The organism is Bacillus cereus group sp. BfR-BA-01356 (assembly GCF_022663635.1).
Taxonomy (GTDB): domain Bacteria; phylum Bacillota; class Bacilli; order Bacillales; family Bacillaceae_G; genus Bacillus_A; species Bacillus_A cereus.
The window spans coordinates 1-43050 of the sequence record NZ_JAKUFX010000040.1 but is presented as its reverse complement, the minus strand read 5'-3'; the positions used below and the strand labels follow the sequence as shown (position 1 = coordinate 43050).

Here is a 43050-nt window from a genome sequence, read left to right as displayed (position 1 = left end):
TATCTAGAAATATCTTGAGACGTCCAAGTATTTTCTTTATTACTGGACTCTTATTAGAGAGTAAAACTAAGCCTGAGATAGGGCTTAAATATTAATATACGAGGGGATTTTTTTATGAATAAATTTATATTACGTTCCATCGGGGCACTTATACTTTCTTTCCTTCTTATATTTAGCGCTGCTTGTACAAATGGGGAAAAGCATACAAAGTCAGCTGCTAAAGAGGATAAAACAGTTGAACTAACTATCTCAGCTGCTGCAAGCTTACAAGATGCATTAAAAGAAATCGAAAAACAATATAAAGAAAAAGAGCCAAATATCAAACTTTCTTTTAACTTCGGTGCTTCTGGAGCACTTCAACAACAAATTGAACAAGGTGCACCTGCTGATTTATTCTTCTCAGCAGCAGAAGATAAATTCCAAACCCTTGTAAAAAAAGGATTCATTAATGAAAAAGAAGGGAAAAATCTTCTTGGAAATGAACTAGTTCTAGTCATCCCTAAAGATAGTTCTCTTACAAAATTTCAAGATTTAAAAGATGAGAAAATCAAAAAAATTGCACTTGGTACACCTGAATCTGTACCTGCTGGCAAATATGCAAAGGCTTCTCTAACACACGAAAACCTTTGGAATGATGTTCAAAATAAAGTCGTATTTACAAAAGATGTTCGCCAAGTGTTAACATATGTAGAAACAGGGAATGTCGATGCTGGTATCGTATACAAAACAGATGCTCTCATTTCGGATAAAGTAAAGATTGGTGAGACAGCAGCAGCTACTTCTTATGAGCCAATCCACTATCCTTTAGGTGTTATAAAGGAATCTAAACATAAGAAAGAGGCGACTTCATTTTATGAGTATTTGCAGTCAAAAGATGCACAATCTATCTTTAAAAAATATGGATTTACAGTCCTGTCGTAATTACTATGAGCATTGATGCTATTTTATCGCCTGTCTTTCTATCTTTAAGAGTAGCTGCATGCGCCACTATTCTCGTTACAATTTTAGGGACAATTGTCGGGCGAGCACTAGCTCGCTCCTCATGGCGATATAAAGTACTATTAGAAACCATATTTTTATTACCAATGGTACTTCCACCAACTGTTATCGGCTTCTTTCTCATTATCATCTTTGGAAACAACAGCCCGATCGGAAAGTGGGTTGAATCATTATTTCAGCAGTCTATTATGTTCACATCTACTGCTGCGATTATTGCTTCTACAGTTGTTGCATTTCCGCTTATGTACCAATCAGTGAAAACGGGATTTTCTATCGCAAATGTACAAATTGAAGAAAGTGCTCGTGACCTTGGCGCAAGTGAATATCAAGTTTTTCTGCACGTTACACTTCCGCTCGCATTTCCTGCCTTACTAAGCGGGATGATTTTGAGCTTTGTCCGCGCGCTCGGTGAATTTGGTGCTACACTTATGTTTGCCGGGAACATTCCTGGTAAAACACAGACAATCCCAACTGCAATTTACATGGCTATTGATGCAAGTAATATGCAACTCGCATGGACACTTGTAGTTATTACTATCGGTATGTCACTCGTATTTCTACTATGTATTCAACTTATTAATAAAAGAATTACTAACTCTTAAAGTAGCTTTTTTCGAAGCTGCTTCTTTATTTCTTAGGAAATAAAATATACCACCGGGAAATAACTGAATTTTACCTCTTATTAAAATATACATTTTATTTGAATTCACTTTCTAAAATAGGCAATTTCCTGTTATTATATGGAGGTGTTTCAAAAAATGAAGAAATGAAAACGCATTTATATCGTGAATTCTTCATCCTGTTTTAGCGATCGGTAATCTTCTACTCTATTAGTGGGGCATTACCGATCGTTAGAACGATATGTAACTATATTGGTATAGCAAACCGAAGGGAGTCTTGTAATAGACATTTTATTAGCGCTTCTTCCTGCAATTGCATGGGGAAACATCTTATTAGTAAGCGTAAAAATGGGCGGTGGTGCATATAGCCAAACGGTAGGTATGACAATCGGTGCTCTATTCTTCGCAACAATTATGTATGTATTTACTCAACCAGCTTTAACAATGACAATCTTAATTGTTGGTTTTATTTCAGGTTTATTCTGGGCTTTAGGACAAGTAAACCAATTAAAAACAGTTGAAAAACTAGGTGTTTCAACTACTGTAACGATTTCTACTGGTATGCAACTTGTTGCAACTTCTATCTTTGGGGTTATCGCTTTCCGTGAGTGGACTACTACTACAACGATCATTCTGGGAACGATTGCAATCCTATTAATCGTAGTTGGTGTTGTATTCACATCATTAGATGATAAAGAAAATGCTCAGCCACCTGGACAATTGAAAAGAGGACTTCTTACTTTAATTGTTTCTACTTTCGGCTATCTTGTATATGTAATTATTATTCGTTGGTATAATATCGATGGTTGGTCTGCTATTTTACCACAAGCAGTTGGTATGTTTGTTGGTGCGGTTGTACTGACGTCTAAACATAAACCATTTAACAAATATGCAATCCGTAATGCTTTGTCTGGTTTACTATGGGGAACTGGAAACTTATTCTTACTTCTTTCATTACCACGTGTTGGAGTAGCAACAAGCTTCCCATTATCTCAAACTGGAATCGTTATCTCAACATTCGGTGCGATTGTATTCTTAGGTGAAAAGAAAACAAAACGTCAATTGATCTTTATTGCACTAGGTAGTGTTTTAATTATCGGCGGCGCTGTATTACTTGGTATGACAAAAGCATAATCTTATATTCTATTAGTAAGCCCCTGAAGCATATGTACTTCAGGGGTTTTTTAATTCTAATTATTTTCTAGATATAATTATTTGTATGTTCTTGCCCCTTATAATTGCTCTTCCACTCTAGCAAACCAACTACACATATAAAGAGATTAATAACAGCTAATATTAGCATGAATTTCCGCCTTCTCATTATCCATTCCATCTACGATAAGTCTTTTCTTTTTACAAAATTCTCTTAAAGATGTTATCGTTTTTTATAACATATCTCTACTGGAAAGGAATAAAGGATATGCTCACTAAACATCGAATTCTATTTATTGGTGCTGGTCGTATGGCAGAAGCTATATTTTCCGGATTACTTAAAACAAGCAAAGAATACATTGAAGAAATTATCGTTTCTAACCGAAGTAACGTAAAAAAGCTAGAACAATTACAAGCACGATATAATGTGTCTACTGCAACAGATTGGAAGCAGCATGTTACATCTGTTGATACGGTTGTTTTAGCAATGCCACCTTCTGCTCATGAAGAGTTATTAGCTGAGCTATCTCCGTTAATATCAAATCAACTAGTCGTAACGGTAGCAGCTGGCATTGGACCATCTTATTTAGAAGCTAGACTCCCAAAAGGCACGCCTGTTGCTTGGATTATGCCTAATACAGCTGCTGAAATTGGCAAGTCTATCTCCTTATATACAATGGGACAATCAGTAAACGAGATACATCAAGAAACCTTGCAACTACTTTTAAAAGGTATTGGTACTTCGCAACTTTGTACTGAGGAAGAAGTTCATCAGCTTACTGCAGTTACTGGAAGTGCACCAGCCTTCCTTTATTACTTTGCTGAAAGCTTAATTGAAGCAACAAAAAGTTATGGAGTTGATGAAGAAACCGCAAAACATCTTGTGATTCAAATGATTTCTGGCTCTGCTTCTATGCTTGAACAAACGCAAAATCCAGCTAACCTTCGCGAACAAGTAACAACGCCAGGTGGTTCCACAGCTGAGGGTCTCAAAACTTTATACGAATATAATTTTTCAGAGGCAATTCAAAAAGCAGTAGAAGCAACAAACAAAAAAGCTAGGGGGAAATAATATGATTTTAACAAGTTTAAAAGACTATACAACATTACATAACGGTGTAAAAATGCCTTGGTTTGGTTTAGGTGTTTTTAAAGTAGAAAATGGTTCAGAAGTAATTGATTCTGTAAAAGCAGCAATTAAAAATGGCTACCGCAGCATCGATACTGCAGCAATCTATCAAAATGAAGAAGGCGTTGGGCAAGCGATTCGTGAATCCGGTGTTTCACGTGAAGAATTATTTATTACCTCAAAAGTATGGAATAGCGATCAAGGATATGAAACAACACTTCAAGCATTTGAAACTACATTAGAGAAATTAGGTCTAGAATATTTAGATTTATATTTAGTACATTGGCCTGTAAAAGGGAAATATACTGAATCATGGAAAGCATTAGAAACACTTTATAAAGATGGCCGTGTTCGCGCTATCGGTGTGAGTAATTTCCACATTCACCACTTACAAGACGTATTTGAAATTGCTGAAATTAAGCCAATGGTCAACCAAGTGGAATACCACCCACGTTTAGCACAAGAAGAGTTACATGCATTCTGTAAAGAACATAATATCCAGCTTGAAGCTTGGTCACCATTAATGCAAGGACAACTACTAGATAATCCAACGTTACAAGAAATTGCGACAAAATATAATAAATCAACTGCGCAAATTATTTTACGTTGGGATTTACAAAACGAAGTTGTAACAATTCCCAAATCAATTAAAGAACATCGCATTATTGAAAATGCAAACATCTTCGACTTTGAATTAAGTGCTGATGATATGAAAGCAATTCAAGCTTTAAATGAAGATCGTCGCGTTGGTCCAGATCCAGATAACTTTAACTTCTAGTAGAAAAACCACTGCCATATGCAGTGGTTTTTTCATTTAAGAAAACTGAAAATTTAAACTATATTTCATTTAGTTGACACTTCATTATTCAAGGTGTAAGATTTTGAATTATCAAAGAAACACAAAAATTAATAAAATTTATTCGTTTACTCATTGTATCAAGAGAGGTGGAGGGACTGGCCCTTTGAAACCTCGGCAACAGGTTCATTTTGAATACTGTGCCACTTCCTGCAAGCTTTATGCTTGAAAGATAGAATGAGGGACTTCGTTTATATACGGGTGCATAACTTGTACGTAAAAATCCCTCTTTCTCAATATGAAAAGAGGGATTTTTTATTTTTCATTTCCCTCATCATCATCCAAACTTAATTATTTAGGAGGAAAATCAAATGAAAAAGAAGTTTGTATTCGGTATTGCATCAGTTGTAGGAGTAAGTATTTTATTAACTGGTTGCGGTAGTTATAAAAACGAAGCAAGTGGAGCAAATGCAAAAGACGAGGCACCTAGTAAACAGGTTTTAAATTTATCTTCACCTACTGAAATACGAACAATGGATACGGCTCGTGCTACAGATACTGATTCTGGTCAAGTAATGAGAAACGTATTTGAAGGTTTGTATAATCTTGGTGAAGGTAACAAACCTGTTCCTGGTGTTGCAAAATCTCATGAAGTAAGTGGCGATAAAACGAAATACACATTCCATTTGCGAGATTCAAAATGGTCAAACGGCACTCCTGTTACAGCTAAAGATTTTGTGTTCGCTTGGCAACGTGCCGTAGATCCAGCAACAGCCTCTGAATATGCATTTTTATTCTTTGATATTAAAAATGCAACAAAAATTAACAACAAAGAACTTCCAGCCGACCAACTTGGTGTAAAAGCAGTTGATGACCATACGTTTGAGGTAGAATTGGAGCGTCCTGTTCCGTATTTTATTAGCTTAACAGCGTTCCCAACATTTCTACCAATTAACGAGGAATTCTTTAAAGCACAAGGTGATAAGTACGCTTTAGAAGATAATACAATCTTGTACAATGGAGCTTTTACACTAAGCGATTGGAAGCACGAACAAAGCTTTAAATTTAAGAAGAACCCTACCTATTGGGATAAAGATACTGTCAAACTAGAAGAAATCAATTTTAACGTCGTAAAAGAAAAATCAACAGAAGTAAATTTATTCGAGTCAAAACAATTAGATCGTATAAAACTAACATCTGACTTCGTTGATAAATATAAAAAAGATGCTAACTTTAAAGAACGTCCAAATGTAGGCGTACAATTTTTACGCATGAATCAACAAAACAAAGTACTTCAAAACGTTTCTGCACGCCAAGCAATTGATCAAACAATTGATAGAAAATCCTTTGTAAATACGTTATTAAATGATGGCTCTACACCAACATTTGGTCTCGTTCCAAAAAACTTTGCAAAAGGACCTGAAGGAAAAGACTTCCGTACTGCAAACGGCGATTTAACAAAAGTTGATACAAAATCTGCACAAGAGTTATGGAAAAAAGCTAAACAAGAGCTTGGTTCTGAAAAGATAACATTAGAATTATTAACGAGTGATGCTGACCTTGATAAGAAAACTGGTGAATTCTTAAAAGGACAACTAGAAAAGAATCTAGATGGATTAACAGTAAATATAAAACCTCAGCCGCGTAAGCAACAAGTTTCGCTTTTATTAAAAGGTGACTACGAAATCGGAATTGATGGCTGGAGCCCTGACTTTGCGGATCCAATTACATTCCTTGAGCTATTTACAACGAATAACCCTTATAACTTAGATCATTACTCTAATAAGGAATTCGATGAAACAATAGCAAAAGTGAAAACAACTTTAGCTGGTGATGAAAAAGCTCGCTGGGAAGCATTACTAGCATCCGAGAAAATATTATTTAAAGACTCTGTTATCGCTCCTCTTTACCAAAAAGGCGAATCTTATTTAGAACGTTCTTATGTGAAAGGAATTGTGCAAGTAGACTTTGCAGGTCAATTAAACTTCAAGTGGGCAAAAATTGAAAAATAAAGTGAAACTTTAATAAGTGGGGGTTTCTTCATCCCCACTTATTATTAGCCCACACCAATTGTTTTTTTAGCAAAATATATTAAAAATAGGTTCTCTCACACATGAGAATCTGCTTTTTTAATATATTATTCTAAGAAATTAACAATCTATTTTTATTATTGACATATAGTTCTTTTCAGTGTTAATATTCTAAATAATCAAAGAAACAAAATATTTAACCATCAAAATATAATGTCTACTACGTTGAAACATATAACGATAGATTATAGTTCAACATGTATATACATATAGAACACCTGATTACCTATAAACAAATATTTATAATAGGTTTTATCCCCTTCTATAGCTACTTCAAGACACGGACATTATGACGTTACGAACAACACATTTAGGGAGGAACGAACAATGAAGAAAAAAGTTGTACCTGTTGTTGCATCTGTTTTAGGGGCAAGTCTATTACTAACTGCTTGCGGGGGAAATAAAGATAATGCAAGCGGAGCGAAAGCAAACGATAAAGCACCTGATAAACAGGCAATTAACTTATCATTCGCTTCAGAAATTCCAACAATGGATGTTGCAAAAGCAACGGATGGGGAATCCATGAACGTAATGCGTAATGTTTTTGAAGGGCTATATGCAATGGGAGAAGATAATAAACCGGTTCCTGGTGTCGCTGAGTCGGTTGACATTAGTCCCGATAAAACAAAATATACATTCCATCTCCGTGATTCAAAATGGTCAAACGGTACTCCTGTTACAGCAAAGGACTTTGCCTTCGCTTGGCAACGTGCCGTAAATCCTGATACAGCAGCTGAATACGCATTCTTATTCTTCGATATAAAGAATGCGAAACAAATAAACCAAAAACAATTGCCAATTGATCAACTAGGGGTCAAAGCTGTTGATGATAAAACGTTAGAAGTACAACTAGACCGTCCTGTTCCCTACTTCTTAAGCTTAACTACATTCTCAACATTCTTACCAATTAATGAAGAGTACTTAAAGTCTCAAGGCGATAAATATGGTTTAGAAACAAATCATTTAATTTATAACGGTGCTTTCACATTAGATAACTGGAAACATGAACAAAGCTTCCAATTGAAGAAAAATCCTAACTATTGGGATGCTAAAACTGTAAAATTAGAAGAAATCAACTTCAATGTCGTTAAAGATAAGTCTACAGAAGTGAACTTATATGATTCAGGACAAATTGATCGTGTTGCTTTAACTGCAGAGTTTGTTGATAAATATAAGAGCGATCCAAACTTCAAAGAACGCGCTGAAGTCGGCATTCAATTCTTACGATTAAATCAGAAAAATGAAACATTAAAAAATCAACATGCACGCCTTGCTATTAACGGCGCAATGAATAAAAAAGCTTACGTAGAAACAATCTTAAATAACGGCGCTGTTCCAGCTGAAGGAATGGTTCCTGCGAAATTTGCAAAGAGCCCAGAAGGCAATGACTTCCGTAAAGAAAATGGAAATCTAGTCAAGGATGATGTGAAAACAGCGAAAGAAAACTGGAAAAAAGCAAAACAAGAACTTGGTACTGACAAAGTAACAATCGAACTATTAACAAGTGACAATGCTTTAGCTAAAAAGACTGGTGAATATTTAAAAGGTGAATTAGAAAAGAACCTAGATGGATTAACAGTGAATTTAAAACCACAACCACGTAAACAACAGCTAAAACTACTATTAAGTGGTGACTATGAAATTGGTATTGACGGCTGGGGCCCTGACTTCGCTGATCCAATTACATTCTTAGATTTATTTACAACAGATAGTGCTTATAACTTCGATAAATACTCTAACAAAGAGTACGATGAGCTAATTCATAAAGTGAAAACAGATTTAGCTGGCGATGAAAAAGCACGCTTTGAAGCAATGAAGCAAGCTGAAAAAATTCTATTACAAGACGGCGCTGTCGCTCCTTTATACCAACAAGGCCGTTCTTACTTACAACGCTCTTTCATTAAAGGACTTGTAACAACTGACTTCGGTGGTGAGTTTAACTACAAGTGGACAGAAGTTACAAAATAATAAGTGCTAATAAAAAGGTATCCCACCGAGGATACCTTTTTATTTTATACTTCTTTAACTACAGAGCTTCTTCTTCCCTTTACCATTCCTTTTATAGCTAAAGTCATCACTGCTACTGATTGTGTAACCAATACAATAACTAATAATGAAATAATATTTCTCTCTAAACTAACTCCTCCAAATATTATTGTATAATAGCCATTCGCTGCATATGTTGCAGGAAATAATTCACTGATTGTTTGATATGTTTTAGAAAGCATTTCATGTGGCACAGTTACAACCATTTGTGTTAATGAAAGAAATGCGAAAAAGACTATTGTCAATAATCCTCTTTTCCTTCTTTTTGCATTGAACCAAAACTCATCATAAATATAAACACAAACATCAAATATGTTCTCCACGTCAAAGAAGGTATATGCCCTGACCAAAGATAGCTAACTAAATAATTAATTCCCATAATACAAGACGATATTACTAAACTAATACTTATTAGTTTTACATATTTGAGCATATCTTTTCTCCTTGTTTTTTATTTTTCTACTTCTTCAAATTGCAGATTCACCGGCTCTTCTAAAAGTGTTTCATAAAAGTTCTCTGCCAAATCTGTTGAAGGAATTTTTTCATCTACTTCATCAAAGCGAATACTATCTAGCCACACACAACCTTCTCCTGATAATAAAACACCAAATGCAATACCAAGTGCTTCTTCTTTTATATCTAATACAACCGAGTACGATTGCCAGTTATTCGTATTTTTAATGGGGCGATTTTGCATATTATCCATAGCGAGCGGTTCTGTATCTTTTCCATCTACTCGCATCCACAATCCTGCCCAATCTCTTACATTTTCACTCTTAACAAATGCTGTAAAACGTAATCTCTTCCCTACATATTTATCCGCTCTGAACATTTGCATTAATGTTGAAAATCCTCCGTTCGTAACATTCTCTTTTGCTTTTATGTATGCAGATACTTTTCCTTGATGGACAACTTCATAATCTAAACCCATCTCATATTCAGCAGGATGACTCCCACTTAAGATCCATCCTTTCGGTATACCTTTTTGCATTGAAACACCCTCTCTTTCTATATAAAATGACTGAAAGTACTTTCGATATTTCTTTGGTGGCAATTGAAACATTCTTTTAAAAGCTCTCGTAAATGCCTCTTGTGAGGAAAAACCGTATTGCAGTGCAATATCAATAACAGCTCTCTCCGTTGACACTAAAACTTGCGCAGCATGAGTTAACCTTCTCTTTCGAATATAATCCGTTACACTCATCCCAACATATCTTTGAAAGATGCGATGAAAATGGTACATCGATACGGCACTGTGAGATGCCACTCTTTCTGTTGTAAGCTCCTCATGTAAGTGATTCTCTATATATTCAATTGATTTTTTTATTATCTCTTTATATTCTTCATGCATTTTAGCCCCTCCCTCACAATTTCAATTTACCATATACATACAAATCGTTTTTGATTTAAATTGCGGATTAGCCCTCGTGACTGCAGGATAATAATTTATTTTCAACACATACATAATTACATGTTTTTGGGAAAAACTTGTATAGAACGAATTTACATAAGGAGGAATTTATAATGAGAATTCTACTATCAGTTTTATTAGCTCTTATGCTAGTACCTGCATTAACAGGATGTAAAGCTCCTGCCAAAGAAGACACAACTTCTAATAAAAAGACGACTGAAGAAGCAAAAAATGAGGCTCCTGCAGATTTAAAACTAAACTTCAATGAATTCGATTTAAAGGCAGACTATCAAGATACAAAGAAAGACTACGAAGCAGACTATAAAAATGTAGCAGCTGACAAGAAAATGGAAGCAAAAATTGAAGATCATAAAGCAGATGTAAAATTAACAGGAGACGAGGCTATCACAAAATTAAGCCCACTTCTACAAGAATTAAAATTTGATAAAGATACTGCTGACCAAGAAGTAATCGATCAAGTAGTGAACGTATTCAAACTTGATAAAGACTATCAAAAATTTGATTTAGAAGTTGTCTTCTCTGATGGAACGAAAAAAGAATATAAAAGAGAAATAAAATAAAGAAGTAGGCGGTTGCCTACTTCTTTATTTTTTAATTTTTGCGTATCTTAATTCTGGACTAGAACCAATAATGAATTGGACACCGGATACTGATGATTTTTGTAAATAGGAAGCACTTGGGAAAATAATTGGGATTAATGGTGAATCTGTAAACATAATATCTTCCGCTTTATGCAATAATTCAAAACGCTTATCCTCGTTTTGTTCAACTTTTGCTTCGTTTATTAAAGCGTCAAATTCTTTATTATGCCATTTTGCATAGTTATTTGGACCATCACCCGCATATAAATCTAGTTTAGTAATTGGATCTAATAAAGAGCCGCCCCATCCCATATAAGCTAATTGGAAATCACTTTGCTTGTATGTGTCGATGTAACTCTTCCACTCTTTATTTTCTAATTTAATATCTACGCCAAGATTTTTCTTAAACATTTCTTGCATTGCTTCTGCTACTTTTTTATGTTGTGTATCTGTAGTGAATTTTAATGTTACTTCAGGTAATGTAGGCCAGCCTTGTTCTTTCATGCCTTCTTCTAATAACTTTTTCGCTTCCGCTGGATCAAATTTAACGTAATCACCTTTTTCTTTACGGAAATCACGGCCACTTTGTGTTTTTGCTCCTTCTGGAACGAATGCATATGCTTCTTGCGCATTATTTTTATACAATTTTTCAACGATAAATTTACGATCAACCGCTAATGAAAATGCTTTACGTACCTTCGCATTTGTAAACGGCTCTTTTTCTACGTTAAACGAATAAATATAAGAAGAGAACCCTGCAACACGCTTATATTCTTTATTTCCTTTTTCTTTTTCTTTTTCGATCATCTCTTGTGGTAAACCACTTAGTAAATCTAATTCTTTGGATTTAAATAATTGATACGCTGTTTTAGAGTCTGGAATAATACGAAACTCAATTTCTTTTAGAGTTACCTTTTTATCATAGAATTCTTTATTTTTTTGTACTGTAATAGCTTGGTTATGCTTCCACTCTTTTAACGTGAATGGCCCATTCGTAATTAACTCTTTTGGATCTGTTTTTAATTTATTATTATCATCAATCGACTTTTTAGCTAATGGAATAAATAGTGAGCTTGCTAGTTTTTGTTTAATAGAAGCAACTGGGTGTTCAAGGGTTACCTTTAATGTTTGAGGATCAACAACTTGAATACCAACTTGTCCCTCTTCACCTTTTCCAGTATTATACGCCTCTGCCCCTTTAATAAAATACATTTCTGTCGCATTCATAGAACCCGTTTTCGGATTTAATAATCGCTTCCATGCAAATTCAAAATCATTTGCTGTAATAGGAGAACCATCTGACCATTTAATATCTTTCTTCAAATGGATTGTATATTCAGTTCCATCAGCATTTACTTCTTCTTTCTCCGCTAATTCATTTTGATATTTCCCATTATTATCTTGCGTATATAAACTTGAAAACAACTGTCCAATTATATAACCTGACGTGCTATCTGTTGCAATAGCAGAATCAAGTGTATATGGATCACTACTAATATTCGTTACTAATCGATCTCCTTCTCCCTTACCAGCACTCGCCTTTTGCGTCTCTTTCTTACCGCAAGCGACAGAAGTAATCGCTAAAACAGTCATAATGACAAACAGTAAAAACTTCTTCATCCTACATTCTCCTTTAACCTGAAATTTTTGGTGTTGATGCTAATAATGTTTTTGTATAAGAATGTTGTGGATTACGGAATACTTCCTCCGTATTTCCAAATTCAACAAGTTCTCCTTTGTATAAGACAGCTACTTTTTCACATAAATAGTGAACCATCGGTAAATCGTGAGCGATGAATAAATATGTATAACCTTGTTCTTTTTGGATTTTTTGCAGCAGATGTACAATTTGAATTTGCAATGAAACGTCTAATGCTGAAATTGGTTCATCAAGAATCAATACTTCCGGCTCACACAATAACGCTCTTGCAATAGCGATACGTTGACGTTGTCCTCCGCTAAATTCATGCGGATATCGATCAATATATCTTCTATCTAATCCAACACGCTCTAGCGCATCACCCGCTACTTTATCCTTTAATCCTTTATCACCTAAACCGAATGAAATATAACCTTCCGTTACGCTATCGCGTACTTTCCAGCGCGGATTTAATGCTGCTGTGGAATCTTGAAAAATGAACTGTACTTTCTGTAAAAAATCTCGCCTATGAGCTGATTTCAGCTTGTGAACGACTTGACCGTTATAATCAATTTCACCAGACGTTGGGCTCTCAATCCCAGCTATAAGCTTTCCAAGTGTTGTTTTTCCTGAACCACTTTCACCAATAATGCCGAGTGTTGTTCCTTTCGGGATAGAAAGTGATATATCTTTTAACGCTGTGATTTCTTTACTTCTACTTCTATATGTTTTTGTTACTTGCTTTACAGTAATTAAATCTGTCGTCATGAGGCATTCACCTTCTCTTTTGATTTCGCTTTATTATGCTCCAGAACATGCTGCCAGCAATGTGAACTATGCTCCTTAGAATACGTTGTTCTCTCTGGGAAACGATGAATACATTCTTTTATCGCTACTGGACAACGATTTACAAAAGGACAACCAAAGCTATTTAATGTTTCAATGGAAGGTGTCGTTCCTTCTATTGCACGTAATACCTTTTCGGAATCATCCATATTCGGAATTGCTTGTAATAAGCTTTTTGTGTATGGATGTTTAGGGGAACCTATCACTTCCTCTATCGTTCCTTTTTCAACAACACGTCCTCCATACATCACAACTACTCGATCCGCTACTTCACGTACAAGTGCTAAATCGTGCGTAATTAGTAAAATACTCGTATTTTGCTTTTCCTTTCTTTCCTTTAATAACTCCATAATTTGCTTTTGAATTGTTACATCTAATGCTGTCGTAGGTTCATCCGCAATAACGAGTTTGGGGTGGCAGGCAAATGCGATTGCTAAACAAATACGTTGCCTCATGCCTCCGCTTAATTGATGTGGGTACTGTTCAAAGCGTTTCTCTGCTTCATGTATCCCTAAATCATTTAATAAGTTAATCGCAATTTCTTTTGCTTCTTTTTTCGATTTCTTTTCGTGTTGCAAAATCACCTCTGTAATTTGCCTTCCTACCTTCATCGTCGGATTTAAAGATGAAAGTGGGTCTTGAAAGATAAACGAAATATCTTTCCCTCGAATTTGATTCCATTCTGATTCTTGTAGATTCGTTAATTCCTTTGATTCAAAAGATATATTTCCATCATCAATATGAATTGATTCTTGATTTAAGCCGATAATAGATTGTGCTGTAACACTTTTCCCTGAACCACTTTCTCCTACAAGTGCAACTATTTCACCTTCGCTAATAGAAAAGGAAACATGCTTCACAATTGCTTGGTTACTATTCTCTTTTTCAACGGCTAACGTTACGTTTTCTAAAGATAAGAGCTGTCCCATGTTTTTTCTCCTTTCGATTCCGTTTTACGATTTTTGGATCAATTGCATCTTGTAAACCATCACCAATCGCATTAAATGCGAACATAATGAGCGCAATCATGATTGCTGGGAAAAATAGTTGCCACCATTCTCCGCTCAATAATGTCCCCAAGTGCGTCATTCGTCATCGTCCCCCAACTTGCCGCTGGTGATTGTACCCCAAGTCCTATAAAGCTTAAAAATGATTCTGAAAAAATAGCTGCCGGAATTGTAAATGATAAATTGACGATAATAATGCCTGTTAAATTCGGAATTAAATGCCCATATATAATTTTCATATGTGATGTACCTAATCGCTCTGCTGCAATAACAAACTCTCGTTGTTTTAAAGACAATACTTGTGCTCGAATGAGACGAGCCATTCCAATCCATCCCGTTAATGCAAGGGCGATAATAATGGTGAAAAGACCTGGTTTCATAACAATTAATAGTAAAATAACAATTAATAAATACGGGATACCGTATAATACTTCAATTCCTCTTATAATCCACTCATCAATTAACGTTCCAAGGCGATTACGCCCTCTCACGTATCCACTAAATCCACCAATCAGTACACCAAGCCCTATATCGAGGGCAGCTGCTACTAATCCCACTGTTAGTGAAATCTTCCCACCAGCCCAAGTACGTGCCCAAATATCTCTCCCTAAATCATCTGTTCCAAACCAATGTTCACTACTCGGCGGTAAATTTGTTGCCTCTTTTACTTGTTCACTCGCAGTAAATGAAGTTAAACTTTCGCCAATAAGCGAGAAAACAATAATTAGCAATAACGTCACTGTTCCTAAAACTGCGATTGGATTCGATATAAACTTACGAAACACTTCTTTCTTTCTGCTAATCGTTTGCTGATTTTTATTTATCGTTAATTCTTTTTTCTCTTCTTTCGTTAATAACTGTTCATTAATTTCATAAGCTCCCATTTTAATATCCCCCCTCCTTATGTAATAGAACGAATACGCGGATCAACAATGCGGTGAATAATATCTGTAATGAAAATACAAGCAATTAATAATGCACTATAAAAAATCGTTGTTCCCATAATCACCGGATAGTCTCGGTTAAAAATACTATCTACAAAATATTTTCCTAGGCCAGGAATTGAAAAGATTTTTTCAATAACGAAAGTCCCTGTTAAAAGTCCAGCCATTAACGGTCCCACAAATGTAAGTACTGGAACAATCGCATTTCGAAGAGCATGTCTTATAATAATCTTCTTAATTGGTATGCCTTTTGCTCTTGCTAGCTTAATATAATCACTCTGCAGTACTTCGATCATATTAGAACGAACAAACCTTGTAATAACTGCGATTGGCCCTAACGCTAATGCAAAGGATGGCAATAATGTATGTTCGAATGTTCCCCAAGAGGCTACTGGTAAAAGCTCAAATTGGATAGCGAATACTTGTATAAATAGTGGTGCTAAAATAAAACTTGGAATAGAAATACCGAGGATGGCAAGTAAACTTACACCGTAATCAATTACCTTCCCATGATAGAGAGCAGCAAATGTACCTGCAGCAATTCCGACTAGCAATGAAATAATAAGTGCTTGTAAACCAATAATTGCTGATGGACCAAAACCAGTTGTTATAATTTCTGATACACCTTGCCCGGTTGATTGAACAGATTCACCAAAATCAAAATGAACTACGCCGTCTAAATAAGCAACATATTGATTCCATAACGGTTCATCAAGGTGATACTTCGCTCTCATGTTTTGGATCACTTCTTCAGGAAAGATTTTTGCATCTGATGAAAATGGATCCCCCGGAATAATATGCATAATTAGAAATGTCACCGTCGTAATAACCCATAGTGTGAACACCATAACTGATAATTTTTTAATTACATACACCCTAATAACCCCCTAAACACATATATTTACTTAGTTTTATAAACGTACTTTTTCCATTACTTCCTTTTCTCTTTTTAGAATACAAAAAGCCTTGATCTTAAAAAATAAGATCAAGGCTTAATAAACAAAGGCCCATCACTTATCTTTCAAGACTTGCTTGCTGGAATTAGCACGGTGTTCCTACTACAGAACCCGCTGCTGAGGTGTCATAGGGCCAGTCCCTCTACCTCTCTGGATAAGTAAATTGCTATATTATTATTTGGTTCAAATTGTATATCTCGAATTATAATTCTGAAAAATTGAAAAGTCAATCTAATTGGATAAATTTAGAAAAGTCAGTTTTTAATTCTTTTATCGAAATTACAGTTTTCGGCTTATAATAAAAAGAAATGATATTAAAGGAGTTATAAGATGGACCCCTTACTTCTTGCTACTATAGGATTACCCTTAACAATCGTTATACTTGTCATCATCGGCTTCTATAAACTCTTTATTAAAAAGAAACGTATTACTTCTTTTTATACTCCTTTCGATAATATTACCGGGCAAACTATTTCCGAATTTCACGAAGAACAGAAGGTATTAGTATCCGAGGATGAAGACGGAGATGGTAAGAAGAAAAAATAACCTTGCACAGGCAAGGTTATTTTTTCGTTTCTGCTTGAAAACGTTTATAGTATGTCGATGCTGTTGCAAAGTTAATTTCTATATCACGAATCAACGATGAATCTTCTTCTTTCGCTAACTTCTGTAATTTTTTCATCGCTTGTTCTGATTCATTCAAGAAACCAACATATACCTCATGTTCTTGCTCTTTCGACTTCGGAACACGAATTTCTTTACGTATATTATCAATATCTTCTAACATGTTTGTCGTTACCTTTTGCACATTTTCTTTATATGTATCCTTCGTTATTTCCTTACCGCCCTTTTCCTTTGCCACTTCAAATAGCTGCAGTGCGTTATTAATTTCTTTATTCATTTTCATATCGTATTTTTCATGTACTGCACGGTATTCTTTCATCTCTTCTGTTTGCTCAGTGGATTGCTCTACCTTTTCTTTCGGTTCTTTCGTATCTTTATTTCCATTACATCCTGCTAGAAGGATCATACTTCCCATTACAGCAATACCCAAAACCTTCTTCATCTCTTCTTCTCCTTTTATCTACAGCTACTACTCATTATAGTTTCTTTTATCTCCACTTGTTATTATACCGAGAACATCCTACTTTTTACACTTAAGACGACATCGTAATATATATACCAACATGTTTGTCACAGTATCGTCACTTTATACAAATAACTTTTGCACTGCTTTACTACATCACCTTACAAAACTGTATGAGGTATTTCAAAGAAATGAAAAAAGAACTGATTCAAACATTCCCTTTGAATCAGTTCTTTTTTGTTAAGCCTCTAAATTTTGTTTTTGCTGCAGTTCAAACTGCTTCTCACTTCTTCTGGCCATAAATAGATAACATAACACTGCTCCTACTTCACAAAGCGCAATAACAACACCCATCGGTAATGCTGTATTACTTCCACCGATACCTACTAGCGGTGCAACAAGCGCTCCTGAAATGAACTGTAATAAGCCTAATAAAGCTGATGCTGTTCCTGCAGCTTGTTTTTGATTTCTCATCGCTAATGAGAACCCAGTTGTTGAGACAACCCCAACACTTGATACGACAAGGAATAACGAGCATAAAACACCAATTAACCCTATCCCTAGTAAGATTGTCAGTAATAAAGATAAACCACCAACAGCTGCAATAATGATACCAGAGACAAATAATGTCTTCTCATTCACTTTCCCCGCTAAACGACCCGTTACTTGACTAGCAATAATAATACCGATGCCGTTAATCGCAAAGAATAAACTAAATTGCTGTGGTGATGCTCCGTATATGTTCTGCAACACAAATGGTGAGCCCGAAATGTATGCAAACATTGCCGCTGTTACTAATCCTTGTGACAATGCATATCCCATAAACAGACGGTCCTTTAACAATTTTCCGTACGTCGCCAAAGTCCCTGACAAACCACCTGTTTCTCTTTCTTCAGGAGGTAATGTTTCACGTAATACAAAAATAGCTGAGATTAACATGAATACGCTAATTGCTCCAAGAACGATGAAAACACCGCGCCACGTTGTAAACTGTAATAATTGCCCCCCAATAATCGGTGCCAAAATAGGTGCTGCTCCGTTTACTAACATAAGCAGTGAGAAAAACTTCGTCATTTCAGAACCTGAATACATATCACGTACCATCGCACGTGATATAACAATCCCGGCTGATCCTGAAGCTCCTTGTAGGAAGCGCAATAACACTAATGTCCAAATAGATGGCGCAACAGCACAAAGTAAAGAAGAAGCAACATAAATAATAAGAGCAATAATAAGAGGTTTGCGTCTTCCGTAAATATCACTAATTGAGCCAACAAATAATTGTCCTACTGACAGCCCAAGCAAACAAGCTGTTAATGTAAGCTGCGCGAGGGATGCACCTGTTTGCAAGTCATCCGTTAACTTCGGTAATGAAGGCAAATACATATCAATAGATAATGGCCCAATCGCCGTAAGTGTTCCTAATACAAGAATCATCCATAACCTGTTTGCCTTTACAGGTTTATATATTTCGTGATTAACTTCATTCACTTTTTCAATTCACCCTTTCCTATACAAACTGAATCGTAACAATTATAGTTACATCATAAACATACGTCAAGTACAGCGCATTTTCCTCTTTCATAATGTAAAAAAAGCGATAGAAATTCTATCGCTTTACTTTTTCACATTGCTATTCGTAAATTTAGATACTGAGGACATCATCTCTCCCGTATCTAAATATGTAATTTGAATTGGGTCTCCTACTTCTGTAAACATAGCATATGGGAATTTCTTCACCGGTATCATAAATACCTTTTGTTCATTCTCTAAAAGTACGTACACGATTGTATTTTCACCTGATTTTTCTTTATATACACGTTGTACAATACCTTCTTTTTGCGCTTCTTTTCCTGTTGAGGTTGGTCTAAATGTATCACCATTACCGCTCATTACGTTTTTATAATTCTCAAGCGCTTCTTTCTGCGAAGAACCTGTCGCAAATATTTTTGCATTAGCAGCATATACAACTGTATGTGCACGTACTAGGCCTCCATCATCAACAACCGGAATAATCCAAGCTGGTTTACCGTATACGTTATAAATGACAGGCATTGTCCCATGCCATTTCTCTCTCTTAAAGGAATTATCCACTACTTCTGTAGCTGCTGAACCATCCATAATCCCCTTTACTTCTTTTCCATTATAGTAATATAGCTTGCCTGTACGTGCATCTACTAATGAATAGCCTAGGGCTGAATCTACTCCTTCTTTTGGAGAAGTAAAGTCTGTAAAATAATACAGTGTTCCATCTTTACCAAAGATCGGGGTCACCCCTTCTTTCGTTCCCCACTCAGTCGGAATTTTCATATCTGTTTGCGAGAATTTCGTATTCCAAAATCCGTGAATATATTTACCAAAGTACGTATTTAACGTAGATGCAGTCTCATGATTTAATACACCATCAACAAATTTAGGTGCCTTTCCTTTATCATATCTTTTCACTTCACCTGTTTGTGCATCTACTACGACAACACCTTCTACCTCAAATCCAGATCTTCCTGAAATAAATTCACCATACGTCATTGTATAATATGGTTTTCCTTTATCATCAACCTCAAATTTAGGTTTTCCTTTAAAGATTAAATTTGGTTCTGCTTGCCTTACCACACGCTCTAAATTATTACCAAAAAACATGCTTGGCACATATTTCATTTTATAACCGAGGTGCAGTTTCGCTTCCGCATCAGGATTCGTACCTGACATCGTTACATACCCTGGAATTGTCTCAGCTTTACGCGCTTTAAAAAATCCTGAAACTTCAATCGGCGCTACATATAAAGCCTCGCCGTTTACCATTTGTGGCGTTAATTCTCCTAGCTCAAAATAAGCTACTTTTGGAATATCACCAAATACTTTTTTCATCTTATTCTCCGCTGTCTTTGGCGGCACTGTAAACGGCTGGTCATTTTCAGTAAATGGCTCTGAAATATCTTTCTCTACCTTAACAACAGAATCATATTTCTTTTGCGAGATTACTATATCGTGCAAATAACCAAAGTAGCCGTAACTTGCGAGTAAAATAAACATTAGAAGTCCTTTTAATGTACCTTCTAATTTCCCTATTTGATCTTGTGAAAATAAAACAAGCCCAATTAAAATTGCTACTGCAACAGAATAATGAGTAAGAATCGAGTCTACTCGATCATCAATTAGCCAAAAGTATTCATAGATTGCAATACCTATCCAAAATAAAACAGGAATAACTAAAATAGATGATTTCTTACCCTTTACAACCTTCTTATCTCCCTTCTTATCCACTGCTCGAAGCTTACTACTACTTCTTGTCCATGGAATCAAAAACAAAGTAAGAATAGCTAAAACTACAAATTTCATCAAAGGCACTGTCCCCTTTTCTTTTGTATTCCCTTTTAGTATAACAAATAAAGGGTATTAAGGTGAAAATAGGAATAGTTATATTTTTTTACTACTTAATACAATCCCGCTCACTACATATAGAATAGATGCAATATAAAAAATTGTACCAATCGTAAAGAAATCTACTAAATATCCCGTGGCAATAACCGCTACTGCTCCGCCAATGGATGTCCACACATGGTATTTTCCAATCTCATAACCAGCCTTTTCCTGCGCAACCTTTCGTGCTAATGAAGTCTTCTCAGTATTACGCTGCACAGCACCTAAAACTCCCATTACAATTTGAAGAATATACACATGCCATACTTCCGTGGCAATCGGAAAGCAAAGCATTAAGATTGCCATGGACCAAGCGTATATGATTAATAATTTTTTATCACCTACTTGATCAGATACCTTTCCCACTAGTGGATATACAAGCGCTGATGTTAAAGCAAATAAGCCATACGCCCAGCCAAATTGCGAGAAGCTATTTCCAACGTTTCGAAGTAATAATATATAAAAAGGAAATACCATACTTCCTGCCATCATGATAATACTTTGCGAAGCCACAAATCTTCTATATGTCATTTCGTATACTCCCTATAAAATAAATTAACAAATCGCTCTTCTGAATCTACTTCCTTCTTTTTCTTGAGAAATTCTTCAATACGAGGATATGCCCTCTTTAACTGCTCTTTCGTTGGATAAGAATAGTACGGCAAATAGTAACTACCGTTATGCTTTAAAGTAACATCAATCATCTTCCGAATGACATCCTCTGTTCTCTTTATCTCACTCTCTGAGCGTCCCTGGTTAATCAAAAGAACCAGCGCAAACATATCATCTTTCGCATAGGACAAAACTGCATTTTCATTCTTTTCCACGTAACGAATCGTAATGTTGAGTAAATTAAACTCTTCTTCATTTAATACGTTACGTAAATCATCTATATACTCTGTGAAAGCATCTATAGGCACAAAGTATTCTTGTAACACTTCGGTCCTATTTGGATTTTCATATTCCATAAAAGCACTATCTGATCTCATAACATTATTACGCGTCTCATACTTTCCATCTGTACGTTCAAAATAACCTCTTTGTATATCCCAAAATGTATTCTTTCCCCAATCACTATAACGTGATAACCCAAGTAAAAATTTTGGTGCAGCTATAATATTTTCTTCCTTTAATTCACTGTACTCTTCTCTCATATTTTGATTTTGTGCCAAAGTATAATCCGTCACATACATCTCTTTTAAAAATGAATTTGGAGCAACAGAAATACGTGCTAAGTGCATACGAACATTCTCATCTCTTTTCACTTTCTCTTTGAAATAAGATGCGTATTCTTTATAATCTATCATTCTCGTGTGCATTTCATATAATTCATCATCTGTTAACTTCAGCGTCACATCTAAAATAACCCCAAATAAACCGTAACCCCCAATGACATATGGAAATAACTCTGCATTTTCTTCTCTACTTACATTACGTACCGTGCCATCTGCCATTAACAATCTAAATGAATCTACTGTATCAATCAGTGCCTCATGACGAATATCACGCCCGTGTACATTTACACTTAATGAACCGCCAACAGTAAAAATATTTTGAGACTGCATGACCTGTACCGCAAGGCCATAAGGATTTATTTTCTTCTGAATATCATTCCAGGTGACACCACTTTGAACTGTAATCCGCTTCTTCTCTGGATCAAATTCTAATATTTTATTATATCCTTTCATATCGAGCATCGTGCCATTCGGATAATATGTCTGTCCTCCTTGGCTATGTTGCATGCCTGCAATGGAAATTTTCTCTCCTGAAACTTTTGCATCTCGCACTAATTTTATTAACGAGTGCTCTTCCGTAGCACTTTCAACACGTTTTATTTTCGTCGGAAGCAATTTACCTACATCACTCATAATAGGATGATCAATTTGTTTTTTATACGTATGTACAGACGTTGCAAGCAAAACCATATATGCGACAATGACCACTGCTATCTTTCTTTTTTTCAAAGGACACTCTCCTTATTAGCAACAAAAAGAGATACCCGTTCTTTCAGGTACCTCTCTTGACAGTGATTACTTTGCTGCTGGCAATTGTATTGGATCAAATTTATCATACGATGTAAACTTTGCATCCGTAATAATGTGCGCTTTATCCTCACCATTGCTACTCATAACCATATCTATCTTTGCTGATTCATATTTAAAATCTTTTGTAATAATATATTCCCCATCTATTTCTTCTATCTTTGCATTTTGGCCTTGTAGCATTTGTTTCTGCTTTTCATCCATACTAGCTAACATACTCTCTGTCTCTTGCCCTTTTAATGCAAACTTCAGCTTATAATTATCTCCACTTTTCTCCATCTTCACTTTATTTAAAATTTCCGATGGAATCTCTAAATTATCTACCATTCCTTGAGTCGCGTTCATTCCGTTAGCATTTAATTGTTCCTCTGGTACAGACATAACTTCACCCGTATTAGGATTTTTCAACTGACCAGCAATTTTGCCACCCACATCATAAACAACAACCTCTGTACCAGAAACATTCATTTCAGAACGAGAATTTTTTTTCTTCGGCTCTAGTTGCATTTTGGCCTTTATTACATTCATCTCTGTTCCTTCAGCCTTTATTCCCACATCATATGTCATCGTTACATTTTCTTCGTTTTTAAAAGCTTCATTCGCTTTATTAAAAACATCCTTCGCTGTTAATTCCTTTTCTTTCTGCACAGCTTCTTTTTTCGGTTCATCAGTCTTTTTTGTTTTCTCATTACTACACCCTACTCCTAGACCGACTGCAAGTACTAAACTTGAAATTAAAATAAATTTTTTCATAACGTCCCCTCCTTCCCAAAAATAATATCATCTCTTTTCCTATGAAATCTATATAATTCGTAATATTTATCTTTAAATTTATTTCCTATATAACAACATGTTTGAGAAAAAGTTTAAATATGATGTAAATAATAACAACTCATTTCAGGAGGTCAGGATGAAAGCGATTATTTGCACAAAGTATGGACCACCTAATGTTCTCCAACTTCAAAATGTAGAAAAGCCTAAACCTAAAAAAAATGAAGTATTAGTTAAAATTCACGCAACAAGTGTATCAACTGGAGATTGTAGAATACGTGGCTTTAATAGCCCCCTCTTATTTTGGATTCCTATGCGGATCATATTAGGTTTCAGAAAACCGAGAAAACCTATACTTGGCGTAGAGTTATCCGGTGAAATCGAAGACATTGGAACAGATGTAACACAATTTAAAAAAGGAGATCAAGTTTTTGCATTAACAGAACTAAACCTTGGTGGTTATGCGGAATACACATGCGTGCATGAAAGTGGATTAATAGCATTAAAACCTACCAATGTGACATATGAAGAAGCTGCCGTTATTCCTTTTGGCGGAACTTCAGCATTGCACTTCCTTAGAAAAGGACAGATAAAAAAAGGGCAACGAGTACTTATATACGGCGCCTCTGGGTCAGTAGGGACAGCTGCCATACAACTTGCGAAATACTTCGGGGCGACTGTCACAGCCATTTGTAGTAGTTCGAATTTAGATTTAGTAACAGCTTTAGGGGCAGACAACGTAATTGATTATATGAAAGAAGATTTTACTAAGCGGGGCGAGCACTATGATATTATATTTGATGCAGTTGGAAAATATAAAAAGTCTCTTTGTATAGATGCATTAATGCCTAATGGAAAATATGTATCTGTGAACGGAATGATGGCAAAGGTCAGTAAAGAAGATATGAACCTACTAAAACAACTAGCTGAAACAGAAAAGCTAAAGCCTGTTATTGATAGAACTTACCGATTAGAAGAAATTGCTGAAGCTCATATATATGTAGAAAAAGGACATAAAAAGGGGAACGTTTCGATTGCCTTAAAATAAAATATATTCTGAAAATATCATTGACAATTCTTTTTGTACGATTTACTATTAGTACCATATTCAAAACTACATACACATACTCTTATCAAGAGTGGCGGAGGGACTGGCCCGATGATGCCCGGCAACCGAGCTTATGACGTATAAGCTAAGGTGCTAATTCCTGCAAAACGAGTTTTCGTTTTGGAAGATAAGAGAGGAATCTATTTCGTCTATTCGGCACCTCTCTTATTTTTGAGAGGTGCTTTTTATTTTGGAACGTATATGAAGGGGGATTTATAGATGAAAAAGGTATTATTAAGCATTGTAAGCGGAGCAGTATTATTATTAGGCGCATGTAGCGTGAGTTCAAATAAAGAGGTAAAAGCATTAGACGAGAAAAAGATTACTGTCGGTGTAACAGGTGGACCACATGAACAAATTTTTGAAAAGGTAAAAGAAGTTGCAGCAAAAGATGGTCTCGAAATTGATATAAAAGTATTTAATGATTATGTAGCGCCAAACGTATCATTAGATGAAAAAAGCCTTGATGTAAATAGCTACCAAACTAAATCGTATTTAGATGTATTTAAAGCTGAACGCAATATGAAATTAGCTGAAGTATTTTCAACAGTAACATTCCCTATGGGTGTATATTCTAAAGATATAAAAGATGTAAAAGACTTAAAAGAGGGCGATGCAATTGCTGTACCAAATGACCCAACGAATGAACTTCGAGCTTTAAAATTATTTGAAAAAGCAGGGGTTTTAAGAGTTGATCCAAAGGCTACAGAAAAAGCGACTGCAAAAGATGTAATTGAAAATCCAAAAAAATTAAAGATTGTCGAATTAGAGGCATCTCAATTACCAACGCAACTAAGTGAAGTGAAAGCAGCTGCAATTAACACAAACTTTGCATTAGGTGCAAAATTAAGTCCAGCGAAAGATTCTATTTTCCGCGAAGGAAAAGATTCACCCTATGTGAACTGGGTTGTTGTTCGTACTGAAAATAAAGATGATGCCGTTGTAAATAAATTAAAGAAAGCTTATCAATCTAAAGAAGTAAAAGAGTTTATCGAGAAAAAATTTGATGGTTCAGTTTTACCATCTTGGTAGGAGCTGACGATAATGATTGAATTAAAAAACATATCCAAAGTATTTACAACAAAAAAAGGGAATGTTGAGGCTCTTAAATCTACTTCCCTTAAAGTAGAAAAAGGCGAGGTATTTGGAATCATTGGGTATAGTGGCGCTGGTAAAAGTACATTGATTCGATGTGTAAATTTATTAGAAAAACCAACGACAGGAAATATCATTGTAAACGAACAAGACTTAACAACGTTATCGACAAAAGAACTAGCAAAAGCGAGACAAAGAATCGGAATGATCTTCCAAGGATTCAATTTACTTAAAACTGTTACCGTTTATGAAAATATCGCATTACCATTACAGCTTGCTGGCATTCCAAAAGCAGAAATTGAAAAAAGAGTAGAAAAGTATTTACGCATTGTCGATCTTTTTAATAGAAAAGATGCGTATCCAAGCGAACTTTCTGGTGGTCAAAAACAGCGTGTTGCAATTGCTCGTGCGCTATCACATGAACCTGAAGTGTTATTAAGTGATGAAGCAACGAGCGCATTAGATCCCGAAACAACCGATTCTATCCTTGATTTGCTATTAAAGATTAACGAAGAAATCGGAATTACGATTTTACTCATTACACATGAAATGAATGTCATCCAGCGTATATGTGACCGCGTTGCTGTTATGGAACATGGATCTGTAGTCGAAAGTGGGACTGTAAAAGATATTTTCACAAACCCACAACATGTAACAACGAAGAAATTTGTAAATAGCGCATTTGCAGCGAAAATTCCAGAAGAGGTACAGAAAGAACTACAAAGTACTGGAGAAATTGTAACACTTTCATTTATTGGCACTACTTCAGGGGAACCTGCCTTAGCCGTTGCCACAAAACGTTTCCAAGTGTATCCGAATATTTTATCCGGTAATATTACGCAGTTAAAACATGAAGCATATGGGAAACTAGTCGTTCATATGCAAGGGGAACAAAATGAAATCCACCGTGCTTTATCATTTTTACAAGAGCAAGGAATCATCGTAGAAGGAGGTAGAACAGACTATGGGAAACAAGTCCTTTTTGGATGAATGGGGTAAAGTCATATGGGAAGCTACGATCCAAACCTTTCAAATGACATCTATTTCATTACTCATCTCGATCCTTATTGCACTGCCACTTGGTGTTACACTTGTTTTAACGAGACCTGATGGACAGCATGAAAATAAAATCATCTATCCTATTCTTAATACGGTTATTAATGTTATTCGCTCTCTTCCATTTATCATTCTATTATTCTTTATTTTGCCTTTTACAAAGTTTCTAATGGGAACGTCCATTGGCGTGCAAGGTGTTATCGTACCGCTTGTCGTCTTCACAGCCCCTTATATCGCACGTTTAATGGAGACAGCTTTACTAGAAGTCGATCGCGGTGTCATTGAAGCCTACCAAGCGATGGGCGTTTCTACTATAAAAATCATTTGGCACGTTATGGTGAAAGAAGCACGTCCCTCCCTTGTACTCGGATTAACAATCGCAACGATCGGATTAATCGGCGCAACAGCAATGGCTGGCCTTGTAGGTGCTGGCGGGCTAGGGGATTTAGCATACCGCTTCGGACATTTACGCTACGAGCCTGAAGTAATGTATGCAACTGTCTTTATTTTAATTATCCTCGTTCAAGGATTACAGTCTTTAGGGAATGATGTTGCACGAAGATTGAAGAAAGATTAAAAAAGAAGGTATCTCACCAAGGTGAGATACCTTCTTTTTTATCTTTTAAATCCACCTTCTGAATGAATAACTTGCCCAGTAATCCACTCAGCTTCTTCACTTACTAGAAATTTAATGAGTCTAGCTGCATCCCTTGGCTCACCAATTCTGCCAAAAGGAAACATCGGCTTTAACCCTTGTTTTATCTCTTCAGTCATCCATCCTGTATCGGTTGGTCCTGGATTAATTGCATTCACTGTTATTCCTAAATGAGCTACCTCTGCTGACAACGTACTAGTAAGAGCATCAATAGCTCCCTTCGTTGTCGCATAAGCTAGTTCTCCTGCCATAGGACCTTGAAATTGCCCCGAAGTAATATTAACAATTCTACCACCATATTTCTTATCAAATCCCCGGGAAAATTGACTACTGAGCAATGTAGTCGCACGAACATTTACCATATAATGCTTATCTAATTCTTCAGCAGTCAACGTAGAGAAATCATTATTCGTAGAATATGCTGCATTATTAATTAATATATGAGGGTGCCCTAATTGTTCAGTAACTTTATTTATAAGCTCTTTCGGTGCATCATTCTGAGTTAAATCTAACTCCATACTTGAGACTTTAACACCGTTTTTTAGTAACTCTTCTTTTAATTGTATTTGTTCATTTTTATCAACGCCCCAAGGCATCTCTTTATCGTAAGCTGTCCAATACGTAAAAAATATATCGTATCCTAATTCAGCTAATTCTTTACAAACCGCTGCGCCTATACCATCTAGACGACTTACCCCTGTAATAACTGCTACTTTATTTTTTAATTGGTTCATCATATACTCCTCCAAGTTTAAAGGACGCATATTTTATATAAGAGATATAAACTTTCCCACAAAAAAGACAGATACATAAAATAGGCACCTATCCTTATAAAAGGGATGTACAATCCAAATATGCATTCCTTGAATGATTTACAGATGACTAAATACACCCTCGCTTATGAGAGCAAAATTCATCTATCTAGTTTCTAATCATTACAAGTTCATCCACATATTGAGTCTTCGTCTCCTTTACATATATCTCTATTCTTAGTTTATCAAAGCAGATAAAATGTTACAAAAAATAAAACAATTATTCACAACCTATCCTTGTTCACATTCTCTCCATTGTGAATCTTTTCACATTGGATATATAATAAACTTGTAAATACAATATTGGAGGGATTTCAATGGTTATCAATTTTTTAAGAACTGATAAACGTGCTACTTTCATATTATTACTTTTACGGCTTTACATAGGATATACATGGCTCGCTGCTGGGATAGGCAAAGTCTTCGGACAATCTTTTGACGCAAGCGGTTTTCTAAAGGGTGCTATTGCTCAAGCATCAGGTGACCACCCTGCAGTACAAAGTTGGTGGGCAGATTTTCTTCAACATTTTGTCCTTCCAAACGCAGACCTATTTAGCTTTTTAGTTCAATGGGGAGAAATTTTAGTAGGTCTAGGTTTGATTTTAGGCGGATTAACAAAAACAGCTGCATTTTTCGGAATCATAATGAATCTTTCATTTTTATTAAGTGGAACTGTTAGTGTAAACCCAAACCTGCTTATTTTGACTATGTTCATTTTAGTTGCAGGGCAGAACGCTGGACGTATTGGATTAGATGGCTATGTTTTCCCTAAACTTTTCCGTAAAAACAACCACAGAACATATAAATTAAGTAAAACTGCGTAGTAACAATTTACTTTTAAAATATAAATAAGAAAAAGAGCCTGAATATAGGCTCTTTTTCTTATTTATCCTAATTTAAACTTTTAACGAACCACGAAAACCTCTGGCAGCATAGTAAGAGTCTGCTCCATTGTGGTACACGAAAACATGTCCAAAGCGATAATCGCAAAATAGAGCACCACCAAGCTCTCTAATATCTGAAGGTGTTTGTACCCAACTCGATGATTTCATATCAAAATCTCCAAGTTGTTGTAACTCTCGATATTGTTCTTCCGTTAATAACTCAATGCCCATAGCATTGGCAACATCAATAACGTTATTTTCTGGTTTATGTTTTTTTCTTGATTCTAACGCTTCAAGATCATAACAAAGACTTCTGCGGCCTTTAGGACTCTCCTTTGAACAATCATAGAAAGTATATTCGTCCTTTTCTTCATCATAACCAACAACATCCGGCTCACCACCAGTTACTTCCATTTCGTTAAGTGACCACATTTTTTCATTATTAGTAGTCAGCTTCGCTTCAACTTTAGCCCATTCAAGACCTTCATGGCGGTTCATGTTTTTCTCAAAACGAGCTTGCAATACTTTCAATAACTCTTCACGTTTTTCTACTAGTAAGTCATTTTTATTTCCTGTCATATTAGTCCTCCCTGATTTATGTACTGATAGTAGTTTAAGTATATATTTTATAATAAATCATCTCAATATGAAGACCGTTTCAACCTTATGCCTTGTACAAACATCCCTTACAAATTCCTAAAACCCTCCATACTCTCTCCAAGAATATAGTGTGAAAACCACATCAAGTTCTGCTTCATAATAGCCACATGAACTCCTGGTTGGTCAGAACTATATGCCATTCCTTTAAATATAATTAATTCTGTATCAACTTCCATATCCATTAATCCTTGATATAGATCATATGCATTTGTAATTGGAATTCTTGCATCCTTTTCCCCATGTTGAATTAAGGTAGGCGTACAAGCTGATTTAATATACGTCATAGGTGATGTCTTCGTATATATCTCTGGGTCATTCCATGGAGTATTTCCTAAATACATTCTAATAAAGTAAGGTATATCTGTATTTACATAATGGGTACTCCAGTTAGTGATTCCACCGCCAACTGAAATAGCTTTAAACCGACTACTAAACGTAGAACAGAAAGCTGATACATATCCACCGTTGCTCCATCCCATAACTCCTACTCTATCCTTGTCTACCATCCCTTTTTCTACTAGTTCATCCACTCCAGATATAACATCACCGTAGTCAGCAATCCCCTGTTTTCTATAGTTAGCTTTTAAAAATTCATTACCATAACCTGAACTTCCTCTGTAATTTGGCTCTAAAACGATAAAGCCTTTTTCAACAAACTGTTCAATCGGATATTTCTCATTGAAGCAGTCTGAAAATATCGGAAAAGATGCCCAAGCCGGACCGCCGTGAATTACTACTAATAAAGGATATTTTTTATTAGTGTCAAACTCTACTGGCGTTGATAAAACACCTTCTATTTCAAGACCATCGCTACTTTTCCATGAGATGATTTCCCTGTTACTTCTAAGTTTCCCTTTGAAAAAGCTATTTTCATCCGTTATTTTTTTATCGTCTAAATAGATTTCAAAGGTTTCATTTGTTATTGCCTTATTGTAGGATATATGTTTGCCATCCTTTGTTATAGAAGCATCCATTATAAAGCCATCTACTTTTTCGCTTAATATTTCCACAGTGCCATCTTCGGCTAGCAAACCAATAAGATAATTCGTTTTATTCTGCCACCTAATTAAAACCCCTTTAGCTGTCCACTGTAATGGCATAACCGTACTATCAAAATTTGTTACAGGTTGAATTAGCTCTCCGGTATTTATATCATATATCTCTAAAGTACTATCTTGTATGTGGTTTCTATAGTAATCCTTCTCTCTTATGCTTGCTGTGTAACATATTTTACTGCCGTCAGGAGAAAAGCAAACACTCCCTCCCAACAACTTATCCACATTCAGCTTTTGTAGCTCTCCAGTTTTAATATGGAGTATGTATAGATCTCCATTTATATAATCTGCCATATTTGAGCTTGGTGTCGCCATAAATACAACCTTTTTACCATCATTTGAAATATCAAATTCATGGATATGAAAATCCTTACCATCCGTTAATTGATAAACGACTCTGTTCTCGTGTTCATCTGTATCACTTTGTATCACCTTCTCTATTTCAATGTAATATAAACAATTATTCTGGTGTTCCTTACCTATATGTTGAAAATCTCCATATAGGTCCTTACGTTTCTTTATCTCCTCACATTCTTTTGACTGCGTAACATAATAAAGACCCTTGCCAGTATGACCCCATTTGAATGTACTGACTCCTTCTTTCTCATCGGTAATTTGAACCTCTCTATAACCATCTAGTGACTTAACAAATATCTGATTTTTCCCATCACCAACTGGACTAAGATATGCGATACACCTAGCATCTGGAGACCATAATGGGTGTGTACTATCTATATCACCATTTGATAATGGGTAACTCTGCTTCTTATCTTTTTCATATATCCATACATGATTCCTATATGTATTGTCTTTCCAATCAGCCGTCTTCTTAACAAATGCTACGTTTTTACCATCATCACTTATGTTTGTACTTGATACGGTTGGTAATGAAATAATCTCTTCTATACTTAGATATGTTTTTTCATTCACTTTCATCAATATACCCCCTTGAAATGTCTATAAATCTCTCATCTCTTTTTGCCGTAATAAAGGAAATTGTTCACGAATACTTAAAATGATAACGGAAAATTCAGATAAATAAAAGTGAAGTCGATAAAGTAAAACTTTAATCTATGGAGTTCTATCCACTTACCAATTCTAGATGTTCTTTTTCGACACAAAAACACCCCTTTTAGATACAAATTTGTAAATTTATTTTAAAGCTATAACTATATGTTGGTTTAGAATAAAATTTGATAAAAATGAAGTCACAAATCTTTATTTAACAACAAAAAAATTCATTTTGAAAAAACGATTGATCAAAATAGAATCACTCTTTTTAACTAAGTATGAGATTTTTATAAAAAAATTTTAATCCAAACTCACTTAGAATCTTTACTTGAAGGAATAAAGCTTCGCATCTTTTTTGTGAACATCGTTAAACTAAGATAAACTTTGACCGTATCTGTAATTAATTGTAAAATATTATACGTAGAAAGGTATTATAAAATAAATATAGAAGGGGTATGTTTTTTAGTTTTAAAGGGGCTAAAGCACATCTATTTTATGTTTTTAAAGGGAGAATTGAAAAATCATATGAAGAATTTCAAAAAGAGTACAGGTAAAATTTTACTAGCATCCGGATTAGTAGTTTCTATGTCAGCTTGTAGTGTAACAAATTTATTTGTAGAAAAAGAAAAAACAAATACTGAATCTGGTAAACAAGAAAGTAAAGAAACTAAGACAGAAGGAACAAATCCAACTAAGTCAGAAGGTAAATCATCTGAAACAAAGGAAAAATCAACTAACTCAAAAGAAGAAAGTAAAGATGTTAAGATGATTATGGTTTTGCCTGAGGATTACCCACAACTTATGGTAGACATTGAAGAAGACTTATTAAGACGTCTAGATTACTATGATGCTTCTGTGAGGGATAATAAAAAGGGAAGTAAGTCAAATGAAGAGGTACGAGATAGTATTAAAGACTTAGATAAAGTATTTAATAAAATAGAGCGTATAGATGCACCAGGAAAATACAAAGAAGATCATAAGGAAATTGTAAAAGCTGTTCAAAAGTTAAAAGAATCTTTCAAAGAAGTATCGAAGTTATTTGATTACTCTAAAACACTTAAAGATACGGATGATGCAATCATAGATAAAGCAAACAATAAATTAGATGAAGCAAAACGCATTTGGAAACCTGTATTTAATAAGTTAAAAGCGGAAGCTAAGGGTGGTTCAACAACTACTTCTACAACAAGTGGTACTAGTTCTTCTAACTCACCGAGTTTATCTAGTGGTAATACAGTTAAAACATACAGTACCCAAGATAAAACTGGTATATTCAAAGGAAAAATTGATACACCAGACGAGGATTCCGCTAAGTTTAAGAATGTACAGAACAACTATAAAGACGGTACAGAGCTTGTAGGTAATTGGGGTATTGATTACGGAGACGGAGTCAAAACTACGTTAGTCCTAAAAGCAGATAAGACATTTGAAACATATGCAAATGGTTCTTATCCAAATAAAGATAATTACTTAACAGGAACATACCAAGCAGACGTTTCTTCCCATCAGTTAACGCTAATGGTGGAAAAAGGAACTCAAAATGGTCAAGAAGTAAAATTAGAAAGACCTATTTATTCATCATATGAGGTTAAAAATTTAGATGGTAAAGCGTTACAGATTTTCCACATAGACGAACAAGTAACAATTTGTTATGTAAAACAATAAATAACTAAAAAAACTCTGTAAAATGATTTTTACAGAGTTTTTTCTTAGTTTTAATTTATTTCAAACGTATAACTATACTTATTAACCTACCAATCTCCTACTCAACAGTAACAGACTTAGCTAAGTTACGTGGCTTATCAACGTCACACTCGCGGTGAAGTGCTGCGTAGTATGAGATAAGTTGTAATGGAATAACTGCTACTAGCGGTGCTAGCGCTTCGTGTACAGCTGGTAATACGAAGCTGTCACCTTCCATTTCTAAGCCTTTCATTGAAATGATACATGGGTTAGCCCCGCGTGCTACTACTTCTTTCACGTTACCACGAATTCCAAGGTTTACGTGCTCTTGTGTAGCAAGTGCGATAACTGGTGTACCATTTTCGATTAAAGCGATTGTACCGTGTTTTAACTCTCCTCCAGCGAATCCTTCTGCTTGGATGTAAGAGATTTCTTTTAGTTTTAACGCACCTTCTAATCCTACGTAGAAGTCTACGCTACGTCCGATGAAGAAACAGTTACGCGTTGTCGCTAAAAATTGTTTTGCTAATGCGTCCATTTCTTCTTTTTGATCACAAAGTTCTATCATTGCATTTGCTACAAGTCCTAGTTCGTGTGTTAAATCGAAATCAAGAACTTCACCTTTTGCTTTAGCAATATCAGCCGCTAAAATTGAAAGTACTGCAAGCTGTGCTGTGTAAGCTTTCGTTGATGCAACTGCAATTTCTGGTCCAGCGTATAACGGAAGTGTATAATCAGCTTCACGAGAAAGCGTAGAACCAGGCACGTTTGTAATTGTTAATGCTTTATGGCCCATTTCATTTGTTTGCACAAGTACTGCACGGCTATCAGCTGTTTCACCACTTTGTGAAATGTAAATGAAGAATGGTCTTTCTGTTAATAATGGCATGTTGTAAGAGAATTCACTTGCCACGTGTACTTCAACTGGCATTTTTGCAAACTTCTCGATAAATTGTTTTCCAACAAGACCTGCATGATAACTCGTTCCACATGCAATGATGTAAATACGATCGCTATCTAAAATCGCATTGCGGATGTCTTGATTTAATTCAATTTCGCCATTTTCATCTTGATACTTTTGAATTATATTACGGATTACAAGTGGTTGCTCATCGATTTCTTTAAGCATGAAATGAGGATATGTTCCCTTTTCAATATCACTTGCGTCTAATTCCGCTGTAAACGGTGCACGTTCAATCGTTTCACCTTGTAAGTTTTTAATTGTAATACTTTCTTTCGTTACGATTACGATTTCTTTATCCATTAGCTCAATAAATTGATCTGTAACTTGTAACATCGCCATAGCGTCGCTTGCCACAACATTAAAGTTGTCACCAACACCTACTAATAGCGGGCTTTTGTTTTTAGCAACATAAATCATGTTTGGATTTTCAGCATCAAGTAATCCGATTGCATAAGAGCCATGTAAAAGAGATAGCGTATTACGGAACGCTTCTTCTACACTTAATCCTGTGCTCACTTGTTGTTCCATAAGCTGTACGATAACCTCTGTATCTGTTTCACTTACGAACGTTACATCTTGTAAATATTCCTTTTTCACTAATTCATAGTTTTCAATTACACCGTTATGAACTAATGTAAAGCGTTTTGATGTACTTTGATGCGGATGCGCGTTTACCTTACTTGGAACACCGTGTGTAGCCCAGCGTGTGTGTCCGATACCCACGCTTGCTGCTACGTTCTCATCTACGATTTCACGAAGTTTTGCGATACGGCCTTTTTCTTTGTATACAACAACACCGTTCTCTGCTTGTACTGCAATACCTGCTGAATCATATCCACGATATTCTAGCTTTTCTAAACCTTTTAATAAAATTTCCTTTGCATCTTGCTCTCCAATAAATCCTACGATTCCACACATGTTTAGTCGCCGTTACAAATGCTTACACTGCTCTGCGAACATGTAACGACATAGTCCGATACCATTTTTATTTATACTAAAAAACGGATTACATATTGCTAGCCCTGTAAGCTTGTAACGGCTTTCACCTTCCTCTCGATTGGGTTTAAGTCCGTATATACTTATACAGCTAGTTTTCATCCGTTCCTCTTCTCTCATCACACTTTCACCTTTGTCCACTAAGTCACCTTAATGATTTAAGTAAAAGTTTGCGGTTGTGATGAACAACCGGGAGTCATCCGCCGAAATCTCGATAAACCCCACCTCGTCAACTACACTATTTGTAGTTCTGGCGCTTTTATAATTTACAATATTTCCTTTGAGAAAAAGAACAAGACCATCTTATAACAAACATGGATAAACCGTCAATGAAATTTTTTTCATCGTCTATAAAACATATGAAAAAGGAGCACTTTTTGTGCTCCTTTTTCATATAAATTCAGCTAATTATTCAGCGCCAACTTCGGCTTTCACAACTTCTACAATGCGATGTACATATGCATCACAAACTTCTTGTGTTGGTGCTTCTGCCATTACACGAATAAGTGGCTCTGTTCCAGATGGACGAACAAGAATACGGCCATCACCGTTCATTTCTTCCTCTACAACACGAATAATTTCTTTAATTTTTTCATTTTCTAATGCTAATTTTTTATCTGTTACACGAACGTTTACTAACAATTGTGGGAATTTCGTCATTTCTCCTGCAAGCTCAGATAATGGCTTTTTCGTCATTTTCATGATGTTTACAAGTTGAAGTGCACTTAACATTCCATCACCAGTTGTAATGTAATCAAGTAAGATAATGTGGCCTGATTGTTCTCCACCTAGGTTGTAACCTCCACGCTTCATTTCTTCCATTACGTAGCGGTCACCAACTGCTGTTTTATCACTTGTAATATTATTTGCTTCAAGTGCCTTGTAGAAACCTAAGTTACTCATAACAGTTGAAACAACTGTATTATGTTTTAATTGACCAGTTTCTTTCATATATTTCGCACAAATGAACATAATTTGATCACCGTCAACGATGTTTCCTTTTTCGTCTACAGCAATTAAACGGTCGCCATCGCCATCAAAAGCAAGTCCGATATCCGCACCTTTTTCTTTTACCAATTCAGCTAAGCCTTCTGGATGTGTAGATCCTACACCCTCATTAATATTCATACCGTTTGGAGAAGTTCCCATTGTTGAAATATCAGCTTCTAGGTCTGCAAATAAGTATGGAGCTAGAGAAGAAGTTGCACCATGTGCACAATCTAAAGCGATATGTAGGCCAGAGAAATCTTCTTCAACAGTTTGTTTAATGTACTGTAAATATTTTTGTCCACCTTCAAAGTAATCGCTCACTTGTCCAAGATTAGTACCTGTCGGACGTGGTAGTTCATCAACTTCTTTGTCTAATAAAGCTTCAATCTCAGCTTCTTGCTCATCTGTTAATTTAAAGCCGTCTGAACCAAAGAATTTAATACCGTTATCTTGTACTGGATTATGAGATGCAGAAATCATAACACCCGCTTGTGCATCTAGTGCTTTTGTTAAATAAGCAACGCCCGGTGTAGAAATAACGCCAAGGCGCATTACTTCTGCTCCAGTTGATAATAGGCCTGCTACTAAAGCTCCTTCTAACATATGACCAGATACACGTGTATCACGACCGATAATTACTTTTGGACGATCTGTATCTTTTGTTAATACATAACCACCAAAACGTCCAATTTTGAAAGCTAATTCAGGTGTTAACTCCTTATTTGCAACTCCGCGTACTCCATCTGTACCAAAATATTTACCCATTATGATTCGCTCCTTTTTCTTGCTCTTTTTGATTATCTACTGTTGGTTCTTGACTCGTTTCTTTATCTTTATCTTTATCTTGATTTTGATTTTGGTTTTGATTCTTTTCCTGTTCTTTTTCTGAATCAGGTTCAGGATTTTTTGGTTTCTCATTTTGATTTTCTTGATCCGTATTTGAATCCGGTTGTTGACCGTTACCCTGTACTTCTTTATCTGGTTTTTCTTTCTTCACAATAGTAACTTTAGCACTTTTTTGTTTTGGCTCTATTGAAATATTACCAGGACCGCTCACTTGAATGGAAATATCTTTCGTCCCTGAGGATACATTTTGCAGATTAATTACCGCTGTTATTTGAGCAGCTGTTATTTTATCTACTATACTTGCTTCTCCTGAAATATCAACACTTATCTTTCCATCTTGCGGCGAAAGTAGCTGAGCAGTAACATCTTTAGACAGTCCATTTTTCTGGATTGGGATACCATCAATCGTTTTTGTTTTCGTTTGTTTTGTTTTTTGCACTCCCACCGAAACCTTCACTTGATTCGGTTTTGCACTTGTTACACCCTTGGGTAATAAAACAGAGGCATCGAATGTTGTAGACTCTGTCAATTGACTAAGATCTACTTCGACCCCCTCTAGAGATTGTATATTATCCAAAATATCTTTTGGACCAGCTATCGTTACTTCTCTCGGTTCAACACTGATATTTGTAACCGCCAATCCTTCTGCTAAACTCCCCTTCTTCGTATACGTTACAGGAACAGTTTTTTCAGTATTATTGGCTGTAGTTTGCGTTGCCACATTCAACGTTACACTAATCTTAGATGGACTTGTTCTTACATTTAAACGTTTTCCTTCTTTATTGTATAATGTAACTTCGGGAGTTTTTGTAACAGTTTTATTAACACCTTTTAAATCAACATACGCTTTGGCAGATGAAATGCTTTCAATTTCTTCTTTCGTCCCAACTACCTCAACAGTATCCGGTTTAAGGCTTGATTTTTCTAGAGTAGCCCCCGCTGGCATCTGATCCTCATTTGATAATTTCAGATCTACATGAACATATTTTCTCGCCTTTTCATGAAGAGTAACTTTAATTGTTGATGGCTGAACTGTTCCTTTCACATCATCTGGAAGCCCGTTCGTTTTTAAAGAAATCTCATAAGTTCCTTTTGGACTATCTCGCAAATCAACCGGTATGTCAAATTGTTTTTTTGCTTTTGCTGTAGCAACTGATGCTTTTGGGCCTTCTAATTTTACTTTAACGCCCTCTGCCGGAATACCACTTACAATATATTTTTCCTCATCATACTTAAGATTAATAGCATAATTAGTTAATGTTTCTTTCGTATCATTTGCAAAAGGTAATATACCTGATGTCGTATTTTTTTCAGTTAACGTCGCTGACATAAAAAGCATACACGCCAATAGTAATGAGATCCCTTTTAAAAACCAATGATTCTCCATTAACTTATCCATGACGCTTTCTCCTCCAATTCCATAAAGACGAAGAAGTCGTTTTTTCGTTTCCACTAAATTCAGCTAATAACATATCTTTCAGCTGTTCTGTCTTCAAATCACGATGCAACTTACCATTTTTCGTTAAAGAAATTTGACCAGTTTCTTCAGACACAACTACTGTAATACTATCAGTAACTTCACTAACTCCCATTGCAGCACGATGTCTAGTTCCTAATTCTTTAGAAATAAACGGACTTTCTGATAATGGAAGATAGCATGCTGCTGCTTTAATTGTACTTCCTTGCATAATTACCGCTCCGTCATGAAGAGGTGTATTTGGAATAAAAATATTAATAAGTAATTCCGATGATACGTTTGCATTAAGTGGAATACCCGTTTCCACATAATCACCCATACCGGTCTCTTTTGACAAAGTAATTAATGCACCAATTCTACGTTTCCCCATATATTCGGTTGCTTTTGCTATCGCTGTTGCAACCATTTCAGGTTCATCATCCTCATGCGTTCCAACACGCGAAAATAAACTCCCGCGCCCTAGCTGCTCAAGTGCTCTTCGCAATTCTGGCTGAAAGATAATAATAACGGCTAAAAATCCCCACGTTAATACTTGTTCAGTTAGCCAAGATAGCGTACGCAATTCAAGGAAAATACTGATCATCTTAACGACGATAATAACTGTAATCCCTTTTAAAAGTTGAACAGCTTTCGTCCCTCGGATTATAAGAATTAGCTTATATATAATAAACCATACAATGGCAATATCTAATGCCGTACTAAGATATTTCAAAATGGTCGTATCTTCAAAAGGCATGCTATCCCTTCCTCCTACTTACGAGCAATTCTATCCATATATTGAAATATTGTTTTATGCTCTATCTGTATGTATTTCCAACAACTAGTTAATTATACCATACATGAAACAAACGACAATTACAAACAACCCCCTTTAGCTCAAATTGGTAAGATGTCAAACATTTTTATTGTACAGTATAATATAAATCATTATTATACGCTTATTTTCAAATAAAAAAAGCAACTTCTCAGTTGCTTTTCTTACATTTATTTTAGTTTTTCACCGAATAAAGAACCCATTAAAGCAACTGCTGTTGTTGCCGTTCTATTTCTCTCATCTAAAATCGTATTTACCTCAACAAATTCAGCAGATGTGATAATATCAGCTTCTGCTAACATTTCCATCGCCAAATGACTTTCACGATAAGATAGACCGCCAATTACAGGTGTTCCAACACCTGGTGCATCATGAGGATCAAGACCATCTAAATCTAATGATAAGTGTACACCATCGGTATGAGATAAATATGCGATTGTTTCTTCCATCACAGCCGTCATCCCCATACGATCAATTTCATGCATTGAGAACACTTTAATACCTTCATTGCGAATGAAATCTTTTTCTCCTTCATCCAATGCACGCGCACCGATAATTACGACATTCTCTTTTTTCACCTTTGGATATGCTCCGTATAAATCTACAAGTGAAGAATGTCCATAACCTAAACTTGCTGCAAGTGACATACCATGAATATTTCCAGATGGTGAAGTTTCCTCTGTATTTAAATCACCGTGTGCATCATACCAAATAACGCCTAAGTTTTTATAATGTTTTGCTACACCAGCTAATGTACCGATAGCAATACTATGGTCACCACCTAATACAAGTGGAAAACGACCTTCTTCTATAATATGATCCACCTTACTTGCTAATTCATTACATACAGTTGCAACTTGTGTAAGGTTTCTTAATTTTGTATTTTCATCTATCTCTTTTTCTCTCTCTATACATATATCTCCCATATCTTTAACGTCATATCCAATTTCTTCAATTCTTTCAATTACCCCTGCATAACGGATCGCGCTCGGTCCCATATCAACTCCACGACGCATCTGTCCTAAATCCATTGGAACTCCAATAACTGAGATTTCTTTTTTCATAGATAGTATCCCCCTTTTATGCCTTCACTAAATATTTTAAATCTTTTATATAGTCTGACTCAACTCGACATTTTTCTGTATGGATATACAATTTATTCACTTATATTCACGTTGAAAACCAAATTTTAAGACTATTCTATGTATAAAGTTAACTTAATGAAACAATCGCAATCACTATTATTAAATAATAATAATAAAACACTCCTATATTTAGAAGTGTTTTTCTGATGCTATTTTCCATACTGTTGCAATATTCTTCGTTGTCATTTCAATATTTTCTTCTGCTACTTTATATGCTTCTTCTAGTGTCATCGGTCTCGTTGTAATACTAAATACCGCATCTATTCCTTTCTCGTACACAGCTGAATAATCAGATGATACAGACCCTCCAATAGCAATTACAGGCACAGAAAAACGTTTTGCACGCCCCGCAACACCCACAGGAGCCTTTCCATATGCAGTTTGTTTATCTATTCTACCTTCACCAGTTATAATAAGATTTGCATCTTCTATATGTTTATCGAAATTTGTATAATCTAATACAATTTCAATGCCCCTACGCAAGTCTCCCTTTAACACTGAAATAACAGCCGCTCCCATTCCTCCCGCTGCCCCTGCACCAGGTATTTCAGATACATCAAAAGATACATATCGTTTAAGCATATTCGCATAATGTTGTAAATTTTCATCTAGCTCTTTCATCATCTCTATATTTGCACCCTTTTGTCTCCCAAATACGAAAGATGCTCCCTGCATTCCGACTAATGGATTATCCACATCACATGCCGCTTCTATCTTTACCCCCTTTAAGCGTGGGTCCATTCGTGAAAAATCAATAGTAACAATCGAGTGTAATGTGCCTCCAGATGGATCTATTACTTCACCCTTGCCATTTATAAACCTTACTCCTAAAGCCGCTAACATACCTGCCCCGCCATCATTTGTAGCACTTCCTCCAAGTCCTAAAATTATGTACTCCACTCCTTGATCTAGCGCATGTAATATAAGTTCTCCTGTTCCTTTTGTCGTTGTAATAAGTGGGTTGCGCTTTTCAACTGGAACGTGCTGTAATCCTGATGCTGCTGCCATTTCAATAAACGCTGTCTTTTTATCTTTAGAAATGCCATAAAAAGCTTGTATACCTTCTCTAAGCGGTCCTGTCACACTAATTGATATAATTCTCCCCCCTGTAGCATCAACAAGTGATTCAACCGTCCCTTCTCCTCCATCTCCAATTGGTATTTTCACATACTCTGCATTAGGAAAAATTGCTCTAAAACCTCTTTCAATAGCTCCACATACTTCTATAGCTTTTAGGCTTTCTTTATATGAATCAGATGCAATAACAACTTTCACAATTATCTCCCCATCCCTTATTTTTACGTTTTCTTCATTTTAAACGACAAGTATAAAAGTTGTCTTTTTAAACACAAAAAAAGCTTACATCGTATGATGTAAGCTTTTTTATTTAGATGGAGCCTAGCGGGATCGAACCGCTGACCTCCTGCGTGCAAGGCAGGCGCTCTCCCAGCTGAGCTAAGGCCCCTTATTAATTAAGCGGAAGACGGGATTCGAACCCGCGACCCCAACCTTGGCAAGGTTGTATTCTACCACTGAACTACTTCCGCAAAAATGATGAGCCATGAAGGATTCGAACCAGCGCATGACGGAGTCAAAGTCCGTTGCCTTACCGCTTGGCTATAGCCCATTAATATTTACTAGTATGGTTATCTTTTCAAAAAAATAAACCCTCTCAGGTTATTTTAAAGAAAATGGTGGAGGGGGGCAGATTCGAACTGCCGAACCCGAAGGAGCGGATTTACAGTCCGCCGCGTTTAGCCACTTCGCTACCCCTCCGACATTTTAAATATATATGGTGGAGGATGACGGGATCGAACCGCCGACCCCCTGCTTGTAAGGCAGGTGCTCTCCCAGCTGAGCTAATCCTCCAAAAGTGGTGACCCGTACGGGATTCGAACCCGTGTTACCGCCGTGAAAGGGCGGTGTCTTAACCACTTGACCAACGGGCCAAAAAATTTTTAAACCTATTCCCAAGCTTCCAACCGGGCTTGAACCGGTGACCTCTTCCTTACCATGGAAGTGCTCTACCAGCTGAGCTATGGAAGCATAATGGCTCCGCAGGTAGGACTCGAACCTACGACCGATCGGTTAACAGCCGATAGCTCTACCACTGAGCTACTGCGGAATAATATTAGCCTGGCAACGTCCTACTCTCACAGGGACAAGGTCCCAACTACCATCGGCGCTAGAGAGCTTAACTTCCGTGTTCGGTATGGGAACGGGTGTGACCTCTCTGCCATCATTA

Annotated in this window: 38 protein-coding genes, 7 tRNA genes, 1 rRNA gene, 1 pseudogene and 3 riboswitches; of the genes and pseudogenes, 15 read left to right on the top strand and 32 right to left on the bottom strand. The window is 35.9% G+C overall.

The features are described from left to right. The first annotated feature begins 114 nt into the window (after positions 1 to 114). From modA to MR168_RS15485, 7 genes are all read left to right on the top strand, one after another. Positions 115 to 921 (top strand): molybdate ABC transporter substrate-binding protein, encoded by an 807-nt coding sequence (gene modA, locus MR168_RS15515; protein WP_242291412.1) that lies wholly within the window; start codon positions 115 to 117, stop codon positions 919 to 921. 5 nt (positions 922 to 926) lie between these two features. After that, entirely contained in the window at positions 927 to 1601 is a 675-nt protein-coding gene (modB, locus tag MR168_RS15510; RefSeq protein WP_242291411.1) for a molybdate ABC transporter permease subunit, read from the top strand. Between the two features lie 300 nt (positions 1602 to 1901). Then, positions 1902 to 2753 (top strand): GRP family sugar transporter, encoded by an 852-nt coding sequence (locus MR168_RS15505; RefSeq protein ID WP_086411615.1) that lies wholly within the window; start codon positions 1902 to 1904, stop codon positions 2751 to 2753. 286 nt (positions 2754 to 3039) lie between these two features. After that, on the top strand, positions 3040 to 3843 hold the full coding sequence (gene proC / locus MR168_RS15500; protein WP_025710364.1) for a pyrroline-5-carboxylate reductase: 804 nt from the start codon (positions 3040 to 3042) through the stop codon (positions 3841 to 3843). Position 3844: 1 nt separating this feature from the next. Further along, positions 3845 to 4678, top strand: coding sequence for an aldo/keto reductase (locus MR168_RS15495; protein ID WP_086411614.1), 834 nt, complete (start codon positions 3845 to 3847; stop codon positions 4676 to 4678). A gap of 152 nt (positions 4679 to 4830) precedes the next feature. Then, positions 4831 to 4935, top strand: a riboswitch (SAM riboswitch). Positions 4936 to 5067: 132 nt separating this feature from the next. Continuing rightward, positions 5068 to 6708, top strand: coding sequence for a peptide ABC transporter substrate-binding protein (locus MR168_RS15490; RefSeq protein WP_242291410.1), 1641 nt, complete (start codon positions 5068 to 5070; stop codon positions 6706 to 6708). A gap of 405 nt (positions 6709 to 7113) precedes the next feature. After that, positions 7114 to 8754, top strand: a complete 1641-nt coding sequence (locus MR168_RS15485; RefSeq protein WP_000731086.1) for a peptide ABC transporter substrate-binding protein — start codon at positions 7114 to 7116, stop codon at positions 8752 to 8754. Between the two features lie 44 nt (positions 8755 to 8798). Here the strand turns inward: MR168_RS15485 and MR168_RS15480 are convergent, their stop codons facing one another. From MR168_RS15480 to MR168_RS15470, 3 genes are read right to left on the bottom strand one after another with little or no spacing between them, the layout of a single operon-like run. Further along, complete coding sequence (locus MR168_RS15480) at positions 8799 to 9077, bottom strand: hypothetical protein (protein ID WP_000156944.1); 279 nt, start codon at positions 9075 to 9077, stop codon at positions 8799 to 8801. Continuing rightward, positions 9074 to 9265, bottom strand: a complete 192-nt coding sequence (locus tag MR168_RS15475; protein WP_000922547.1) for a hypothetical protein — start codon at positions 9263 to 9265, stop codon at positions 9074 to 9076. Before MR168_RS15475 ends, MR168_RS15480 begins: the two co-directional genes overlap by 4 nt. An 18-nt stretch (positions 9266 to 9283) precedes the next feature. Next, the gene (locus MR168_RS15470; protein WP_000544200.1) at positions 9284 to 10183 is read right to left on the bottom strand and encodes a helix-turn-helix transcriptional regulator; all 900 of its coding nucleotides are present in this window, start codon (positions 10181 to 10183) and stop codon (positions 9284 to 9286) included. 173 nt (positions 10184 to 10356) lie between these two features. Here MR168_RS15470 and MR168_RS15465 point away from each other — a divergent pair, with 173 nt between their 5' ends. Continuing rightward, positions 10357 to 10824, top strand: coding sequence for a YusW family protein (locus MR168_RS15465; protein ID WP_001221551.1), 468 nt, complete (start codon positions 10357 to 10359; stop codon positions 10822 to 10824). Between the two features lie 24 nt (positions 10825 to 10848). On the opposite strand, the gene MR168_RS15460 is transcribed toward MR168_RS15465, so the two are convergent. The 5 genes and pseudogenes from MR168_RS15460 to MR168_RS15440 all read right to left on the bottom strand — a co-directional run bounded on the left by MR168_RS15460 (position 10849) and on the right by MR168_RS15440 (position 16156). After that, on the bottom strand, positions 10849 to 12465 hold the full coding sequence (locus tag MR168_RS15460; RefSeq protein WP_086411612.1) for a peptide ABC transporter substrate-binding protein: 1617 nt from the start codon (positions 12463 to 12465) through the stop codon (positions 10849 to 10851). A gap of 13 nt (positions 12466 to 12478) precedes the next feature. Then, positions 12479 to 13252, bottom strand: a complete 774-nt coding sequence (locus MR168_RS15455) for an ABC transporter ATP-binding protein (RefSeq protein WP_153579114.1) — start codon at positions 13250 to 13252, stop codon at positions 12479 to 12481. Beyond that, positions 13249 to 14259, bottom strand: coding sequence for an ABC transporter ATP-binding protein (locus MR168_RS15450; protein WP_000531264.1), 1011 nt, complete (start codon positions 14257 to 14259; stop codon positions 13249 to 13251). Before MR168_RS15450 ends, MR168_RS15455 begins: the two co-directional genes overlap by 4 nt. Then, positions 14216 to 15221: pseudogene (locus MR168_RS15445) on the bottom strand (ABC transporter permease). Before MR168_RS15445 ends, MR168_RS15450 begins: the two are co-directional and overlap by 44 nt. Before the next feature lie 17 nt (positions 15222 to 15238). Then, entirely contained in the window at positions 15239 to 16156 is a 918-nt protein-coding gene (locus MR168_RS15440; RefSeq protein WP_086412286.1) for an ABC transporter permease, read from the bottom strand. A 136-nt stretch (positions 16157 to 16292) separates the two neighbouring features. Further along, positions 16293 to 16398, bottom strand: a riboswitch (SAM riboswitch). A 169-nt stretch (positions 16399 to 16567) separates the two neighbouring features. Here MR168_RS15440 and MR168_RS15435 point away from each other — a divergent pair. Next, entirely contained in the window at positions 16568 to 16783 is a 216-nt protein-coding gene (locus MR168_RS15435; RefSeq protein ID WP_000371386.1) for a DUF3951 domain-containing protein, read from the top strand. A gap of 16 nt (positions 16784 to 16799) precedes the next feature. Here MR168_RS15435 and MR168_RS15430 read toward each other — a convergent pair whose 3' ends face one another. From MR168_RS15430 to MR168_RS15405, 6 genes are all read right to left on the bottom strand, one after another. Beyond that, positions 16800 to 17303, bottom strand: a complete 504-nt coding sequence (locus tag MR168_RS15430) for a hypothetical protein (protein ID WP_086412285.1) — start codon at positions 17301 to 17303, stop codon at positions 16800 to 16802. Positions 17304 to 17564: 261 nt separating this feature from the next. After that, entirely contained in the window at positions 17565 to 18824 is a 1260-nt protein-coding gene (locus MR168_RS15425) for a multidrug effflux MFS transporter (RefSeq protein WP_226800197.1), read from the bottom strand. 117 nt (positions 18825 to 18941) lie between these two features. Continuing rightward, positions 18942 to 20660 (bottom strand): DUF3981 domain-containing protein, encoded by a 1719-nt coding sequence (locus tag MR168_RS15420; protein WP_000674047.1) that lies wholly within the window; start codon positions 20658 to 20660, stop codon positions 18942 to 18944. Between the two features lie 78 nt (positions 20661 to 20738). Then, entirely contained in the window at positions 20739 to 21272 is a 534-nt protein-coding gene (locus MR168_RS15415) for an MFS transporter (RefSeq protein WP_000222367.1), read from the bottom strand. Next, entirely contained in the window at positions 21269 to 22705 is a 1437-nt protein-coding gene (locus MR168_RS15410; protein ID WP_049106464.1) for an FAD-binding oxidoreductase, read from the bottom strand. Before MR168_RS15410 ends, MR168_RS15415 begins: the two co-directional genes overlap by 4 nt. Before the next feature lie 66 nt (positions 22706 to 22771). Then, entirely contained in the window at positions 22772 to 23536 is a 765-nt protein-coding gene (locus MR168_RS15405; RefSeq protein WP_000713522.1) for a DUF6612 family protein, read from the bottom strand. 157 nt (positions 23537 to 23693) lie between these two features. Here MR168_RS15405 and MR168_RS15400 point away from each other — a divergent pair, with 157 nt between their 5' ends. The 4 genes from MR168_RS15400 (at position 23694) to MR168_RS15385 (ending at position 27390) form a co-directional block, all read left to right on the top strand. Beyond that, a complete protein-coding gene (locus MR168_RS15400) occupies positions 23694 to 24602 on the top strand; it encodes an NAD(P)-dependent alcohol dehydrogenase (RefSeq protein ID WP_242291409.1) in 909 nt (302 codons plus the stop codon). A 79-nt stretch (positions 24603 to 24681) separates the two neighbouring features. Continuing rightward, a riboswitch (SAM riboswitch) is annotated at positions 24682 to 24796 on the top strand. Positions 24797 to 24881: 85 nt separating this feature from the next. Further along, positions 24882 to 25694: a MetQ/NlpA family ABC transporter substrate-binding protein gene (locus tag MR168_RS15395; RefSeq protein ID WP_086388404.1), complete on the top strand. Its 813-nt coding sequence runs from the start codon at positions 24882 to 24884 to the stop codon at positions 25692 to 25694. A gap of 12 nt (positions 25695 to 25706) precedes the next feature. Continuing rightward, entirely contained in the window at positions 25707 to 26747 is a 1041-nt protein-coding gene (locus tag MR168_RS15390) for a methionine ABC transporter ATP-binding protein (protein WP_086388403.1), read from the top strand. Further along, positions 26722 to 27390 (top strand): methionine ABC transporter permease, encoded by a 669-nt coding sequence (locus MR168_RS15385; protein ID WP_086412282.1) that lies wholly within the window; start codon positions 26722 to 26724, stop codon positions 27388 to 27390. The genes MR168_RS15390 and MR168_RS15385 overlap by 26 nt, the downstream gene beginning before the upstream one ends. A 38-nt stretch (positions 27391 to 27428) precedes the next feature. On the opposite strand, the gene MR168_RS15380 is transcribed toward MR168_RS15385, so the two are convergent. Further along, a complete protein-coding gene (locus MR168_RS15380) occupies positions 27429 to 28205 on the bottom strand; it encodes an SDR family oxidoreductase (RefSeq protein ID WP_006920109.1) in 777 nt (258 codons plus the stop codon). A 392-nt stretch (positions 28206 to 28597) separates the two neighbouring features. On the opposite strand from MR168_RS15380, the gene MR168_RS15375 reads away from it, so the two are divergent. Next, entirely contained in the window at positions 28598 to 29104 is a 507-nt protein-coding gene (locus MR168_RS15375) for a DoxX family membrane protein (protein ID WP_000236368.1), read from the top strand. 72 nt (positions 29105 to 29176) lie between these two features. Here the strand turns inward: MR168_RS15375 and MR168_RS15370 are convergent, their stop codons facing one another. Both MR168_RS15370 and MR168_RS15365 read right to left on the bottom strand, forming a co-directional pair. Next, positions 29177 to 29743: a DUF4256 domain-containing protein gene (locus MR168_RS15370; protein ID WP_000147394.1), complete on the bottom strand. Its 567-nt coding sequence runs from the start codon at positions 29741 to 29743 to the stop codon at positions 29177 to 29179. Between the two features lie 107 nt (positions 29744 to 29850). Beyond that, complete coding sequence (locus MR168_RS15365) at positions 29851 to 31815, bottom strand: S9 family peptidase (RefSeq protein WP_016124181.1); 1965 nt, start codon at positions 31813 to 31815, stop codon at positions 29851 to 29853. A gap of 588 nt (positions 31816 to 32403) precedes the next feature. Between MR168_RS15365 and MR168_RS15360 the strand changes: the two genes are divergently transcribed. Continuing rightward, positions 32404 to 33555 carry a DUF3994 domain-containing protein gene (locus tag MR168_RS15360; protein ID WP_086412288.1) on the top strand — a complete coding sequence of 384 codons (1152 nt, stop codon included), beginning with the start codon at positions 32404 to 32406 and terminating at the stop codon, positions 33553 to 33555. Positions 33556 to 33652: 97 nt separating this feature from the next. Here MR168_RS15360 and glmS read toward each other — a convergent pair whose 3' ends face one another. The 15 genes from glmS to rrf form a co-directional block, all read right to left on the bottom strand. After that, entirely contained in the window at positions 33653 to 35455 is a 1803-nt protein-coding gene (gene glmS, locus MR168_RS15355; RefSeq protein WP_000334163.1) for a glutamine--fructose-6-phosphate transaminase (isomerizing), read from the bottom strand. A gap of 12 nt (positions 35456 to 35467) precedes the next feature. After that, entirely contained in the window at positions 35468 to 35653 is a 186-nt protein-coding gene (locus MR168_RS15350) for a hypothetical protein (RefSeq protein ID WP_001206405.1), read from the bottom strand. 288 nt (positions 35654 to 35941) lie between these two features. Next, positions 35942 to 37288, bottom strand: a complete 1347-nt coding sequence (glmM, locus tag MR168_RS15345; RefSeq protein ID WP_000521476.1) for a phosphoglucosamine mutase — start codon at positions 37286 to 37288, stop codon at positions 35942 to 35944. Next, positions 37281 to 38768, bottom strand: coding sequence for a CdaR family protein (locus MR168_RS15340; protein ID WP_000359600.1), 1488 nt, complete (start codon positions 38766 to 38768; stop codon positions 37281 to 37283). Before MR168_RS15340 ends, glmM begins: the two co-directional genes overlap by 8 nt. Continuing rightward, positions 38761 to 39582, bottom strand: a complete 822-nt coding sequence (gene cdaA / locus MR168_RS15335; protein ID WP_001115697.1) for a diadenylate cyclase CdaA — start codon at positions 39580 to 39582, stop codon at positions 38761 to 38763. The genes MR168_RS15340 and cdaA overlap by 8 nt, the downstream gene beginning before the upstream one ends. 248 nt (positions 39583 to 39830) lie before the next feature. Next, positions 39831 to 40724, bottom strand: coding sequence for an arginase (gene rocF, locus MR168_RS15330; RefSeq protein WP_000711563.1), 894 nt, complete (start codon positions 40722 to 40724; stop codon positions 39831 to 39833). Positions 40725 to 40934: 210 nt separating this feature from the next. Beyond that, a complete protein-coding gene (locus tag MR168_RS15325) occupies positions 40935 to 42080 on the bottom strand; it encodes a glycerate kinase (protein ID WP_049106474.1) in 1146 nt (381 codons plus the stop codon). Positions 42081 to 42197: 117 nt separating this feature from the next. Continuing rightward, positions 42198 to 42270: transfer RNA gene (locus tag MR168_RS15320), tRNA-Ala, on the bottom strand. A 10-nt stretch (positions 42271 to 42280) separates the two neighbouring features. Then, positions 42281 to 42352, bottom strand: a tRNA-Gly gene (locus tag MR168_RS15315). A 145-nt stretch (positions 42353 to 42497) separates the two neighbouring features. Next, positions 42498 to 42581, bottom strand: a tRNA-Tyr gene (locus tag MR168_RS15310). Between the two features lie 17 nt (positions 42582 to 42598). Further along, a tRNA-Val gene (locus MR168_RS15305) sits at positions 42599 to 42674 on the bottom strand. A 5-nt stretch (positions 42675 to 42679) separates the two neighbouring features. Further along, positions 42680 to 42754, bottom strand: a tRNA-Glu gene (locus tag MR168_RS15300). Positions 42755 to 42778: 24 nt separating this feature from the next. Next, positions 42779 to 42851 (bottom strand) — tRNA-Thr (locus MR168_RS15295). A gap of 4 nt (positions 42852 to 42855) precedes the next feature. Then, a tRNA-Asn gene (locus MR168_RS15290) sits at positions 42856 to 42930 on the bottom strand. A 9-nt stretch (positions 42931 to 42939) separates the two neighbouring features. Further along, positions 42940 to 43050, bottom strand: a 5S ribosomal RNA gene (gene rrf, locus MR168_RS15285); the annotation flags it as partial.

What these genes read in the sequence shown, in the direction of transcription:
- modA (WP_242291412.1), top strand. Translation starts at nt 115, where the DNA reads ATGAATAAATTTATATTACGTTCCATCGGGGCACTTATACTTTCTTTC.
- modB (WP_242291411.1), top strand. Translation starts at nt 927, where the DNA reads ATGAGCATTGATGCTATTTTATCGCCTGTCTTTCTATCTTTAAGAGTA.
- proC (WP_025710364.1), top strand. Translation starts at nt 3,040, where the DNA reads ATGCTCACTAAACATCGAATTCTATTTATTGGTGCTGGTCGTATGGCA.
- MR168_RS15495 (WP_086411614.1), top strand. Translation starts at nt 3,845, where the DNA reads ATGATTTTAACAAGTTTAAAAGACTATACAACATTACATAACGGTGTA.
- MR168_RS15490 (WP_242291410.1), top strand. Translation starts at nt 5,068, where the DNA reads ATGAAAAAGAAGTTTGTATTCGGTATTGCATCAGTTGTAGGAGTAAGT.
- MR168_RS15485 (WP_000731086.1), top strand. Translation starts at nt 7,114, where the DNA reads ATGAAGAAAAAAGTTGTACCTGTTGTTGCATCTGTTTTAGGGGCAAGT.
- MR168_RS15475 (WP_000922547.1), bottom strand. Translation starts at nt 9,265, where the DNA reads ATGCTCAAATATGTAAAACTAATAAGTATTAGTTTAGTAATATCGTCT.
- MR168_RS15470 (WP_000544200.1), bottom strand. Translation starts at nt 10,183, where the DNA reads ATGCATGAAGAATATAAAGAGATAATAAAAAAATCAATTGAATATATA.
- MR168_RS15465 (WP_001221551.1), top strand. Translation starts at nt 10,357, where the DNA reads ATGAGAATTCTACTATCAGTTTTATTAGCTCTTATGCTAGTACCTGCA.
- MR168_RS15460 (WP_086411612.1), bottom strand. Translation starts at nt 12,465, where the DNA reads ATGAAGAAGTTTTTACTGTTTGTCATTATGACTGTTTTAGCGATTACT.
- MR168_RS15455 (WP_153579114.1), bottom strand. Translation starts at nt 13,252, where the DNA reads ATGACGACAGATTTAATTACTGTAAAGCAAGTAACAAAAACATATAGA.
- MR168_RS15450 (WP_000531264.1), bottom strand. Translation starts at nt 14,259, where the DNA reads ATGGGACAGCTCTTATCTTTAGAAAACGTAACGTTAGCCGTTGAAAAA.
- MR168_RS15435 (WP_000371386.1), top strand. Translation starts at nt 16,568, where the DNA reads ATGGACCCCTTACTTCTTGCTACTATAGGATTACCCTTAACAATCGTT.
- MR168_RS15430 (WP_086412285.1), bottom strand. Translation starts at nt 17,303, where the DNA reads ATGAAGAAGGTTTTGGGTATTGCTGTAATGGGAAGTATGATCCTTCTA.
- MR168_RS15420 (WP_000674047.1), bottom strand. Translation starts at nt 20,660, where the DNA reads ATGAAATTTGTAGTTTTAGCTATTCTTACTTTGTTTTTGATTCCATGG.
- MR168_RS15415 (WP_000222367.1), bottom strand. Translation starts at nt 21,272, where the DNA reads ATGACATATAGAAGATTTGTGGCTTCGCAAAGTATTATCATGATGGCA.
- MR168_RS15405 (WP_000713522.1), bottom strand. Translation starts at nt 23,536, where the DNA reads ATGAAAAAATTTATTTTAATTTCAAGTTTAGTACTTGCAGTCGGTCTA.
- MR168_RS15400 (WP_242291409.1), top strand. Translation starts at nt 23,694, where the DNA reads ATGAAAGCGATTATTTGCACAAAGTATGGACCACCTAATGTTCTCCAA.
- MR168_RS15395 (WP_086388404.1), top strand. Translation starts at nt 24,882, where the DNA reads ATGAAAAAGGTATTATTAAGCATTGTAAGCGGAGCAGTATTATTATTA.
- MR168_RS15390 (WP_086388403.1), top strand. Translation starts at nt 25,707, where the DNA reads ATGATTGAATTAAAAAACATATCCAAAGTATTTACAACAAAAAAAGGG.
- MR168_RS15385 (WP_086412282.1), top strand. Translation starts at nt 26,722, where the DNA reads ATGGGAAACAAGTCCTTTTTGGATGAATGGGGTAAAGTCATATGGGAA.
- MR168_RS15380 (WP_006920109.1), bottom strand. Translation starts at nt 28,205, where the DNA reads ATGATGAACCAATTAAAAAATAAAGTAGCAGTTATTACAGGGGTAAGT.
- MR168_RS15375 (WP_000236368.1), top strand. Translation starts at nt 28,598, where the DNA reads ATGGTTATCAATTTTTTAAGAACTGATAAACGTGCTACTTTCATATTA.
- MR168_RS15370 (WP_000147394.1), bottom strand. Translation starts at nt 29,743, where the DNA reads ATGACAGGAAATAAAAATGACTTACTAGTAGAAAAACGTGAAGAGTTA.
- MR168_RS15365 (WP_016124181.1), bottom strand. Translation starts at nt 31,815, where the DNA reads ATGAAAGTGAATGAAAAAACATATCTAAGTATAGAAGAGATTATTTCA.
- glmS (WP_000334163.1), bottom strand. Translation starts at nt 35,455, where the DNA reads ATGTGTGGAATCGTAGGATTTATTGGAGAGCAAGATGCAAAGGAAATT.
- MR168_RS15350 (WP_001206405.1), bottom strand. Translation starts at nt 35,653, where the DNA reads ATGAGAGAAGAGGAACGGATGAAAACTAGCTGTATAAGTATATACGGA.
- glmM (WP_000521476.1), bottom strand. Translation starts at nt 37,288, where the DNA reads ATGGGTAAATATTTTGGTACAGATGGAGTACGCGGAGTTGCAAATAAG.
- MR168_RS15340 (WP_000359600.1), bottom strand. Translation starts at nt 38,768, where the DNA reads ATGGATAAGTTAATGGAGAATCATTGGTTTTTAAAAGGGATCTCATTA.
- cdaA (WP_001115697.1), bottom strand. Translation starts at nt 39,582, where the DNA reads ATGCCTTTTGAAGATACGACCATTTTGAAATATCTTAGTACGGCATTA.
- rocF (WP_000711563.1), bottom strand. Translation starts at nt 40,724, where the DNA reads ATGAAAAAAGAAATCTCAGTTATTGGAGTTCCAATGGATTTAGGACAG.